The following is a 56,350-nucleotide window of genomic DNA, read 5'->3' as shown; positions in this document are numbered from 1 at the left end:
TGCGCACGGCACCCCGGGGCGGGAAATGCGGATCAGCCGCGGCGGAGGGCCTCGGTCAGTCGGTTGGCGGCCTCGATGATGGCCTGGGCGTGCATCCGGCCCGGGTGGCGGGTCAGGCGCTCGATCGGACCGGAGACCGAGACGGCGGCCACCACGCGGTTGGAGGGGCCGCGGACGGGCGCGGAGACGGACGCGACGCCCGGCTCCCGCTCGCCGATCGACTGGGCCCAGCCACGGCGCCGTACGCCGCTCAGGGCGGTGGCGGTGAAGCGGGCGCCCTGGAGGCCCCGGTGGAGGCGCTCGGGCTCCTCCCAGGCCAGCAGGACCTGGGCGGCGGAACCGGCCTTCATCGGCAGTGTGGAGCCGACCGGGACGGTGTCCCGCAGGCCGGAGAGGCGCTCGGCGGCGGCGACGCAGATGCGCATCTCGCCCTGCCGGCGGTAGAGCTGTGCGCTCTCGCCGGTGACATCGCGCAGGTGGGTCAGGACCGGGCCCGCGGTGGCGAGCAGCCGGTCCTCGCCCGCCGCGGCGGAGAGCTCGGAGAGTCGGGGGCCGAGGATGAAACGGCCCTGCATGTCCCTGGTGACCAGGCGGTGGTGTTCGAGTGCGACGGCGAGTCGGTGGGCCGTGGGCCGCGCCAGACCGGTGGCGGCGACCAGCCCCGCCAACGTGGCGGGGCCCGACTCCAGTGCGCTCAGCACCAGAGCGGCCTTGTCGAGAACGCCGACGCCGCTAGAGTTGTCCATGGCCTGATACTGCAGTCTCAGTCCGCGAGACGCAAGTTCAATCTCAGGAGAAAAGCGCCACTCTGGAGGCAGCAGCCCGGGAGACACCCAGGATGTGGCACCGAGCCGGTGTCCACATTATGGACACGATCCGGCGTGCAGGCCCCCCGAGCGGCAGCGCGAACCTCGGTCGCGAAGGGGCCCCGACCACACGAGAAGGCCGGCAGAGCGGCCGGCTGGAGGGAAAGCGATGGGACGGACACTGGCGGAGAAGGTCTGGGACGACCACGTCGTCCGGCGCGCCGAGGGCGAGCCCGACCTGCTCTACATCGATCTGCACCTGCTGCACGAGGTGACCAGCCCGCAGGCCTTCGACGGCCTCCGGCTGGCCGGGCGCAAGGTCCGCCGGACCGATCTCACGATCGCCACCGAGGACCACAACACCCCCACCCTCGACATCGACAAGCCGATTGCCGACCCCGTCTCGCGCACCCAGCTGGAGACGCTGCGCCGCAACGCCGAGGAGTTCGGCGTCCGGATCCACTCGCTCGGCGACGTCGAGCAGGGCGTCGTGCACGTGGTCGGCCCGCAGCTGGGCCTGACCCAGCCGGGCATGACGGTGGTCTGTGGCGACTCTCACACCTCCACCCACGGTGCCTTCGGCGCGCTGGCCTTCGGCATCGGCACCAGCCAGGTCGAGCACGTGCTGGCCACCCAGACCCTGCCGCTGGCCCCGTTCCGGACCATGGCGATCACCGTCGAGGGCGAGCTGCCCGAGGGCGTCACCGCCAAGGACCTGATCCTGGCCGTGATCACCAAGATCGGCACCGGCGGCGGCCAGGGCTACGTCCTGGAGTACCGCGGTTCGGCGATCCGGGGCCTGTCGATGGAGGCCCGGATGACCGTCTGCAACATGTCGATCGAGGCCGGCGCCCGCGCGGGCATGATCGCCCCGGACGACACCACCTTCGACTACCTCCAGGGCCGCCCGCACGCCCCGCAGGGCGAGGACTGGGACGCCGCGGTGGCCTACTGGCGGACCCTGGCCACCGACGAGGACGCCGTCTTCGACCACGAGATCTTCATCGACGCGAACGAGCTGACCCCGTTCGTCACCTGGGGCACCAACCCCGGCCAGGGCGCCCCGCTGGGCGCCAACGTGCCGCACCCGGAGGACTTCGCCGACCCGCAGGAGCGGACCGCCGCCGAGAACGCCCTGACGTACATGGGCCTGACGGCCGGTACGCCGCTGCGCGAGGTCGCCGTCGACGCCGTCTTCGTCGGCTCCTGCACCAACGGCCGGATCGAGGACCTGCGCGCCGCCGCGGCCGTGCTGCAGGGCCGCCAGGTCGCCGAGGGCGTACGGATGCTGGTGGTGCCGGGCTCGGTGCGGGTCGCCCTGCAGGCGATCGAGGAGGGTCTGGACAAGGTCTTCACCGCCGCCGGGGCCGAGTGGCGCCACGCGGGCTGCTCGATGTGCCTGGGCATGAACCCGGACCAGCTGGCCCCGGGCGAGCGCTGCGCCTCCACCTCGAACCGCAACTTCGAGGGCCGCCAGGGCAAGGGCGGCCGCACCCACCTGGTCTCGCCTCAGGTCGCCGCCGCCACCGCGGTGCTGGGCCGGCTGGCCGCCCCGTCCGATCTGTCCGCCGACGTCGCTGTGGAGGTCTGAGCAGCCATGGAGAAGTTCACCACCCACACCGGCCGGGCCGTCCCCCTGCGCCGCAGCAATGTCGACACCGACCAGATCATTCCGGCGCACTGGCTGAAGAAGGTCACCCGCTCCGGTTTCGAGGACGGCCTGTTCGAGGCCTGGCGCAAGGACGAGTCCTTCGTCCTGAACCGCCCCGAGCGCCAGGGTGCCACCGTGCTGGTGACCGGGCCCGAGTTCGGCACCGGGTCCTCGCGCGAGCACGCGGTCTGGGCGCTGCAGAACTACGGATTCCAGGCCGTCATCTCCTCGCGGTTCGCCGACATCTTCCGTGGGAACTCGCTCAAGAACGGCCTGTTGACGGTGGTCCTCCCGCAGGAGACCGTCGAACAGCTGTGGGCGCTCACCGAGGCCGACCCGACCGCCGAGATCACCGTCGATCTTCAGGCCCGCGAGGTGCGCGCCGAAGGCATCACGGCCGGTTTCGAACTCGACGACAACGTCCGCTGGCGGCTGCTGAACGGCCTGGACGACATCGGTATCACCCTGGGTGAGGAGGCCGCCATCGCGGCATTCGAGCAGACCCGCCCGAGCTTCAAGCCCCGTACCCTGCCGGTGGCCTGACCCACTTTCCGATCACGCTCCGGATGGCCCGTCTCCCCTTCGGGGGGGCGGGTCATCCGGCTGTTCCGGGGGTGCAGTTCGACTCCGAGTGCGACCCGGATAGCCCGCTCCGATTTGCGGATGGACGGGGTGTGCGCAGGGCAACTCCGCACAGATGGCACAATCGTTGCATGCACCGGCACCTTGAACCTCCGTACGCGGGCGGCGAACCCGCGTCGCCGGAGGGGCGGGACGGGCAAGCCGGGAGTCGAATTGACGATCGGCCGGACGACGACACCTCACGAGTTGAGGAGCCGGACGAGTCGGAAGTCGCAGCGCGTTACGCCGCTGTGGCAGAGCGGTTGAAGCAGGCCCACGCTCGCGTATCTGCGCTGAACGTGTCAGCAGAGGCAAAGACCGCTCTCACCCGTCAACTGCTGATCGTCACGGAGACCGCCAAGCGTGATCTCCCGGAGGCGGCGCGGCGGTTGAGTCGCTTTGTACGAGACCTCGACGAGGGGCGCCCGCCCGCCGAGTGAGGCACCGGACGCGCAAATCCATTGCGACACTAGGGTGATTCGCGCGTTTGGTAATTGAAAGTCCGCAGATACATACCTAACGTGCGAATTGAACGGATGGAATCATCCGGCGCCCGTTTCCGAAGGGGAAGACGTGAACAAGGCTCAGCTTGTCGAAGCGGTGGCCGAGCAGCTGGGCGGTCGCAAGGCTGCCGCAGAGGCCGTCGACGCAGTGCTCGACACCATGGTGCGTGCCGTCGTGGCGGGTGACCGCGTGTCGGTCACCGGTTTCGGCACCTTCGAGAAGGTGGAGCGCTCCGCGCGCTTCGCCCGCAACCCGCAGACCGGCGAGAAGGTCAAGGTCAAGAAGACCTCGGTGCCGCGTTTCCGTCCCGGCCAGGGCTTCAAGGACCTGGTCTCCGGCAGCAAGAAGCTGCCGAAGGACGGCCCCTCGGTGAAGAAGGCCCCCAAGGGCTCGCTCACCCCGGGCAAGAGCGGCACCACCGCCGCCGTCAAGCGCGCCGCCACCAAGCGCGCCGCCACGGCCGCCGCCGCCGCTCCGGCCAAGAAGACGGCTGCGAAGAAGACCACCGCCACCGCCGCGAAGACCACCACCGCCGCCAAGAAGGCGACGGCGGTCAAGAAGGCCACCACCACGGCCGCCGCCGCGAAGAAGGCCACGGCGGTCAAGAAGACGGCCGCCGTCAAGAAGACGGCCGCGGTCAAGAAGACCACCGCCGCCGCCCCGGCCGCCAAGAAGGCCACCGCCGCCAAGAAGGCCACCACGGTCAAGAAGACCGCGCCGGCCAAGAAGACGGCCACCCGCAAGACCACCGCGCGCAAGTCCACCGCGAAGTAAGGGCCCCCGCCCGCCTTCCCGGTACTTCACGAGAGCCGTGGCGGCTCGCACCTCGGGACTGTCCCAGTCCCGGGTACGAGCCGCCACGGCTTTCTCGTGCTCAGGTGACGGGGAGTTCGTAGTAGATCTCCCAGCGGGAGTTCGGGACGACGAAGTCGGCGGTCTCCACCGCGCGGCCCTCGGTGTCGTAGTACGTCCGCTCGATCAGCGTGACCGGCTCGTTCGGCGAGGTGCCCAGCCGGTCGGCGAGGTCGCCCGCCAGCGCCGGGCGCGGCCGCTCGACCGCGCGCTCCACCGTGACGCCGATCGCCGCCATCCGCTCCACCACGCTGCGGTACTTCAGCGGACCCATCAGCGGGAAGGCGACCGGGGTGCGGGCGGTGAGGTACTGCGGCTCCCAGCTCGTGATGACCTGCATCGCCTTGCCGTCGACCAGGTAGTCGTAGGACGTGCAGACGGTCAGGTCGCCCGGCTCGATGCCCAGCCGGACGGCGATCTCCTCGGTGGCCTCCACGCCGGAGGAGCTGTCCGCCACGGGGACGCCCGGCGGCACGGTGGTGAGCGAGGTGTACAGCGGCGGGGTGTGCTGGGAGCGGAGCATCCGGTGGCGCGGCGAGGGGGCCTTCACGAAGGTGCCCGAGCCGGACCGGCCGTAGAGCAGGCCTTCGCTGATCAGCAGTTCCATCGCGCGCTGCACCACATTGGGGCCGACTCCCAGCTCCTCGCCGAGTCGGGCCCGGGCGGGCAGCTTCTCGTCCGCTGCCCACTCGCCGTCGGCCACGCGCCGGCGCAGCAGGTCGGCGATCCGAAGGTACGGCGGGTCGTTCGAGCGCATCTTCTCTCCCCGGCGGCAGGTCGCGTCCCCCGCCCGACTGGGCAGGGTGGGCGATTCGGCGTTGACAATCTAATGCATCAGGTGGAATCTAATGCCTTAGCTTTACGTTCCGTGATCGACCGCTCGCGGGGAGAGTCGTTGCGTGCGAACCACCAGGGCCTTTGACGTCGCCAACCGCCTTGCCAGGGCCACCGGTGGGCGCGCCCGCATCAGTGTCCGTCCCGGCAAGGGCTTCCTGGTGGAGGCGGCGCTGTCCCCGGAGTTGAGCGACGAGGCCCAGTTGGCCGTGCTCGACGTGCTCCACGACGCGGACCGGTTCGGACACCACTACACGCCGACGGCCCAGCACGTCTGGGCCGAGATCGACCAGGAGCCCCAGACGCCGTGAAGCCCCGTACGCCCGGAGCACCCGTCACCGTATGCATCGAGGGCATCACCGCCCCCGCCTCCTTCGCCCACCTCGCCGACGCCCTCGCCGCCCTCTGGGAGGCCCTGCGGGTCCTTCCGCTGGGCTGGAACCAGTACGAGGCCTACCGCTACTTCTTCGGCCCCGGCGCCGTCGAACGCGTGGAGGCCTTCCTCGAACGCGACGGCGAACTCACCCTCAGCTTCGCCATGGCCGGCGAGACCTACGCCGTCCGCCTGGACGGCTGACACCCCGGCACCGACCGCGGCAGACGGCCCTCCCTCGCCACCGGCGGGGCCTTTTTGACGTCAGCCTGCCCGACCACCCCCGGCCCGCGTCGGGGCGTCAGGCGTCGGCCGGGTCGGGGAAGGTCTGAAGGGTGACGAAGACGACGTGGCGGGTGTCGCCGGTGCCCTCGGTGCGGATGCGGACGCGCTGGCCGGGGCGCAGGAGTCGCAGGCCGCCGGCCTCGAAGGCGGCGGCGTCGAAGGGGACCGGCGTGCCGTCGTCGAGGAGGACAGACCCGGCGCGGGTGGCGGGGTCGAAGGTGAACGCGGTGGCCTGCATGGCAGCAGCATAGCGAGCGGGCCCCGCGGATCGGGTCAGACCAGGACGGCCGCCACCGCCGCGGTGTGGGGGCCGACGCCGAGGGCGAGGGCCTCGGAGAGGTCGGGGCCGGTGTCCACGTCGCGCCGTACGGAGGGTGCGGGGAGCCGGAGTTCGGTGGCGCCGCTCGCCGCGTGGCGGGCGGCGGAGGAGGGCCCGAAGGCGGGGGAGAGGCGGGCGCCGGGCCGGCAGGCGAGCAGGGTGGTGCCGCTGCCCGGGGTGTCCGCGAGGAAGGCCCGGCGGCCGAGAGCCCCGGCCGCCGCCAGCACCTGCCCGAGCTCGAGCGGCCGCAGGGCGGGAAGATCCGCGGAGAGCGCCGCCAGTGGTGACCACGGCGCGAGCCGGCGCGCGTGCTCCGCGCCGTGCGCCAGTGCTGCGTTGAGCCCGCCCCCGGGCTCGTCCGGCACGACCACCGCCCCGAGCGCGGCCAGCCGGGCCCCGGCCACCGGGTCGGTGGTCACCACCACGGCCCGCCCGACCGCCGGGCAGGCCAGCGCCGCCGCCACGGTGTCCAGCGCGAAGGCCAGCGCGAGTTCGGGCCGTCGCGCTCCCGCGTACGGCGCCAGCCGGCTCTTGGCCTCGGGCAGCGGCTTCAGCGGCAGCACCAACGACCAGCCGGCCCTCCCGGCGGGTGCGGCGGGCGGTACGGGTGCGGTGGGGCGTACGGTGTCTTCGGTCATCGGCGCCATTGTGGTGCCGGGGCCCGAGCCCCCGCCAGGACGCCGGGCCGGTGCCGACGTGCGATGGATCACTGCGCGGCGTGGCACGGGTCAAGCCGCTCGACAGTCCAGCGGGCAGGCGCGAGACTTTACGACCTGCGGCACCCCACGTGCCGCATCGGATGAGGAGGAGCTGGGGTGGCCCGCCGCTCGAACGCCAGGTTCGGCAATGCCGACTACGGAATCTGGTACCGCTTCGCGGCGGTGCTCGTGAAGCCGGTGACGAACGCTCTGGCGAAGGCCGAGTGGCACGGCTGGGAGCACCTGCCCGAGCAGGGCGGCTTCCTCACCGTGGTCAACCACAACTCCGTGATCGACCCGGTGTTCTACGCCCACTGGCAGTACAACAGCGGCCGCCCGCCCCGCATCCTGGGCAAGTCCTCGCTGTTCTCCATCCCCTTCATCGGCTTCATGCTGCGCAAGACCGGCCAGATCCCGGTCTTCCGCGAGTCGACCGACGCCGCGGCGGCCTTCCGGGCCGCCATCGCGGCGATCGAGCAGGGCGAGTGCGTGCAGTTCTACCCCGAGGGCACCCTCACCCGGGACCCGGACCTGTGGCCGATGACCGGCAAGAGCGGCGCGGCCCGGGTCGCGCTGATGACCGGCGCGCCGGTCATCCCGGTCGCGCACTGGGGCGCGCACGAGATCATGCCGCCGTACGGCAAGGGCGGGAAGGGCAAGTTCAACCTCTTCCCCCGGCACAAGGTGATCGTCGCGGCGGGCCCGGCCGTCGACCTGAGCAAGTACCAGGGCCAGGAGCTGACCGCCCAGGTCCTCAAGGACGCGACCGAGGACATCATGGTCGCGATCACCGAGGTGCTGGCCGGCATCCGCGGCGAGCAGCCGCCGGCCGAGCGCTACGACATGCGCAAGGCGGCCAAGGAGCGCGCCGAGGCCGCCGCCGCCAAGGGCGGCCGGGCCAAGGGCGGCAAGGCCCCCGAGGACGAGAACGAAGAGGAGGCCGGGAAGTGACCCGCTGCGCGGTGCTCGGGACGGGCTCCTGGGGGACGGCCTTCGCGATGATCCTGGCGGACGCCGGGTGCGAGGTGGTGCTCTGGGGCCGCCGCAAGGAGCTGGTGGACGCGATCGACACCGGTCACGTCAACCCGGACTACCTCCCGCAGCTCACCCTGCCGGCGGGCATCCGGGCCACCACCGACGCCGCCGAGGCGCTCGCGGGTGCGGACTTCGCGGTGCTCGCGGTGCCCTCGCAGACCCTGCGGGAGAACCTCGCCGCCTGGGCCCCGCTGCTCGGGCCGCAGACGGTGCTGGTCAGCCTGATGAAGGGCATCGAGCTGGGCACCACGAAGCGGATGAGCGAGGTGGTCCAGGAGGTGGCCCAGGTCGGCCCCGAGCGGGTCGTCGTGGTGACCGGGCCCAACCTGGCGGGCGAGATCGCCAACCGGCAGCCGGCCGCCACCGTGGTGGCCTGCACCGACGAGCAGGTGGCCAAGCGCTTCCAGGCGGCCTGCCACACCCCGTACTTCCGCCCGTACACCAACACCGACGTGGTCGGCTGCGAGCTGGGCGGGGCGGTCAAGAACGTGATCGGCCTGGCCGTCGGCATGGCGGACGGCATGGGCCTGGGCGACAACACCAAGGCCACGCTGATCACTCGCGGCCTGGCCGAGACGATGCGCCTGGGCCTCGCGCTCGGCGCCGACCCGGTGACCTTCGCCGGGCTGGCCGGGATGGGCGACCTGGTCGCCACCTGCTCCTCGCCGCTCTCCCGCAACCACACCTTCGGCACCAACCTCGGCCGGGGCATGTCCCTGGAGGAGACCATCGCGGCCACCAAGCAGACCGCCGAGGGCGTGAAGTCCTGCGCCTCGGTGCTCGACCTGGCGCAGCGCACCGGGGTGGAGATGCCGATCGTGGCCGCCGTGGTCGACGTGGTGCACCACGGCCGCCCGACCCAGGAGGCGCTGCAGAACCTGATGGCGCGGTCCGCGAAGCCGGAACGGCGCTGAGGGCCGGGCGCCGCCGAGGGCCGATCGGACCTGACGCAGCCGTGCGTGACCTCACCCGAAACACTCGCACGGTAGTCTCAAGCGCGATATGAGCATCGAACAGACCTCCCCGAACCCGGGCGCTTCGGGCGCCGCCAAGCCGCGCGTGGCGATCGTCTTCGGCGGTCGCAGCTCCGAGCACGGAGTGTCGGTCTCGACCGCCGCCAGTGTGCTCGCCGCCATCGACCGCACGAAGTACGAGGTGCTGCCGATCGGCATCACCCACGAGGGCCGCTGGGCACTCGTCCAGGAGCCGGGCCGGATCTCGCTGTCCGACGGCTCCGTGCCGGACGTCGCCCAGATCGCCGAGTCCACCGAGGGCCAGGTCGCGCTGCCGGGCTACCCGGCCACCCGCGAGGTGGTCTGGACCGAGCCCGGGGCCACCCCCAAGGCGCTCGGCGAGGTCGACGTGGTGCTCCCGCTGCTGCACGGCCCCTGGGGCGAGGACGGCACCCTCCAGGGCCTCCTGGAGCTCTCCGGGGTGCCGTACGTCGGCTCCGGCGTGCTGGCCAGCGCGGTCGGGATGGACAAGGAGTACACCAAGCGCCTGCTCGAGTCGAACGGCCTGTACGTCGGCGAGTACACCGTGCTGCGCCCGCGCGACTGGGAGACCGAGGCCGGCCGGGCCGCCGCCCGCGAGCGGATCGCCGCCCTCGGCCTGCCGGTCTTCGTCAAGCCCTGCCGGGCCGGGTCCAGCATCGGCATCACCAAGGTCAAGGACCTGGCCGACCTGGACTTCGCGATCGAGGAGGCCCGCCGCCACGACCCCAAGGTGATCGTGGAGCGCGGGGTGGCCGGCCGGGAGATCGAGTGCGGCGTGCTCGACACGCCCGAGGGCCCCAAGGCCAGCCTGCCGGCCGAGGTGCTGGTCGGCGGGGGCTACGAGTTCTACGACTTCGAGGCCAAGTACGTCGACTCCTCGGACGTGCAGATCCCGGCGCAGCTGACCGAGGCCGAGACGGCCGAGATCCGCCGCCTGGCGCTGCACGCCTTCGAGGCGCTCAGCTGCGAGGGCCTGGCCCGGGTCGACTTCTTCCTGCTGCCGGACGGCCGCTGGATGGTCAACGAGATCAACACCATGCCCGGCTTCACCCCCATCTCGGCCTACCCGAAGATGTGGGAGGCCACCGGCCTGCCGTACGCGGACCTGATCGACCGGCTGCTGACGGCGGCGCTGAGCCGCTCCACCGGCCTGCGGTAGTCGCGCTACAGACCCGCTGGGATCGTGGCCTTGACGGCATCGGTCAGCGAGCTCAGCGGGTCCACGTAGTTCGGGTAGGCGCCCTTGGGCACGTGGACCTCCACGTACGCCTTGCGCAGCGTGGTGACGAAGTTGTAGCCGCCGTGCCCGTCCTCGCCCATCCCGAACTGCACGTCGTTGACCTCGGGCGCGGAGTCCAGCGGGTGGTCGTTCAGGTACGCCGGCCGCTCGATGCCGCAGCGCAGCACCGTCCGGGGCGAGCTGCCCCAGGCGGCGGTGTACGGGGAGGCGGGCTCCGGGTCCGCGCGGCGGTGGCCGAGCACCTCGGCGGGCAGTGCCCGGTCGAGTGCCTCGCAGAGCGCGGCGACCGAGGGCGCCGGGGTGGGCGGGGCGACCTGCTCGGGCCCCGTCCAGCCGCCGGCCAGCAGGCCGACCCCGCCCAGCAGTGCGAGCGGCGGGGTGACCCACCGGACCGGGGCGGGCAGGGCGCGCAGCGCACGGAGAGCGGTCATGCGCCGATGGTATCCGTGGCTACAGGTGCACCACCGGGCAGGTGAGGGTGCGGGTGATGCCCTCGACCTGCTGGACCCGGGCGACGACCATGCGCCCCAGGTCGTCCATGGTCTCGGCCTCGGCGCGCACGATCACGTCGTACGGCCCGGTCACGTCCTCGGCCTGCAGGACGCCGTCGATCAGACCGATGGACTGGGCCACGGCGGTGGCCTTGCCCACCTCGGTCTGGATCAGGATGTATGCCTGTACCACGGGGACCTCCAGGCGGGTGGTTTCGGAGATCGCCGCCGGGACGTCCCTGGGGGAGTGCACGACCGGCAGACTGATCACCACGCTACCGCGCGAGGCGGCCGGGAGGGGAGACCTCTGCGGAGCCGGGGGCTGTCTCATGATTCGCGTCGGATCAGGCCGGGTCGTTCGGTGGTGCGGCGAGAGTGCGTGGCAAGGGGGCACCTCCCGGCCGAAGGCTGGGGGAGGGCCGGCCCCGGCGGGAATCATGAGACAGCCCCCTTGAGCGTTACGCTGCGCGCGGTGGCAACGGTTGAGTGGAGAGGACGGCACATGCAGGGGACCGTGGGAGAGCTCGGCGAGTTCGGGCTCATCCGGGAACTGACGGCCCGACTGCCGCAGACCCCGGCGGTGGACCTCGGTCCGGGCGACGACGCGGCCGTGGTCAAGGCGCCGGACGGCCGGGTGGTGGCCACCACGGACGTGCTGATCGAGGGGCGGCACTTCCGCCGGGACTGGTCCACCGCGTACGACGTGGGCCGCAAGTCCGCCGCGCAGAACCTGGCGGACGTCGCGGCGATGGGCGCGGTGCCGACCGCCATCCTGCTCGGCCTGGTCGCCCCGGCCGACCTGCCGACCACCTGGGCCACCGAGCTGATGGACGGCCTGCGGGACGAGTGCCAGGTGGCCGGCGCCGCCGTGGTCGGCGGCGACGTGGTGCGCGGCGAGACCATCACGCTGGCCATCACGGCGCTCGGGGACTTGCAGGGGCGCGCGCCGGTGAAGCGCTCCGGCGCGCAGGTGGGCGACGTGGTCGCGGTGACCGGCTGGCTGGGCTGGTCGGCGGCCGGACTGACCGTGCTCCAGCGGGGTTTCCGCTCCCCGCGGGCCTTCGTCGAGGCGCACCGCCGCCCCGAGCCGCCGTACCACGCGGGCCCGGCGGCCGCCGAGCTGGGCGCCACCGCGATGATCGACGTCAGCGACGGCCTGGTGGCCGACCTCGGGCACGTCGCGGCGGCCAGCGGGGTCGACATCGACCTTCGGGCGGGCGACTTCGACGTCCCCGCGCAGATGGCCGACATCGGCCAGGCCGTCGGGGTCGACCCGCTGGTCTGGGTGCTCTCCGGCGGTGAGGACCACGCGATCGTCGCCACCTTCCCCGCCACCACCCCGCTGCCCGCGCGCTGGCGGGTGGTCGGCACGGTGGTCCGCCAGGCCGGCCCCTCCCGCGGTGGCCAGGTCACCGTGGACGGTGCGCCGTGGGACGCGACCGCCGGGTGGGACCACTTCGCCGCGGAGTGACCATGGGTGAGGGGGCTTCACCCGTCGGTGGCGCGGGAATGGGCTCCACAGGACCTCGACCGCGTAGTCTGGGCCCTCGGCCGGGTCGGTATGTCCGGTCTTGTCCGCCCCCAGCGACTCGTGGGCCCTCCCCTGCGCGGACGGTCCGCAGAGCGGAGACTCAGCCACCATGCGTATCGGCGTCCTGACCAGCGGTGGAGACTGCCCCGGCCTCAACGCGGTGATCCGCTCGGTGGTGCACCGGGGCACCGATGTGCACGGGGACGAGATCATCGGCATCGAGGACGGCTTCCTCGGCCTGATCGAGGGCCGGGCGCGGCCGGTCTCGCACGACGACGTGACCGGTCTGCTCACCTTGGGCGGCACCATCCTGGGCTCGGCCCGGGTGCAGCGCGAGCGGATCAACTGGGCGGTGGACAACTGCAAGGAGCTCGCCCGTGACATCGGCATCGACGCGCTGATCGCGATCGGCGGCGAGGGCACCCTGACGGCGGCCCGGATGTTCAGCGACGCCGGGCTGCCGGTGGTCGGGGTGCCCAAGACCATCGACAACGACATCGACGCCACCGACGTGACCTTCGGCTTCGACACCGCGGTGCACGTCGCCACCGAGGCGATCGACCGGCTGAAGACCACCGCCGAGTCGCACCAGCGGGTGATGGTGGTCGAGCTGATGGGCCGGCACACCGGCTGGATCACGCTCACCGCCGGGATGGCCGCGGGTGCCCACGGCATCCTCATCCCGGAGAAGGCCTTCGACACCGAGGCGGTGGCCCGGATGGTCGAGGAGCGCTTCCAGCGCGGCAAGAAGTTCGCCATCATCGCCGTCGCCGAGGGCGCGAAGCCGGCGCCCGGCACGCTCCGCTTCGACCACGGCGAGGTCGACCAGTACGGCCACCAGACCTTCGGCGGCATCGGCAACCGCCTGGCCGGTGAACTCGAGGGCCTGCTCGGCAAGGAGGCCCGCCCGGTCATCCTCGGCCACGTCCAGCGCGGCGGCACCCCCACCGCCTCCGACCGCGTCCTGGCCACCCGCTTCGGCTGGCACGCCGTCGAAGCCGTCCACAAGGGCGCCTTCGGCCACTTCACCGCCCTGCGCGGCACCGACATCCAACTCGTCCCGGTCGCCGAGGCGGTCACCCAGCTGAAGACCGTCCCGCAGGACCGCTGGGCGGAGTCGGAAGCCGTCCTCTGAAAGGGCCAGTTGCACCACCCAGGGGCGCGGGGAACTGCGCGACCAGCCGTGCACGACCTGCGTCCTACCGCTGCGCGCAGTTCCTCGCGCCCCCGGACCGTGCAACAGGCTCGCTGCGGCAGCCGGCAGGACCGCTTCCTCCGACCTCGCGCCGTTCCCCGCGCCCCTGTGGTGGTTGCTGTCCGCCGTCGGCCTAGGGTTGGGCCATGACCACTGCTCCTCCTCGCGTCCTCACCGTCGCCGGCTCCGACAGCGGCGGGGGTGCCGGTATCCAGGCCGACCTCAAGGCGATGCTCGCCCTGGGGGTGCACGGCATGAGCGTCATCACCGCCGTCACGGCGCAGAACTCGCTCGGGGTCCAGGGCTACTGGGAGCTGCCGGCCGAGGCCGTCCGGGCCCAGTTCCGCAGTGTGGTGGACGACATCGGCGTCCAGGCCGTGAAGACCGGCATGCTCGCCTCGATCGAGCTGGTCGAGACCGTCTCGGAACTGCTCGCGGGAGTGGGCGCCCCCGTGGTGGTGGACCCCGTCGGGGTCTCCAAGCACGGTGACGCGCTGCTGGCCGCCGAGGCCGTGGCCACCGTCCGCGAGCGGCTGCTCCCGGTGGCCACCCTCGCCACACCCAACCTGCACGAGGTGACGCAGCTCACCGGCCTGACCGTCACCGAGGAGCGGGACATGCGGCCCGCCGCCGAGGCGCTGCTCGCGCTCGGCCCGCGCTGGGCCCTGGTCAAGGGCGGCCACCTGGCGGGCGAGGCCGCCGACCTGCTGCTCGGCCAGGACGGCGTGGAGCACTGGTACCGCGCCCCGCGCCACGACAACCGCCACACCCACGGCACCGGCTGCACGCTGGCCAGTTCGATCGCCGCCGAGCTGGCCAAGGGCGCCGAGATGCCCGAGGCGGTGGCCGCCGCCAAGGCGTACGTCACCGGCGCGATCGAGGCCGGCTTCGCCCTGGGCGCGGGGATCGGCCCGGTCGACCACGCCTGGCGGCTCCGGTAGACGACTGTGGCGCGGCACCCCGGGAGGGGTACCGCGCCACAAGCCAGGCAGATAAACAGATGACCGATCCACCCGAAGGTGAATCGGTCATCCGGAGGACCGGCTTACCGGTCTGCGCGTCAGCGCGAGACCTTACCGGCCTTGATGCACGAGGTGCAGACGTTGAGCCGCTTCGGCGTACGCCCGATCACAGCGCGCACCGTCTGAATGTTGGGGTTCCAACGACGACGGGTACGGCGGTGCGAGTGGGAGATGTTGTTGCCGAAGCCCGGCCCCTTGCCGCAGACGTCGCAGTTGGCAGCCACAGGAGTCACTCCAAGACTTCAGATCATTTACGTTCGAAAACCCCGACTGAACCGCCCTGACCACTCACGTGGACCGGATCGACTCAAGGGGTGAGCCTGAACTGTTTCAGGCAACCGGGGAAGCATACATCTCCTCCTCCGGTTCAACGAAACTACCATGCCCGGACCCTTGATCGTCTCCGGTGGTGCGGCCGACCAGCGGAGTTCCCGCGGTGATGTTCCGGGCTAACCTGCCAGCATCGCCCGATGTGAGGAGACCCGGTGCTGGACACGCTCGACGCCTCGACCGTCCGCACCTGGTGCCGGCTCGCGCTCGGCGCCCTCGGGCAGGCCCGCGAGGAGATCGACGCGCTGAACGTCTACCCCGTGCCGGACGGGGACACCGGGACCAACCTCTACCTGACCGTCGAGTCCGCCGCCGTGGCCGTCGAGGAGTGCTTCGCCGCCGGTGCCGAGCCCGCGCTGGGGGAGACCGTCACCGCGATGGCCCGCGGCGCGCTGATCGGTGCCCGGGGCAACTCCGGGGTGATCCTGGCCCAGCTGCTGCGCGGCACCGCCGAGGTGCTCGCCCACGGCGGCGAGCCCGAGCGGCTGCGGGCCGCCCTGCGGCGGGCCGCCGAATCCGCCTACCAGGCCGTCGCCGAGCCGGTCGAGGGCACCCTGCTCACCGTCGCGGCCGCCGCCGCCGAGGCCGCCGGAGCGGCCGGCGGCGGTCTGGCCGAGACGGCCGACACCGCCTACCGGGCCGCCCGCCGGGCTCTGCAGCACACCCCCGAGCAGCTGGACGTGCTGGCCGAGGCCGGAGTGGTGGACGCGGGCGGGCGCGGCCTGGTCGCCATCCTCGGGGCGCTCGCCGACGCCGTGGCGGGCAAGACGCCGATGGGCCCGGTCGCCCTGCGGCAGGAGATCGTGCAGGCGGAACGGCTCATGACCGAAGGGCCCGGCTGCGAGGGCCACGAGCGCCCGCCGGGCCCCGGCCACCCCGCCTTCGAGGTCATCTACCTGCTCGACGCCCCCGACGAGCACCTGCCCGCGCTGCGCGCCAGGCTCGGCGCCCTCGGCGACTCCCTGGTGGTCGGCGGCGGCGACGGGCTGTGGAACGTGCACGTCCACGTGGACGACGCCGGGGCGGCCGTCGAGGCCGGGGTGGAGGCCGGGCGGCCGTACCAGATCCGGATCACCCACTTCGCCGAGGCCGCCGCCCGCGCGGGCGAGCGCGAGGGGGCCGCGCCGCAGGGCCGCGCCGTGCTCAGCGTGGTCTCCGGCAGCGGGCTGGCCGAGCTGTGCGAGCAGGCGGGCGCGGCCGTGCTGCTCGCCGACCCGGACCGCCCGCCGGCCAGCGCCGAGCTGGCCGAGGCGCTGCGCCGCTGCGCCGCCCGCGAGGTGGTGCTGCTGCTCAACGACCCCGAACTGCGCGCCGCCGCCGGGGCCGCCGCCGACCAGCTCCGCGAGGAGGGCGTGCGGATCGCCGTGCTGCCCACCCGCTCGCCCGTCCAGGGCCTGGCCGCGCTCGCCGTGCACGAGAGCGCCCGGCGCTTCGACGAGGACGTGGTCGCCATGACCTCTGCCGCCGGGGCCACCCGCTACGCCGAACTCGCCGTCGCCGAGGGGGAGTCCTGGACGATGGCCGGGGTCTGCCAGGCCGGGGACGTGCTCGGCCTGATCGACGGGGACGTGGCCGTGATCGGCGCCGACCTGCTCGAGACCGGCGGCACCGTGCTCGCCCGGATGCTCGCGGCCGGCGGCGAACTCGTCACCCTCGTCCTCGGTGCGGGCGCCCCCGACGGGCTGGCCGACCAGCTGGTGGCGCACGCGCGCAGGCAGCGCCCGGAGGTCGACACGGTGGTCTTCGCGGGCGGCCAGGAGGCGGCCCCGCTGCTCATCGGGGTGGAGTAGCGCCGGGCCGTCGGTGCCGTGGTGTCCAATAGGGCTTGATGTCTGCCCTGGACGAACCCCTGACCAAGCTCGTCGGCGACCGCACCGCGAAGGTGCTGGCCGACAGCCTCAAGCTGCGCACGGTCGGTGACCTGCTGCACCACTACCCCCGCCGGTACGTGGAGCGCGGCCAGCTCACCAGCCTGGACGACCTGGAGATCGACGAGCACGTCACCGTGCTCGCCCGGATCGAGAAGGTCACCCTGATCCCCTTCAAGGCCCGCAAGGGGGACCGCCTCGAGGTGGTGGTCACCGACGGGCGCGGCCGCCTCAGCCTGGTCTTCTTCAACCAGGGCTGGCGGCAGAAGGAGCTGCGACCCGGCGCCCAGGGCCTGTTCGCCGGCAAGGTCGGCGTCTTCAACCGAAGCCGCCAACTCGCCTCGCCCGACTACCAGTTGATCGACGAGGAGGAGGGCTCGGGCGCCGCCGCCCAGTTCGCCGGCCGGCTCATCCCGGTCTACCCGGCCAGCGCCCAACTGCCCAGCTGGAAGCTCTCGCTCTGCGTCCAGACCGCCCTGGAGAAGCACCTCACCGACCTCCGTGACCCGCTCCCGGAGGAGCTGCGCGAGCGGCACGCGCTGATCCCGCTGGCCGAGGCCGTCGAGTTGGTGCACCGCCCGCGCAGCCAGGCCGACCGCGAGCGCGCCCAGGAGCGCCTGCGCTGGGACGAGGCCTTCGTGCTGCAGACGGCGCTGGCCCAGCGCCGGGCCGAGGACTGGTCGCGCCCGGCGGTGAAGCGCAAGGGCTGCGACGGCGGCCTGTTGGACGCCTTCGACGGGCGGCTGCCCTTCACGCTCACCGAGGGCCAGCAGAAGGTCTGCGGCGAGATCTTCAAGGATCTGGCCACCGAGCACCCGATGCACCGGCTGCTCCAGGGCGAGGTCGGCTCGGGGAAAGCCCAGCCGCTCGATGCCCTGGTGCTGACACCGGGTGGATTCAAGGCCATGGGCGACATGCGTGTCGGCGACGTGGTGGTGACTCCCTCGGGTGATCTCGCTCCCGTCGAGGGGATCTTCCCCCAGGGCGAGCGTGACGTCTGGCGGCTCGTCCTGTCGGACGGCAGCTCCGTCGAGTGCGACGACGAGCATCTTTGGATCGTCGCGACCAGCTGCGCCTGGCACCGTGGCGACGAGCCCAGGATTCTCACGACACGGGAGATCCGCGGCGACCTCTGGAAGCGCAACGGAACATCCAAGTGGTACCTGCCGCAGGCGACGCCCGTTGATCTCGGCCAGGGAGACGAGCAGCCGCTCGACCCCTACTTGATGGGCGTGCTGCTGGGAGATGGCACCTTCCGGCACCAGCTTGGATTCTCGACGGCTGACGCCGAGATCCTGGACGCGGTCAAGGCCGCCGTACCGCCGGAGTGTGTGGTCTCCCGGAAGCTCAGCAGGCCGTACGACTACCTGATCCGGTTGCCCGGCCCACGCGGCGGGTCACAGCGGAACCCGGTGAACCAGGCGCTGCGGGAGCTCGGCCTGTGGCATTTGACCTCCCATGAGAAGTTCGTCCCGGAGGTGTACAGGAACGCCTCGATCAAGCAGCGGCTTGCGCTTCTGCAGGGGCTGATGGACACCGATGGCACGGTTGGCCGCAATGGCTACAGCATCTCGTTCTGCAGCGCCTCGCGGCGTCTGGCGGACGACGTCGCCTGGTTGGTGCGGTCCCTCGGTGGGCGGGCGCGGGTGCGGCCGAAAAAGGGCGCTTTCGAGGTCTCCGTCGGGCTGCCGGGTGAGTTCCCGCCGTTCCGGCTGTCCAGGAAGGCCGACCGGGTGGTGGACCGCCCCAAGTACAAGACCTTCCGGCGGGGCATCAGGCGGGTGGAGCTCGTCGGCCGCAAACCGGTGCAGTGCATTCGGGTGGGACACCCCGACTCGGCTTACATCACCGACAACTTCACTGTGACGCACAACACGCTCGTCGCCCTGCGAGCCATGCTGCGCACCGTCGACAGTGGCGGCCAGGCCGTGCTGCTCGCCCCCACCGAGGTGCTCGCCCAGCAGCACCACCGCTCGATCGTGGAGATGATGGGCGACCTCGCCGAGGGCGGCATGCTCGGCGGCTCCGACATCGGCACCAAGGTCGTCCTGCTGACCGGCTCGATGGGCGTGCCCGCCCGCCGCCAGGCGCTGCTCGACATGGCCTGCGGTGACGCCGGCCTGGCCATCGGCACCCACGCCCTGATCGAGGACAAGGTGCAGTTCCAAGACCTCGGCCTGGTCGTGGTGGACGAGCAGCACCGCTTCGGCGTCGAGCAGCGCGACGCCCTGCGGGCCAAGGGCGAGCAGCCCCCGCACCTGCTGGTGATGACCGCCACGCCGATCCCGCGCACCGTCGCCATGACGGTCTTCGGCGATCTGGAGACCTCGGTGCTCGACCAGCTCCCGGCCGGCCGTTCGCCGATCTCCACCCATGTGGTGCCCGCGGTGGAGAAGCCCAACTTCCTGGCCCGGGCCTGGGAGCGGGTCCGCGAGGAGGTCGGCAAGGGCCACCAGGCGTACGTGGTCTGCCCCCGGATCGGGGACGAGCCGGAGGACGGGAAGAAGAAGCGCAAGGCCACCCCGGACGATCCGGAGGACGTCGGCGCGTCGAGCGACGAGAAGCGGCCGCCGCTCTCGGTGGTGGAGACGGCCGAGATGCTGGTGCGCGGGCCGCTGGCCGGGCTGCGGGTGGAGATCCTGCACGGGCGGCTGGCGCCGGAGGCCAAGGACGAGGTGATGCGGCGGTTCGCGGGCGGCGAGGTGGACGTGCTGGTCGCCACCACCGTGATCGAGGTCGGCGTCAACGTGCCGAACTCCACCGCCATGGTGATCATGGACGCCGACCGCTTCGGCGTCTCCCAGCTGCACCAGCTGCGCGGGCGCGTCGGCCGTGGCAGCGCGCCCGGGCTCTGCCTGCTGGTCTCCGACATGCCCGCCGGCTCGGCGGCCCGCTCCCGGCTCGACGCCGTGGCGGGCACCCTGGACGGCTTCGAGCTCTCCCGGATCGACCTCGAGCAGCGCCGTGAGGGCGACGTGCTCGGCCAGGCGCAGTCCGGCGTGAAGTCCTCCCTCAAGATGCTCTCCGTCCTGGAGGACGAGGAGATCATCGCCACCGCCCGCGAGGAGGCCACCCGCCTGGTCGCCGCCGACCCCGACCTGACCGACCACCCGGCCCTGCGGGAGACCCTGGCCGGCCTGCTGGACGAGGACCGCGCGGCCTACCTGGAGAAGGGCTAGGCACTCTCGGCGAGTTGCACCACCAGGGGCGCGAGGAACTGCGCGAGTGCGGAAGGCACCGGCCTGTCGTCTTCCGGCCTCGTGCAGTTCCTCGCGCCCCTCGGCGTTGCAAGTGGCTGCCTCCTCCACAAGATCCGTTGTCAGTGCCCCGGGAGAGAATGAAGGTGTTCAGGGCGGGCTTCAAGGCCTGTTCCTGGCACGACACTTGGGGGTCCTGCCATGGCATTTCGTCATCTCAACGAGCTCCCGCTCGGCGACAAGATCTTCCGGATCGAGCTCGCCAGCGAGGACGACCGCGAAGTCACCCTCACCCTGACCGGCTGGCGCGAGGGCGCGTCCGCCACCCCGCTCGCGAGCGGCAAGCTCCGCCTCCCGGTGGAGGACGTCGCCAGCCTGCGGATCGCGGTCAACCGGGCGCTGCGCGCCCTCGCCATCGTCGCCGACGTCTCCGAGCCCATCCCCGACCGTGACGTGCTCCGTGAGCTCTACCCCGGACACGGCGCCCCCTGGGTGCCGCAGCACGAGGAGGAGCTGGTGCGCCGCTTCCACGACAACGAGACCGTCGCCCGGATAGCCGCCCGCTTCGGCCGCACGCCCGACTCCGTCCGCACCAAGCTCCGCGAGCTGGGCCACGACCCCCGCCGCCCGGAGTACTGCCCGCCCGACGGCTGCCTCTCCTGGTCCCGCTACGCCTCCCCGGCGCTGCTGGGAGCCACCGCCGCCGAGTGACCACGACGAGCCCCACCGGGACACCCCGGTGGGGCTCCGCCCGTATAGCGTGGGAGGCCAGCCACGAAAGGACCCTCTCGCAATGACCCGCGTGATCGCCGGCACGGCCGGTGGCCGCCGCCTCGCCGTGCCGCCCGGCCGCAGCACCCGCCCGACCTCGGACAAGGCCCGGGAGGCGATGTTCTCCACGCTGGAGTCGCTGCGCGGCACGATCCACGGGGCTCGGATGCTCGACCTGTTCGGCGGTTCGGGCGCGGTCGGCCTGGAGGCGCTCAGCCGGGGCGCGGAGCACGTCCTGCTGGTGGAGGCCGACGCGAGCGCCGCCAAGGTGATCCGGGAGAACGTCCGGACCCTGGGCCTGCCGGGGGCCGAGGTCCGCGCCGACAAGGCCGAGCGGGTGATCGTGGGGGTGCCGCCGCAGGCCCCGTACGACCTGGTCTTCCTGGACCCGCCGTACGTCGTGGCGGACGACACGCTGCGGGAGATGCTGATCACACTCCGCTCCGGGGGCTGGATCGCGGCGGACGCACTCGTCACCGTGGAGCGCAGCACCAGGGGCGGAGAGTTCGGCTGGCCCGAGGGGTTCGAGGCCTTGCGTTCGCGCAAGTACGGCGAGGGCACCCTCTGGTACGGTCGCGCCGCCGTCGAGGTCGATCAACACTCGTAGCACCGCACCCCACAAGGGAGTCCCCAGATGCGCCGCGCCGTCTGCCCCGGGTCCTTCGACCCGATCACCAACGGCCACCTCGACATCATCGAGCGTGCGTCCAAGCTCTACGACGTCGTCCACGTCGCCGTGGCGATCAACAAGAGCAAGCAGGGCCTGTTCACCGTCGAGGAGCGCATCGCGCTGATCGAGGAGACGACCGCCAAGTACGGCAACATCGTGGTCGAGTCGCACGCGGGCCTGCTGGTGGACTTCTGCCGGGACCGCGGCATCCCGGCGATCATCAAGGGCCTGCGGGCGGTCAGCGACTTCGACTACGAGCTGCAGATGGCCCAGATGAACCACGGCCTGACCGGCGTGGAGACCCTCTTCGTGCCGACCTCGCCGACCTGGAGCTTCCTCTCCTCCAGCCTGGTCAAGGAGGTCGCCTCCTACGGCGGCGACGTCTCCCACCTGCTCCCCGAGCTGGTGAACCGCCGGCTGGTCGAGCGGATCGCCGAACGCCGGGGCTGAGCCGGGCGCGGCCCGGGACATACCTGGCGAACCATCACATTTCCCCCGCCTCCGAGTGGGGGAAACCTCGCGAGCGTTTCGAGCTGCGGGGGCAGTGGCCGTACAGTCTGTACTCCTGCCCGACGATGTCAGGTCGCCGGGTGCCTGCCTCCGCCGCACCTCGGCGGCACACGGAAAGACCGAGACACCCGTGGACGTGCAGAACAGACTCGACGCGATCGTCACAGCGGTGGAGAACGCCCGCTCGATGCCGATGTCGGCCTCCTGTGTGGTGAACCGGGCCGAGCTGGTGGGCCTGCTCCAGGAGCTCCGCGAGGCACTGCCCGCCGAGCTCGCCCATGCCCAGTCGGTGATGGCCGACCACGAGCAGGTGGTGGCCGACGCCCAGGCGCAGGCCGAGCAGATCATCCAGGGCGCCCACTCGGAGCGCGGCTCGCTGATCTCCGACACCGAGGTCGTCCGCCGTGCCCAGGCCGAGGCGGACCGCATCCTGGCCGAGGCCCGCGCCGAGGTCGAGACCAAGCGCGTCGAGGCCGACGACTATGTGGACAGCAAGCTGGCCAACTTCGAGGTCGTGCTCACCAAGACGCTCGGCGCCGTCGGCCGCGGCCGCACCAAGCTGCGCGGCGACGCGAGCGTGTTCGAGCAGGACGGCTTCGAGGGTGACGGCGAGGAGTTCCAGCAGGCGTACCGCAGCCCGAGCCCCGAGGTGGACGAGTACGTCGATGTGAAGCTCGCCACCCTCGAGGCGGTGCTCGGCAAGACGCTGGAGGCCGTCGGCAAGGGCCGCGACAAGCTGCTCGGCAAGGCCCCGATCGACGAGCTGGGTGCCTACCTGGCCGCCGCCGACCAGGCCCAGCAGCTGCGCGACCGCGCCGAGGCGGTGGCCGCGGGCTTCGCCGACGAGGGCGAGGAGCAGCCCTGGTACCGCGAGGAGCTGCCCCCGCAGCCCGGCGCGGCCGTCCCGCAGCAGCAGACCTGGCCCGAGCAGACCCCGGCCGCCGCGGGCTGGCAGGCCCCCGGCGAGGAGGCCTACCAGGGTGCCCCGCAGTACGCCGGCCAGCAGCCCTACGCGGACCCGTACGGCGGCGCCTACGGCTACCAGCAGCAGGGCTTCCAGCCGGAGTACCAGCAGCAGCCGCAGTACGACGCGTACCAGCAGCAGCCCGGCTACCCCGAGCAGCAGCCCTACGCGGACCCGTACGGCTACCAGCAGCAGCCGCAGCAGCCCCACCAGCAGCACCCGGGGCTGGACGAGACCAGTTTCTTCGACACCAGCATGATCGACATGACCAGGCTGCGGGAGCTCGGCGGCCGCTGATCCCGGCGAAGTTGGGCGAGGGAGGACTCTCGGGTAGTCTGACCTCTCCGGCCTCTTCGTGCTGGCATGTTCGCGTGCCCGAAGTTTGAGCCGCAGACGTATCGCGTACACCCCTTCGGAAAGTGCAGGACACCTTGAACCGCCTCGACCACCGCGACCCGCTCGTGTTCGACACGCATGAGCTCGGCCGTCGCCCGGGTTCGATGCGTAAGGTCTCCCGCACGCTGGAGGCGCCCGCGGACCTCGGGATCGAGGACGTCATCGGCGTCCCGGCGAAGAGCGAGATCTCGCTGGAGCTCCGGCTGGAGTCCGTGATCGAGGGCGTCCTCGTCACCGGCACCGCCGAGGCGCGGGTCGAGGGCGAGTGCGTGCGCTGCCTGGAGCCGGTCGAGGACGAGATCGACGTCGAGTTCCAGGAGCTGTACTACTACCCGGAGGCCATCGAGCGCGCCCGTAACAACGGCGACGACCTCGATGAGGGCCTCGACGAGGATGAGACTTACCGACTGGAGGGCGACCTGTTCGACCTCCAGCCGGTGCTGCGTGACGCGGTGGTGCTCGCACTGCCGCTGCAGCCGGTGTGCCAGGAAGACTGCCTGGGTCTGTGCTCCGAGTGCGGGGCACGCCTGAGCGACGACCCGGACCACCACCACGATGCCGCCGACCCCCGGTGGGCGGCTCTGCAGGGACTCTCCGCCGCCCCCGGCGACGAGGGTGACGGGATCAAGAACAGCGGTACCCGTGAGGGTCTCGCCGAGAACCAGGAGAAGTAGCCGTGGCTGTTCCGAAGCGGAAGATGTCGCGCAGCAACACGCGCCACCGCCGTTCCCAGTGGAAGGCCGTCGTTCCGGCCCTCGTGGCGTGCGACCGCTGCCACGAGCCGAAGCTGGGTCACATCGCGTGCCCGAGCTGCGGCACGTACAACCGTCGCCAGGTCCTCTCGGTCTGATCGGCGGGGTGTACGGATCGATGTCGGATAGCAACTCAACCCGCAAGTCGTCTCCCGCCAACAACGGGGGCAAGGCCGGCGGACCGGCTTCGACCGAATACGACGTCCTGGAAGGGCGCCTCGGGTTCGTACTCGAGCGCGCCCTTCTGGTACGTGCACTGACTCATCGCAGTTACGCGTACGAGAACGGCGGACTGCCCACCAACGAGCGCCTGGAGTTCCTCGGCGACTCGGTGCTCGGGCTGGTCGTGACCGACACCCTCTACCGCATCCACCCGGACGTGGCCGAGGGCACGCTGGCCAAGCTGCGCGCCGCGGTGGTGAACTCCCGCGCGCTCGCCGAGGTCGGCCGCGGCCTGGAGCTCGGCACCTTCATCCGCCTGGGCAAGGGCGAGGAGGGCACCGGTGGCCGCGACAAGTCCTCGATCCTGGCGGACACCGTCGAGGCCGTGATCGGTGCGATCTACCTGGACCAGGGTCTGGAGAGCGCCACCGAGTTCGTCCACCGCCTGTTCGACCCGCTGATCGAGGAGTCCTCGCAGCTGGGCGCGGGCCTGGACTGGAAGACCAGTCTGCAGGAGCTGACCGCCTCGGTCGGCATCGGCGTCCCCGAGTACGTGGTGACCGAGTCCGGTCCGGACCACGAGAAGAACTTCGCCGCCGCCGCGCGCGTCGCGGGCGAGGACTACGGCCACGGCGCCGGCCGCTCGAAGAAGGAAGCCGAGCAGAAGGCCGCCGAGAGCGCCTGGCGCGCGATCAAGGCCAAGTACAAGTCGGCTAGCTGACGCCCGGTGCCTGAGCTCCCCGAGGTCGAGGTCGTCCGGCGCGGGCTGGCCCGCTGGGTCGCGGGCCGCACCGTCGCCTCGGCGGACGTGCTGCACCCGCGCGCCGTCCGCCGCCAGGTGGGCGGGGCGGCCGACTTCGCCGCCCGGATCACCGGCGCGACCCTGGGCACCGCCCAGCGGCGCGGCAAGTACCTCTGGGTGCCGCTCGACTCCGGCCTCGCGATGGTCGGCCACCTGGGCATGAGCGGCCAACTGCTCGTCCAGGACCCTTCGACGCCCGACGAGACGCACCTGCGGGTCCGGCTGCGCTTCACCGACGGCGGGCGGGAACTGCGCTTCGTGGACCAGCGGACCTTCGGCGGCCTGGCCGTCGAGGAGGCCGACGAGGACGTCACGCCGCTCTCCATCGCCCACATCGCGCGTGACCCGCTGGACGAACTCTTCGACGACGCGCACTTCGTGGCGGCCCTGCGGGCCAAGCGGACCACCGTCAAGCGGGCCCTGCTCGACCAGACCCTGATCAGCGGCGTCGGCAACATCTACGCCGACGAGACCCTCTGGCGCTCCCGCCTGCACTACGACCGCCCCACCGGCTCGCTCTCCCGCCCCAAGGCCACCGAGCTGCTCGGCCACGCCCGTGAGGTCATGACGGCCGCCCTGGCCGTCGGCGGCACCAGCTTCGACAGCCTCTACGTCAACGTGAACGGCGAGAGCGGCTACTTCTCCCGCGACCTCGACGCCTACGGCCGCGAGGGCGAACCCTGCCACCGCTGCGGCACGGCGATCCGCCGCGAGCCCTGGATGAACAGGTCCAGCTACTTCTGCCCGAAGTGCCAGCGCCGCCCCTAGGGCCTGACAGACCCTAGGCAGCGGTGGCCGGCTCGTTCGCCGGGTGGGTTTCCTCGTTGCCGAAGTGGGCGACGCCGACGGCGCTCAGCACCGCCAGGACGAACCCGAGCACGCCCATCCAGGCCAGGCCGGAGCGGGTGGAGTCGCCGAGCCAGAGCACGCCCACGGCGCCCGGCAGGACCGTCTCGCCGACCACCAGGGCGGCGGTGGCGCCGTTCACGGAGCCGAGCTGCAGGGCCACGGTGTGCAGGTACATCCCGCCGAGGCCGCCGACCAGGATCGCGTACAGGGCCGGATCACCCAGCAGCTGGGTGAGCGAGAAGGGCTCGAAGCCGTCCAGGATGCGGACGCCGATGCCGAGCGCCCCGAACGCGATGCCGGAGATCAGACCGGCCACGATCGCCCCGCCCGCGCCCATCCGCCGCACCAGCAGGCTGCCGCCGGCGATCAGCAGCACCGACACCGCGAGCAGCCACCAGTGCACGGCCGTCGCCGCGTGGTGCCCGCCCTCGGGCCCCGCCGCGATCGCCAGTATCACCAGGGCGCCGCACAGGATGCCGATCGAGGCCCACTCGAGCTGCTTCAGCCGCAGCCCCAGCAGTTTGATGCTGAGCACCGCGGTGATCACCAGGTTGGCGCTGATGATGGTCTGCGACAGGAAGAGCGGCAGCAGCCGCGCGGCGAGCGCACCGAGCAGGAAGCCCGCCAGGTCGAGCGCCGTGCCCAGGATGAACTCCCAGGTCACCACGGCCTTGGCCGTCGAGCTCAGGCTCGGCCCGCCGTGCTCGGTGACCCCGGCCTCGCGGCCGACGGCGGCTGCCTCCTCGCGGGCCGACCGCCGTGAGCCGAGCGCCTGCAGGACGGAGCCGGTGCCGTAGCAGGTGGACGCCGCGACGGCGGTGACGAGACCGATGATCACCAGGTGACTCCGAACTGTGCGTGACACTGACCGGCCACCCTATGCCCGCGCGGGGGCACCGAGGTCACCCGCCGGGAGGAGCCCGGGGCCGGTCTACCGGAGGGGAAGGACCAGCCCAGGGGGTGGCTCGTCGTCGGCTTCGGCCCGGTACGGTCTCTGTCATGAGAACTGTAGTGCGCCGCTCCACCGCGGCCCGCCCCGCCGCGCTGCTCGCGGCGCTGCTCGGGCTGCTCCTCCTGCTGGCACCGTCCGCCTCGGCGGCGGGAGGTGTGGACGAGGCGTCCAAGGCCCTGAAGAAGAGCCAGGTCTACGTGGACCCGACGATGACCTCGCGATTCTCGCAGGCCCAGGCCGACGCGCTGGCCAAGAAGATCGAGAAGGCCGACAAGCCGGTCTTCATCGCGGTGCTGCCCAGCAGCGCGCAGTACCCGCCGAAGAGCGTCGCGCGTGACCTCCGGACCAAGACCGGCATCGCGGGCCTGTACGGCATCTGGCTCGGCGACCAGTTCAAGGCCTTCACCGACCGCCAGGCGCTCTCGACGAACGCCGCCACCAACATGGCGCAGGCGGCCTTCGACGCCCACCGGGGCGACATCGACGCGACCGTGAACGACTTCGTCGACCAGGCCGACGGCCAGGTCAAGGGCCACGGTGTCTCCTCCGGCGGCTTCAGCGCCGCGCTGGTCGTCGTCCCGCTGGTGCTGCTCGCGCTGCTCGGCGGCGGTGTCTTCCTCCTGTTCCGCCGGGCCAGGAAGCGCCGCGAGGAGAAGGTCCGGGCCGAGCTGGCCCAGCTGCGCACCGTGGTGGACGAGGACATCACCGCCTTCGGCGAGGAGCTCGACCGCCTCGACTTCAACCCGGGTGCCCCGGGCGCCGACGACGCCCAGCGCGCCGACTACACCAAGGCCCTGGACAGCTACGAGAGCGCCAAGCGGGCCATGGACGCCGCCAAGCGACCCGAGGACGTCACCGCCGTGACGGAGGCCCTCGGCGAGGGCCGGTACTCGCTGGCCGTGCTGGACGCCCGCCGCACCGGCCGCGCGCTCCCCGAGCGCCGCCCGGCCTGCTTCTTCGACCCGCGCCACGGCATGTCCGTGCGCGACGCCGAGTGGGCCCCGCCCGGCGGCGCGGTCCGTACCGTCCCGGCCTGCCAGGCCGACCTGGACCGGCTGGCCATCGGCGCCACCCCGGACATCCGCACCGTGGAGACCGAGCACGGCCGCCAGGCGTACTGGGACGCCGGCCCGGCCTACAGCCCCTGGGCGGGCGGCTACTACGGCGGCGGCCTGCTCCCCGCGCTGCTGGTCGGCACCGCTCTCGGCTCGGTCTTCTCCACCCCCGCCTACGCGGCCCCCATGGGCTTCGAGGGCGGCCACGGCGGCTACGGCAGCGGGTACGACCCGAGCGTGGAAGGCGGCGACGAGACCGGTGCGGACTTCATCTCCTCCGACTTCGGCTCCTTCGACGGCGGCGGCTTCGGCGGCGGCGGGGACGACAGCTTCGGCGGCTTCTGACCGAGCCTGACGAGAAGGCCGTGCCCGGTGGCACGGCCTTCTCGCCGTCTCAGGCCAGCAGCGCCGCCAGGTAGTCCTCCATCCGGGCCGCGACCAGCTCGTCGGTCAGGTCCGGGCGGCCGACCGTGCGCCAGGGCACGACGACCTTCGCGGCGTCCGGGGCGAGCGCGAGGGCGTCGAGCAGCCGCCAGTAGCGGTGGTCGTCCGGGTCCGGGGTCAGCCGGCCGCCGGCCTCGGTGTAGTGCTCGGCGAAGGCCGTCCCGGCCGGGACGCCGTGCAGCAGCGCCAGGTTGGTCGAGCAGTGCGCCACGTCAAGGTCGGCCGGCCCCCAGGAGGTCTCCACCCAGTCCACGACACCGCTGATCCGCGAACCGGTGAAGAGCACGTTGCCCGGGTGGAAGTCCCGGTGCAGGAAGACGCCCCGGTAGGCGGGCGGCTCGCGGCGGATCACGTCCACCGCCGCGCGCCACAGCGCCGGGCGGGTGGTCCGCTCGGGAACGCGGACCAGCTCCGGGGCCGTCCAGGCCTGGTACTCGCGGGGCCGTTCGGCGGGCTCGATCCGGTGCACGGCCGCCAGCTGGCGGGCCAGCGGGCGGGAGATGCCCGGGTCGGCCAGCCGCAGGCCGCCGGGGAGCAGGGTCATCAACAGGGACGGGTGGTCGCAGTGCTCGCCGGTCGGATCGACCGCCACCAGTTCGGCGACGGGCACCTCGGTGGGGACGAGCAGCCGCAGGATGTCGGCCTCGCGGCGGAGCAGCCCGGGGGCGTGCTCGACGAAGAACGGTTTGACGAAGGAGCGCAGGACGAGCACCCGCCGCCCGGCGGGCCCGCCGACGGTGATCCGCCGCATCTCGGAGGTCCAGCCGCCGAGCAGCGGCTCGACCGTCTCGATCTCCTCGCCCTCGGCCAGTCGGCTCCGCACCCAGGCCTCGGTCTGTTCGAAGGTCATGGCGCCGACGGTAGTGAACGCCGCTGCGCCGGTGCGGGGGAATTCCGACCGGGACGCCCCGAGGCCGGGTTGTTAGGGTCGTGGGCATGCACGCTCATGATCCCCACCAGCCCACCCGCGTCACGGCCTGGGTGCGCGGCCGCGTCCAGCAGGTGGGCTTCCGGTGGTGGACGAGGGCGCGCGCGCTGGAGATCGGTCTCACCGGTTATGCGAGCAATCTGGGCGACGGCCGGGTCCAGGTGGTGGCCGAGGGCACCCACGCCGACTGCGAGCGGCTGCTGGCCCTGCTGCGCGGCCCCGGCACCCCCGGCGCGGTGTCCGGAGTGACGGAGATCTGGACCGCCACGGGCGGCGGTTACGAGGGCTTCGCCATCCGTTGAGGTCAGGGGTTGCCCGGGGTGGCGGCGGGTCGTCAGCGCCCGTACCGCTACAGGGCGGCGCAAGGCAAGCTCTGGCCGGGTAGGGTTGCCTTCCGGGCGTAGTCGTGGTTGACTCCGCAGCGAGCAGTGATCGACTGTGGTCCGTGCTCTGGCCGCCCGGCCGTACGGCGTGTGTTTCCCGCCGTGCAGGTGACAGGCGCGCGGTAGCGTGCGGTGATCGTGTTGACCCGTAGGGTCTTTGGTGAGACGCTGAAAGCCCGCGCACCAATCTGCGTTTCCCCGGCAGGGTCATGTCGTCGTGGGCCCAGCTCACCACGGCTTTCCCGCAGTGCCCAGCCAGCACGGCCGGTTCGTGGAGGCGTGCGTACCCCCCTTCCCCCTAGACCCATACCGCACCGGTTCGGTCACTCAGCGTGGAGGACCATTCATCATGGCAAAGGCGCTTCTCGGGTACGTCGGCGGCCCCGACCCGCGAATGCTCTCCGAGATGCGACGGCTTCAGCAGCGCGTCCAGGACCTGGAGTCCGAGCTCGTTCGGATGCAGGCCGAGAACGACGCACTCACCGCTGTCGCTGACGAGCACTCGCTGCTCAGCAGCATCGACCTGGATCAGCGGGAGCCCGCACTCACCTGATCCGATCCTCATCGATCGACGCCGCTGCGTATCGAGTCCCCGTCGTATCTCTCGTACGGGACGTAGCTTGCGAGGGACGCCCGGGTGGCGTCCCTTCGTCGTGTCCGGCCCCCCGCGCTGCTTTTGCTGAGGAGGATGCCCGGCTGCGGCGTGGTGAAACCGCCGCCTGACGGCCCGCTGTCGGCCGTGCCGGATACAGTCGCCCACGGACCACCTGTGAGGCGAGGAGAGCGGCGCGTGCACCTGAAGAGTCTGACGCTGCGCGGGTTCAAGTCCTTCGCCTCCGCCACCACGCTGCGCTTCGAGCCGGGCATCACCTGCGTGGTCGGGCCGAACGGCTCCGGCAAGTCGAACGTGGTGGACGGGCTCTCCTGGGTCATGGGGGAGCAGGGCGCCAAATCGCTGCGCGGCGGCAAGATGGAGGACGTCATCTTCGCCGGGACGAGCGGGCGCGCCCCGCTGGGCCGGGCCGAGGTGAGCCTGACCATCGACAACACCGACGGCGCGCTGCCGATCGACTACGCCGAGGTGACCATCACCCGGACGATGTTCCGCAACGGCGGCAGCGAGTACGCCCTCAACGGCGAGACCTGCCGGCTGCTCGACATCCAGGAGCTGCTCTCCGACTCCGGCATCGGCCGCGAGATGCACGTGATCGTCGGCCAGGGCCAGCTCGACTCCGTGCTGCACGCCGACCCGATGGGCCGCCGGGCCTTCATCGAGGAGGCCGCCGGGGTGCTCAAGCACCGCAAGCGCAAGGAGAAGGCGCTGCGGAAGCTGGACGCGATGGCCGCCAACCTCAACCGGGTGCAGGATTTGGTGGCCGAGTTGCGGCGCCAACTCGGCCCGCTCGGCCGACAGGCGAAGATCGCCCGGCGGGCGGCCGGCATCCAGGCCGAGCTGCGGGACGCCCGGCTGCGCCTGCTGGCGGACGACCTGCTCGGACTCCGTTCGGCCGTCGAGGCCGAGATCGCCGACGAGCTCGCGCTGCGGCTGCGGCGCACCACGGTCGAGCAGGAGCTCGCCGCCGCCCAGCAGTGCGAGGCCGTGCTCGAGGCCCAGGTGGCTCAGCTCGGGCCGCAGCTGGAGGCCGCCCGGCAGACCTGGTACCGGCTCTCGGCGCTGGTCGAGCGCACCAGGGGCACCATCGGGCTGGCCGAGGCCCGGGTGCGGCACGCCGTGAGCGGGGTGCAGGGGGAGGAGCGGCGCGGCCGCGACCCGGAGGAGCTGGAGCGCGAGGCCGAGGCCGTCCGCGAGCAGGAGGAGGCGCTGGCCGAGGCGCTGGAGCAGGCGCAGTACGCGCTCGCCGAGGCCGTCGAGCAACGCGCCGAGCTGGAGCGGGAGTTGGCGGGGGAGGAGGCTCGGCTGCGGCAGGCCGCCAGGGCGCTGGCCGACCAGCGGGAGGGGCTGGCCCGGCTGCAGGGGCAGGCCGGGGCGGCCCGGTCGAAGGCGGCGGCCGCCGAGGCGGAGATCGGCCGGCTGGTGGAGGCCCGGGAGGAGGCCGCGCGGCGGGCCGAGACGGCGGAGGAGGAGTACCGGCTGCTCCAGGAGCAGACCGAGGGCCCGGCGGCGGAGGACCTGGACGCGGGGTACGAGGCGGCGAAGGCCGCGCTGGCCTCGGCCGAGACGGCATTGGCGGCGGCCCGGGAGGCGGCGGCCGCGGCGGAGCGGGAGCGCGCCGCCCAGGTGGCCCGGCACGAGGCGCTCTCGCTCGGCCTGCGGCGCAAGGACGGCAGCGGCGCGCTGCTCGCGGCCGGTGAGCAGCTGGCCGGGGTGCTCGGCCCGGCGGCCCGCCTGCTGACGGTGGCCCCCGGCTGGGAGAGCGCCCTCGCGGCGGCCCTCGGCGCGGCGGCGGACGCCGTGGTGGTGGACGGCGTGGCCACCGCGGTGGCGGCGCTGCGACTGCTCCGGAAGGAGGACGCCGGGCGGGCGGCGCTGCTGATCGCGGGCGGCGGCGGCCCCGGGGATCCCGGCGAGGTGCCCGAAGGGCTGGCCGGGGCCGGGGAGTTGGTGAGCGGACCGGCCGAGGTGGTGGCGGTGGTGCGGGGGCTGCTGGCCCGTACCGTTGTGGTGGCGGATCTGGCCGAGGCGCGGGAAGTCGTCTGTGACCGGCCGGAGTTGACCGCCGTCACGCGGGGTGGCGAGCTGCTCGCCAGCGGGTTCGCCCAGGGCGGGGCGGCCGGGGCGCCGAGCCTGCTCGAGACCGAGGCGGCGGTCGCCGAGGCGGCCGGGCGGATCGCCGAACTCGACACGGTCTGCACGGACTTGGCCACCGATCTGACGGCGGCCGGGGAGCTGCGCCGCGAGCTGGCGGCCGAGCGCGAGCGGCTGGGCGCGCTGCGCCGGGCCGCCGAGCAGGAGCGGGCCCGGACGGCCGGGGCGCTGGGCCGGCTCGGTGGTCAGGCGCGGGCCGCGGTGGGCGAGGCCGAGCGGCTGGCGGCAGCCGTGGCGCGGGCCGAGGAGGGGCTGGCCCAGGCGCTGACCGCCGCCGAGGAGCTGGCCGAACGACTCGCCGCCGCCGAGGAGTTGGCGGAGTCGGGCGAGGAGGAGCCGGACTCCGCCCGGCGGGACGCGCTGGCCGCCGCCGGGGTCGAGGCCCGGCAGGCCGAGATGGAGGCGCGGCTCTCGGTGCGGACGCACGAGGAGCGGGTGCGCTCGCTCGCCGGGCGGGCCGAGCAGCTGGCCCGCGCGGCCCGCGCCGAGCGCGAGGCGAGGGCCCGGGCGGCCGAACGGCGTGAGCGGGCCCGCCACGACGCCGCCGTGGCCACCGCGGTCGGGGCCGGGGCCCAGCAGCTCCTCGGCCGGCTCGAGGGCTCGCTCGGCGCGGCCGACACCGAGCGGGCCGAGGTCGAGCAGCAGCGCGCCGATCGCGAGGCGCAGCTGAAGGCCGGCCGCGAGCTGGGCCGCGAGCTCAAGGGCGAGCTGGACAAGCTGGTGGACGCCGGCCACCGCGACGAGGTGCTGCGGGCGGAGAAGCGGCTGCGGATCGAGCAGCTGGAGGCCAAGGCGCTGGAGGACTTCGGCCTGGGCGGCGGCGAACTGCTCGCCGCCTTCGGCCCGGACCAGCTCGTGCCGCCGCCCACCCCGGAGGAGGGCCAGGAGCCGGGCGAGCCCCGCCCGTACGTCCGGGCCGAGCAGGAGAAGCGGCTGCGGGCGGCCGAGAAGGCGTACCAGCAGCTCGGCAAGGTCAACCCGCTGGCGCTGGAGGAGTTCGCGGCGCTGGAGGAGCGGCACCAGTTCCTCGGTGAACAGCTGGACGACCTCAAGCGCAGCCGGCGGGACTTGCTGGAGATCGTCAAGGACGTGGACACCCGGGTCGAGCAGCTCTTCACCTCGGCGTACCACGACACCGCCGCGCAGTTCGAGGGCGTCTTCTCGCGGCTCTTCCCGGGTGGCGAGGGCCGGTTGGTGCTGACCGACCCGGACAACATGCTGACCACCGGGGTGGAGGTGGAGGCCCGCCCGCCGGGCAAGAAGGTCAAGCGGCTCTCGCTGCTCTCCGGTGGTGAGCGTTCACTGACGGCGGTCGCGCTGCTGGTGTCGATCTTCAAGGCCAGGCCGAGCCCGTTCTACGTGATGGACGAGGTCGAGGCGGCGCTGGACGAGACCAACCTGCGGCGGCTGATCGCGATCATGGAGGAGCTGCGGGAGAGCTCCCAGCTGATCGTGATCACCCACCAGAAGCTGACCATGGAGTGCGCCGACGCCCTCTACGGCGTGACCATGAAGGGCGACGGCATCTCGCAGGTGATCAGCCAGCGGCTGCGGAGCTGAGCGCCCAAGAAGGTGCAGATCGGTCATCAGGGGCGAATGTCACCGTTCCGTGGCGGGGGGCGGGTCACGGATACTGGTCTGCGATATGGAATACGTGATCCTTGCCGTAGTCATCGCCGTGGTCGCCGTCGGTGCGATCGCGGGCCTCGTCGTCAACGGCAGACGACGCAAGACGCTGCCCCCGAAGTCGGCCGCCCCCGTCATCACGACGGCGCCGCCGACCCCGCGTGAGCCCCAGGTCGGCGACGAAGCCGCGCCGACCGCCACGGCACCCACGCAGACCATCGAGGAGGTCGAGCTTCCGCCGGTAGCGGAGGAGGAGCCGGCCGCCGCTGTCGAGGCACCCGAGCTGGAGGTGCCCGAGCCGACCGCGGGGCGGCTGGTCCGGCTGCGCTCGCGGCTCTCGCGCTCGCAGAACTCGCTCGGCAAGGGCCTGCTCACGCTGCTCTCCCGCGACCGGCTGGACGAGGACACCTGGGAGGAGATCGAGGAGACGCTGCTCGTCGCCGACGTCGGCGTCGCCCCGACCCAGGAGCTGGTCGAGCGGCTGCGCACCCGGGTCAAGGTGCTCGGCACCCGAACGCCCGAGGAGCTGCGCGGGCTGCTGCACGAGGAGCTCGTCGCCCTGATCGGCGCCGACGCGGACCGCACGCTGAAGACCGCCAAGCACGAGGACGGCCGCCCGGCCGTTGTGCTGGTCGTCGGCGTCAACGGGGTCGGCAAGACCACCACCTCCGGCAAGCTCGGCCGGGTCCTGGTCGCCGACGGCCGCAAGGTCGTGCTCGGCGCGGCCGACACCTTCCGGGCCGCCGCCGCGGACCAGCTGCAGACCTGGGGCGAGCGGGTCGGTGCCCGCACCGTCCGCGGGCCCGAGGGCGGCGACCCGGCCTCGGTCGCGTTCGACGCCGTGAAGGAGGGTATCGCCGAGGGTGCGGACACCGTGCTGGTCGACACCGCGGGGCGGTTGCACACCAAGACCGGGCTGATGGACGAGCTCGGCAAGGTCAAGCGGGTCGTGGAGAAGCACGGGCCGGTGGACGAGGTGCTCCTGGTGCTGGACGCCACGACCGGCCAGAACGGGCTGGTGCAGGCGCGGGTGTTCGCGGAGGTCGTGGACATCACCGGCATCGTGCTCACCAAGCTCGACGGCACGGCCAAGGGCGGCATCGTGGTCGCGGTCCAGCGCGAGCTGGGCGTGCCGGTCAAGCTGATCGGCCTGGGCGAGGGCGCGGACGACCTGGCGCCGTTCGAGCCGGGCGCGTTCGTGGACGCCTTGATCGGCGAGTAGGGACGACAGTAGGGCTCTGCACCCAGGGCGAGTTGCACTATCCAGGGGCGCGGGGAACTGCGCGAGTGCGGGAGACGACGGCCTGTCGCCTACCGCTTCGCGCGGTTCCCCGCGCCCCTGAGCGGCTGCAACTGGATCTCCGCGGTAGCTGCTGCGACGCCTCTTCCGGCCTCGCGCGGTTCCTCGCGCCCCTGGGGCGTTGCAGCTTGCCCGCGCAGAAAGGGTTCACCCCGCCAGTTCGGGGGCCCGCTCCCGGCTGCGGTGGCAGGTGTAGGCGAGGGTGCCGAGGAGGAGGCGGGCCTCCGGCGGGCAGCCGGCCGTTTCGCGGGAGGGGCGGCGGAGCCAGCGGGTGGGGCCGAGGGAGCCGAGGACGGTGGGCGGGGCGGCCACGTAGGAGCCTTCGCCGTGGCAGGCGAGGTCGAGGGCGGCGTCGTCCCAGCCCATCCGGTAGAGGAGCTCGGGCAGGCGGGCGGCGGTGCCGGGGGCGACGAAGAAGAGCAGCCGCCCGGTCGGCGGCGCGAGCACGGGCCCGAGCTGGGTGCCCATCCGCTCCAGCCGGACCAGCGCCTGCAGACCCGGCTGCGCCGGGACGTCCAGCACGTCGAAGGACCGGCCGGCCGGCAGCAGGACGGGGGCGTCCACCGCCCAGAGCTCCCGGACCGACGGGGCGTGCGCGTCCAGCGTGGCAACCGGGCTCACGCCGTCGTGCAGCCCGGGCGCGGCGCAGTGTACCGCCGCGCACCCGCACCGCCCGTCCGCCGCGGTGCGGCCCGAACCGACGGCGACCGACCAGCCCCAGCGGCCGGTGTACTCGGCGGCCGCCCGGTAGGAGCTGCCGCGGGCGCGCCGGCGCGAGCCGAAGCGCAGATCGCCGAAGAGGTTGTCCATGCCTCCCCCAACAGGTTCGGATTGCCGGTGGTTACGGGACTGTGACGATCCGTCGATTGTCCGACCTGGTGCGGGTGGTGCGTCGGCGGCGCGCGGGGGCCGGCGTGCTCCGATTCGGGTCGCGCGGGCGAGGAGTCGCTTGGCTCCGGCGCGGCTACTGCCGGACCGTCGGTGCTGCACAGGGTGCCTCCGTCATATTCGAGGTCGTCAAGACCCTTGGACCTGAAGCGAATTGGCGGCTGAGGGCGGCGTGGAGCAGCTCAAGGGCCGACTGTTGGAAGCCGACGTGAGCCGGGTACCAGTGAAGCGCGGTACGACGTCGATTAGTTCACTCGTAGGGGTGGCGAAAGGTGGCGTTTCCCCGTCATCGCTCCCCCGGACGGCGGACGGGGCGTTACGTTCGGGCTACGGAACGCAGTGGCGGATCGGGACGAGAGGGCCTCGCGCAGTGGGGCCGGGCGGGATGGGGCGGTTCCCATGGCAGAGAAGCAACCGAACGAGAAGCTGACCACCTGGTTCGGCCGCAGCGGCTGGTCCAAGGGTGAGTTGGCCCGTCAGGTCAACCGTCGGGCCCGCCAGATCGGCGCCCACCACGTCAGCACCGACACCTCCCGGGTGCGCCGCTGGCTGGACGGCGAGCAGCCGCGCGAGCCGATCCCACGCATCATGTCGGAGCTGTTCTCCGAGCGCTTCGGCTCCGTGGTCTCGGTGGAGGACTTGGGGCTGCGCACCATCGTGCCGGTCTCCACCGTGGGCGGCGGGGTCGACCTGCCGTGGAGCGCCCCGCAGACCGTCCAGCTGATCAGCGAGTACTCGCGCAGCGACCTGATGCTCAACCGTCGGGGATTCCTCGGTACGTCGCTGGCCCTGACCGCCGGGGCCGCGCTGATCGAGCCGATGCAGCGCTGGCTCACCCCCGGCCCGTCCGGCGCGCCGATGCCCATCCTGGCCGCCGCCAACGGCGGGGAGCCGTACACCGGCCGGCTCTCCGAGCCCGAGCTGGAGCTTCTCGAGCAGACCACCAAGATGTTCCGCCAGTGGGACGCGCAGAACGGCGGCGGCCTGCGCCGCAAGGCCGTCGTCGGCCAACTGCACGAAGTCACGGACCTGCTGCAGGAGACGTACCCCGAGGCGACCACCAAGCGCCTGTTCCGCCTCACCGCCGAGCTGGCCCACCTGGCGGGCTGGATGTCGTACGACGTCGGCATGCACCCGAGTGCGCAGAAGTACTACGTCCTCGCGCTGCACGCGGCCAAGGAGGCGGGAGACCGGCCGTTCGGCGCGCTCATCCTCACCGACATGAGCCGCCAGATGATCCACCTGGACCGGGGCGACGACGCACTCGAGCTCATCCACCTGGCCCAGTACGGCAGCCGCGACACCGCCACCCCCCGCCAGCAGGCTCTGCTGTACGCGATGGAGGCCCGCGCCTACGCCACCATCGGGGAGGCCACCCGCTGCGCCCGGGCGGTCCGGATGGCGGAGGACACCTTCAGCGACTGCCGGGACGGCGACAGCGACCCGGACTGGCTGCGGTTCTTCTCCGAGGCCGAGCTCAACGCGGAGAACGCCCACTCCTACCGCGACCTCGCCTACAACGCGCCCGGCAGCGCGCTCTTCGCCTCGATGTCCGCCCCCCTGATGGAGCGCGCCGTCGACCTCTTCCGGCAGGACCCGGACCACGTCCGCACCTACGCGTTCAACCTGATCGGGATGGCCAGCGTCCACCTGCTGCAGAACGAGCCGATGGAGGCCGCCCGGATGGCCGAGCAGGCCGTGGACATCGCCACCAAGGTGCGCTCCGAGCGGCTCAACAGCCGGGTGCGCAAGACCTCGGCGGCGGCCAGCCGGGACTTCCGGGGCGTGGCCGAAGTCAGCCGGTTGGCCGACCGGGTGGTCGAGGACATTCCGGAGTTCGTCCCTGCGGGCTAACGCGGAGGGTGACGTACGGTAGCCCACCCGGAGCGGCGGCGTGGCGAGTTCACGCCGCCGTAACGCCTTCGCCACCCTCGTCACGGTCGTGAAACATCGGGCCGCACTGGCCGAAACCCATCTTCGGCACTCTCCTCTTCAACGCCGACACCGCCGGATTGCACGGGACAGGATTCCAGCGGACGGAGCGGCCTGAATTCACGAGGAGACGCCGATGCCGGACGGCTTCAGCGCGGGCGACACCGCCTTTGTGTTCATCAGTGCAGCCCTGGTCATGTTGATGACCCCGGGTCTGGCCTTCTTCTACGGGGGCATGGTCCGGGTCAAGAGCGCACTCAACATGCTGGTGATGAGCTTCATCTCGCTCGGCATCGTCAGCGTCCTCTGGGTGCTCTACGGCTACACGCTGGCCTTCGGGCCGGACGCCGGGGCCGGCCTGATCGGCAACCTCGACTTCCTCGGGATGCGCGGCATCGGGATGAACGACCTGACCGGCACCATCCCCACCACCGCCTTCTCCGCCTTCCAGCTGATGTTCGCGGTCATCACCCCCGCCCTGATCAGCGGCGCGATCGCCGACCGGGCCAAGTTCGCCGCCTGGGGCCTGTTCGTGGCGCTCTGGGTGACCATCGTCTACTTCCCGGTCGCGCACTGGGTGTTCTTCTTCGACAACGGCAACGGCGGCTGGCTCGGTGACCGCAACGGCGTGATCGACTTCGCCGGCGGTACGGCTGTGCACATCAACGCCGGGGTCGCCGGTCTGGCGCTCTGCCTGGTGCTCGGCAAGCGGATCGGCTTCAAGAAGGACCCGATGCGGCCGCACAGCCTGCCTCTGGTGATGCTCGGCTCCGGGCTGCTGTGGTTCGGCTGGTTCGGCTTCAACGCGGGCTCGGCGCTGGCCGCCAACGGTGTCGCGGGCATGGCCTTCATGAACACCCAGGTCGCCACCGCCGCCGCCATGCTCGGCTGGCTGGCCTACGAGAAGATCAAGCACGGCGCGTTCACCACGCTCGGCGCCGCCTCCGGCGCGGTGGCCGGTCTGGTCGCCATCACCCCGGCCTGCGGCTCGGTCAGCCTGCTCGGCGCGATCGCGATCGGCCTGATCGCCGGGGCCGTCTGCGCCGCCGCGATCAGCCTCAAGTACCGCCTGGGCTTCGACGACTCGCTCGACGTGGTGGGCGTGCACGCCGTCGGCGGGGCGATCGGCTCGCTGCTGATCGGCTTCTTCGCCACCGGCCACGTCGGCCAGACCGCCCAGGGCCTCTTCTACGGCGGCGGGTTCGGGCAGCTGGGCAAGCAGGCGATGGGCGTGGCCGTGGTCGCCGTCTACTCCTTCGTCCTCTCCTGGGTGCTCGCCAAGGCGATCGACCGCACGATCGGCTTCCGGGTCGCCGAGGACGTCGAGCTGGCCGGCATCGACCAGGCCGAGCACGCCGAGTCCGCCTACGATTTCAGCGCCGTCGGCGCCAGCCTGGCCCGCGCCGTCAGCGCCGGTACCACCAAGCCCGTTGCCACCAAGATCGCCGAGAAGACCGAGGTCGACGCCTGATGAAGCTCATCACCGCCATCATCAAGCCGCACCGCCTGGACGAGGTGAAGACCGCCCTGCAGGCCGCCGGGGTCCAGGGTCTGACCGTCACCGAGGCGAGCGGGTACGGCCGCCAGCGCGGCCACACCGAGGTCTACCGGGGCGCCGAGTACACCGTCGACCTGGTCCCCAAGTGCCGGATCGAGGTGCTGGTCGAGGACGACCTCGCCGAGGAGACCATCGACACCCTGGTGAAGGCCGCCCGGACCGGCAAGATCGGCGACGGCAAGGTCTGGAGCGTACCCGTCGAGACCGCCGTCCGGGTCCGCACCGGCGAGCGCGGCCCCGACGCCCTGTGACACGTTCTTGAGTTCGGCCCCGGCGGGCCGGTGACGATTCGTCACCGGCCCGCCGAAGGCGTATCCGGCCACACCGGCACGTACGACGGACGGGGAAACCTCAGTGACCACCGAGACCCACTCCACCGGCCCCTCCAGCGGCTCGGACTTCGCCGTGGCCCGGGACAGGCTGCTCGCCGAGCCCGGCCGGGCCGGTGCCGAACGCCGCCGGGCGCTGGCCGGGCTGGCCGACGGCTGGCTGGCCGGGCTGTACGCCGCCGCCGGGGCCCCGCCCGGCACCGCGCTGGTGGCTGTCGGGGGCTACGGCCGGGGCGAGCTGTCGCCGCGCAGCGACCTGGACGTGCTGCTGCTGCACGAGGGGCGGATCGACCGCGAGCTGCCCGAGCGGATCTGGTACCCCGTCTGGGACGGCGGCGCCGCGCTCGACCACTCGGTCCGCACCCTCGCCGAGGCCCGGGCCGTCGCGGGGGAGGACCTCAAGGCGCAGCTGGGCCTCCTTGACGCCCGCCACCTGGCCGGGGACGCCGAACTCACCGCCCGGCTGCGCTCGGCCGTGCTGGCCGACTGGCGGGAGGGCGCGCCCGGCCGGCTGCCCGAGCTGCGCGAGCTCTGCTCCGAGCGGGCCGAGCGGCACGGCGAGCTCTCCTTCCTCCTCGAGCCCGACCTCAAGGAGGCCAAGGGCGGCCTGCGCGACGTCGCCGCCCTGAACGCCATCGCGGCCACCTGGCTGGCCGACGCCCCCCGGGACGGCCTGGAGGAGGCCGCGGCCCGGCTGGCCGACGTCCGCGACGCGCTGCACCTGACCACCGGCCGGGCCACCGAACGCCTCGGCCTGCACGACCAGGACCAGGTGGCCGCCGAACTCGGCCTGCTGGATGCCGACATCCTGCTCCGCCAGGTCTACGAGGCCGCCCGCACCATCAGCTACGCGGGGGACGTCACCTGGCGGGCCGTCGGCCGGGTGCTGGCCGCGCGCGGCCGGGGGCGCCGCCGGCTGCCGTTCCTGGGCAACGGCCGGGCCGCGGCGGGCCGGGGCGTGGTGGAGCGCCGCCCGCTGGCCGAGGGCGTGGTCGAGCAGGACGGCGAGGCCGTGCTGGCCCAGACCGCCCGCCCGGCGCAGGACCCGGTGCTCCCGCTGCGGGCCGCCGCCGCGGCGGCCCAGGCCGGGCTGACGGTCAGCCACGCCACCGTCCGCCGGCTGGCCGCCGAGACCCGCCCGCTGCCGGTGCCCTGGCCGGACGAGGCCCGCGAGCAGTTGGTCACCCTGCTCGGCGCGGGCGAGGCCGCCGTACCGGTCTGGGAGGCGTACGAGGCCGAAGGCCTGATCACCCGGCTGCTGCCGGACTGGGAGCGGGTGCGCTGCCGGCCGCAGCGCAACGCCGTGCACCGCTGGACGGTCGACCGCCACCTGGTCGAGACGGCGGTCAAGGCCGCCGCGATGACCCGCCGGGTGGCCCGGCCGGACTTGCTGCTGGTCGCCGCCCTGCTGCACGACATCGGCAAGGGCTGGCCGGGGGACCACTCGGAGGCGGGCGAGGTGATCGTCCGGGACGTGGCCGTGCGGATGGGCTTCGACAAGGACGACACCGAGACCCTGGCCCTGCTGGTCCGGCACCACCTGACGCTGGTCGACACCGCGACCAGACGGGACCCGGACGACCCGGCGACGGTCGCCCTGATCACCCGGACGGTCGGCGCCCTGCCGCACCTGGAGCTGCTGCACGCCCTCACCGAGGCGGACGCCACCGCCACCGGCCCGGCTGCCTGGAGCAGTTGGCGGGCCTCGCTGGTGGAGGGCCTGGTCGACCGGGCCGCCGCCCAGCTGGGGTGCGTGGCCGCCGGGTGGTCCGGCGGCCGCCTGGCCGACGGCGAGCCGACCGCCGAGCAGGAGCGGCTCGCCGTCGAGGCCGCCGCCACCGGCGCCCCCGCGCTCTCGCTGCTCGCGCACGCGGCGGCCGCCGCCGACCCGGAGCGGCCCGAGCCGATGGGCGTCTCACTGACCCTGGCCATCCCGGACCAGCCGGGCCTGCTCGGCACCGTGGCCGGGGTGCTCGCCCTGCACCGGCTCACCGTCCGGGCCGCCGGGCTGCGGGAGCTGGACCCGGTCGGGGCCGGGCCGGTGCTGCTGCTCTCCTGGACGGTGGCGGCCGAGTACGGCGAGCTGCCGGAGGCGGCCCGGCTGCGGGCCGACCTGCGGCGGGCGCTGGACGGCTCGCTGGACGTGGCGCGCAAGCTCGCCGAGCGCGATGCCGCGGCGCCGCGGCGCCGCGGCATCCCCACCCCGCCGCCGGTGGTCACGGTCGCGCCCGGGGCGTCCTCCTCCTCGGCGACCATCCTGGAGGTCCGGGCCCACGACGCTCCCGGCCTGCTGCACCGCATCGGCCGCGCCCTCGACACGGCGGGCGTCCGGGTCCGTACGGCCCACGTCTCCACGCTGGGTGCGGAGGCGGTCGACGCGTTCTACCTCACGGACGCCGACGGTCGGCCGCTGACCCCGGAGGCCGCCCGGGAGGTGGCCGCAGCCGTACAGGCAGGCATCTAGGGGTCGCGCCACCCAGGGGCTGCACCACCCAGGGGCTGCACTATTCAGGGGCGCGGGGAACTGCGCGAAGCGGTAGGCCGCAGGCCGGTACCTTCCGCCCTCGTGCAGTTCCTCGCGCCCCTGGGTAGTGCAACCGGGCCACTGCGGGAGGCCGCAGGCCGTGCGTGGTTGGCAGCGCAGTTCCCCGCGCCCCTGAGGGGGTTTACGTTCGGGCGAGGGTTTCCGCCAGGCTGCGCCAGATTTCCATCGAGGTGTTGACGTCGCCGCCGGCCAGGTGGGCCTCAGCGGCGAGCTCCTCCAGGGCGGCGACGCCCGCCTCGCGGTGGCCGGCGAGGATGTCGAGCTGGCCGCGGACCGTCCGGAGGGTCAGCACGTCCTGGCGGGCCAACAGCAGTCCGTCGTCGTGCAGTTGGCCGCACAGCTGGACCGCCTCCGCCGTGCGGCCCTGCTGGACGGCGAGCCGGGCCCGCAGCAGGGTGTGCTCCTGCCGGTGCACCTCGGCCCCGATCAGCTCGACGGCGGGCGCCGCCTCGGCCAGGCAGCGTTCGGCCTCCGCTGGCCGCCGCGGGGACATCTGCAGGCTGAGCGAGGCGGCGGCCAGCCGCAGGCGTAGCCAGAGCAGGGGGTTCTCCCGGCTGTCGAGCAGGGCCAGCGCCTGGTCGAGCCGGTCCGCCGCACCGGGGTGGTCGCCCTGGCGCAGCCGTACGTGCGCGCTGGTCCACAGTGCTTCGGCCCGCGGTGTGGCGGCGGCCTCGGCGGTGCGCAGCTCCAACTCGTCGGCGTGGAGCCGGGCTTCGGCCAGCCGGCCGAGGGCGGTCTCGGTGGAGACGAGCACCAGGAGGGCGCCGTGCAGTTCGCCGGCCGGCAGCTGGTGCTCGGTGGCGAGGGTGAAGGCGGTGGTGGCGCTAGCGTGGGCCTCGGCGGCCTGGCCGAGGGCGCGGCGGCAGCGGGCCAGCTGGAGGTGCGAGTGGGCGGCCAGTTCGGGGGCGCCGAGCTGTTCGGCGAGGGTGGTGAGTTCGGCCAGGGTGGCGGCCTCGGCGGTGCGGTCGCCCGCGGACTGCTGGAGGGCGGCGAGCATCCGCAGGGCCTGCCAGCGCAGGGCGGGTTCGCCGTCGGGGTGGGTGGTGAGCGCCTGGTCGAGGAGGGTGCGGGCGCGGGCCGGGTCCTCGGTGGCGGTGGCCAGGGCGAGCGCCTGGGCGAGGGGGTCGCTGTGCGAGCCGCGCAGGGTGGCGAGGGGGACGCCGAGCCGTTCGGCCAGGTACTCGGCGGCCCGTGCGGTCGGTGGCCGGGCGCCGGACTCGAGCCGGGAGAGGTAGCCGGTGGACATCCCGGTGCCGGCCAACTGCTGCTGGGACAGGCCGAGTCCGGTGCGGAGCGCGCGCAGTCGGGTGCCGAAGTCCGGTTGCTGCGGTGACACGTGACTACCCCCATGGGCCTGCGGATCGGCGTCACCCTACCAACTGTGCCAAAACTGGCAAGGTACGCCGGGCCGTTGAGGGGGTGGGGGTTACGGCCAGTCGATCTCCGGCAGCGCGCGGGCGGCCGGGAGCGGGCGGGGTGAGCGGTGCATCGGAGCCGTCCTCAGGATCGTCCGAGAGCTGGCAGCAGGGCGTCCTACCGACCGTAACCCCCGCGGCGGGGGAGCGGGCGGGAGCTGACAAGCTCCGGCCCCGGATGCGTCAGGGGTGCGGCCGGCCGGTTGACATGGATCGCCAACTACCGTGCTGAGCTGGCACTTTGGTCTGTGTCAGGTTTGGCAATCGGTCTTGACCAGGTTGACCGGCCCCGGCACAGTGGCGGAGCGGCCAGCTGGTCCACGGTTGGTGCGGCCCCCGACGCCCCAGGAGGCAGTCCCATGGCAGAAGTCCCCATGCTCAGCGCCGAGTCCAAGGCCCGGGTCGAGGCCGTGCTCGGCCGTGCCGCGTCCGACACCGAGTTCCGCCAGATGCTCACGAGCAACCCGGCGGCCGCCCTCGCGGACACCAACCTGACGGGGCAGGAGCGGGAGATGCTCGCCTCGATGAAGCGCGTCGCGCTGGAGGAGTGGGGCGTCGAGGTCCGGACCTTCCGCAACTTCATCCTCGACGACGGCTTCGACGACCTGGACGACGCGCCCAGCCAGATCTGACCCGCCAAGCCCGCCCCTGGTCCTGCCGAGGGCCCCTGGCCCTGCCGACGGCCCCGAGTTCTCCGAAGGCCCCCGAGTTCTCCGAAGGAGAAGACTTCATGACGCCTGTGCCGACTCCCCGCAACCACGCCGACGAGGCCGCGCTGGAGCGCGAGCTCGGGCTGCTCGGCGCCGTTCGGGAGCTGGGGCGGCCGGCGGGGGAGGAGACCGACATCGTCACCGAGGACGCCTGGCTGCTGCGCAGCTCCGCCCCGACCCGGCGGCGGAAGGCGGCGGTGCACCTGGCGGCCTCCGCGGTGCTGCGGGAGCAGTACTGCCAGGCGGCGGCGGAGTTCGACGGGCTGGGCGAGGTCGGGCTGGTGCTGGCCGCCGTCAGGGCCACGGTGTTCGCGGGACGGCTGATCACCCCGGCGATCCGCGCCGACCGGTTCGTCCAGCAGGCGCTGGCCGAGAACGCGGCCGAGGCCGCCGAAGCGCTGCTCGCGCAGTCCGGCCGGGGGCTCGGCCGGGCCGCCCTGGCGGCGGGCGCGGCGGACGGCCGGGCACTGGTGGCCGAACTGCTGTTCGGCCCGCCGGGCCAGGGAGCCCCGCTGCGCCGGATCTGCGCGGCGGCCTCGGCCGACCAGGCCCACCGGTACGGCGTCGCGGCGGCCGCGGCGACCCTCTACGCCGGCCTGCTGCTGATCCAGGACGAGCAGGGCCGGACGGCCAGGGAGCTGTCGCTGGAGCAGGCCGCGCTGGCGCTCGCGTACACCGAGGGCGGCTACGTCCGCTGGTCCGAGGGCCGGCTCAGCCTGCACTGAAGCCCAGGTCGCGGCCGGTGCGCGGAGTCGGTGGTGACCGGGTGGAGTCCGGTTCCCGGGCGGCCGGATACCCTGGTGGGCGACGACCGTACCCGTACCGAAGCCACAAGGGACCGCGACCGACGTGTTCGACACTCTCTCCGATCGTCTGGCAGCGACGTTCAAGAACCTCCGGGGCAAGGGCCGCCTCAGTGAGGCGGACATCGACGCGACCTGTCGCGAGATCCGGATCGCCCTGCTCGAGGCGGACGTCGCGCTGCCCGTCGTGCGCGCCTTCATCAAGCAGGTCAAGGACCGCGCCCTGACGGCGGAGGTCTCCGCCGCGCTCAACCCGGCGCAGCAGATCGTCAAGATCGTCAACGAGGAGCTCATCAACATCCTCGGTGGCGAGACCCGCCGGCTCCGGTACGCCAAGACCGGTCCGACAGTGATCATGCTCGCCGGTCTGCAGGGTGCCGGTAAGACCACCCTGGCGGGCAAGCTCGGCCACTGGCTGAAGCAGCAGAAGCACACCCCGCTGCTGGTCGCCTGCGATCTCCAGCGCCCCAACGCCGTCACCCAGCTCGGTGTGGTCGCCGAGCGTGCGGGCGTGGCCTTCTACGGCCCCCAGCCGGGCAACGGCGTCGGCGACCCGGTCCAGGTCGCCCGCGACTCGATCGAGTACGCGAAGCAGAAGCAGCACGACATCGTCATCGTCGACACCGCCGGGCGCCTCGGCATCGACGCCGAGCTGATGCAGCAGGCCGCGGACATCCGCGCCGCGGTCGACCCGGACGAGGTGCTCTTCGTCCTCGACGCGATGATCGGCCAGGACGCGGTCACCACCGCGCAGGCCTTCCTCGAGGGCGTCGACTTCACCGGTGTGGTGCTCTCCAAGCTCGACGGTGACGCCCGCGGTGGTGCGGCGCTGTCGGTCGCGCACGTGACCGGCCGTCAGATCATGTTCGCCTCCAACGGCGAGAAGGTCGACGACTTCGACGCCTTCCACCCGGACCGGATGGCCTCGCGCATCCTCGGCATGGGCGACATGCTGTCGCTGATCGAGAAGGCCGAGCAGACCTTCTCGCAGGCCGAGGCCGAGAAGATGGCCGCCAAGCTCCAGGGCGGCGGCAAGGACTTCACCCTCGACGACTTCCTGTCGCAGCTGGAGCAGGTCCAGAAGATGGGCTCGATCTCCAAGCTGCTCGGCATGCTGCCGGGCATGGGCCAGATCCGGGACCAGATCAACAGCATCGACGACAAGGACGTCAACCGCGTCGGCGCCATCATCAAGTCGATGACCCCGGCCGAGCGGACCGATCCGAAGATCATCAACGGCTCGCGCCGCCTGCGCATCGCCAAGGGTTCGGGCACCGGCGTCGGCGAGGTCAACAACCTGGTCGAGCGGTTCTTCGACGCCCGCAAGATGATGACCGCGATGGCCTCCGGCAAGGGCATCCCCGGCATGCCGGGGATCCCGGGCATGGGCGGTGGCGGCAAGAAGTCCGCCAAGAAGGCCCCGCAGGCCAAGGGCAAGCGCAAGTCCGGCAACCCGCTCAAGCGGGCCCAGGAGGAGCAGGCCGCCGCCGAGCGGCGCGCACTCGGCCCGGGCGCCGACGCCCCGGCCGCCCCGGCCGCCCCGGGCGGCGCGTTCGGGCTCGGCGCGGGCAAGGGCCCGGCCGACTTCGAGCTGCCCAAGGAGTTCAAGGACCTGCTGTAGTCCTGCCGTTCCTCGCCGGTGGCCCGTCCCCGTTCCAGGGGCGGGCCACCGGCCGTTCACCGGTTTTTACCGGCTTTCGCCGGGCTGTCGCACACCCGATGATGGTGAGGTGCGAGTGACGATCCGGGCGCCGAGGCCCGACGACAAGGCCCTGTACGCGGCGGCGGTCCGGCGGTCCGCCGAGCACATCGGGCGGTGGAACCCGGTCGAGCCGGACGGTCTGACCGACCTGCTGAACCGGCAGGGCCCGCAGCTGCGGACCTTCCTGATCTTCGAGGCCGAGGCCGGCGGCCTGGTCGGCAAGTGCAACGTGGCCAACATCGTGATGGGCCGTTTCCGCAACGGCGCGCTCGGCTACGACTCCTACGTCCCCTACGTGGGCAAGGGCTTGATGTCGGCGGGCATGCGGCTGGTGGTGGACCGCTGCTTCGCCGATCCGGAGGTGGGCGGCCTCGGTCTGCACCGGCTGGAGATCAACGTACAGCCGGAGAACGAGCGCTCGATCGCGATGGCCAAGCGCCTGGGCTTCCGGCACGAGGGCTTCACGCCCCGGATGCTGTTCCTGCAGGGAGCCTGGCGCGACCACGAGCGCTTCGCCCTGACGGCCGAGGAGTGGCAGCCGCTGTAGGGCTGGTCCGGCGGGCGGCGTTGCGTGTGGATCAGGGTCGGAGTTGTCCGTATTGTCCGACAGGTGACCACTCCTGTACCGCCTCGTCAGACCCCCGACCAGCCCTGGCGGTCCGAGGGTGCGCCACCGCCGCCTCCGCCGCGCCGCAAGATGCCCGGCGGCTTGGCCGGGCTGGTGCTCACGGCGCTCGCGGTCTTCCTGATCTCCGATGCGCTGCTGAGCTTCTTCGGCAACGGCGGGTCCACCACGGTCTCGTACACCGAGTTCAACAGCCAACTCGGCAAGGGCAACATCACCAAGATCTACTCCAAGGGTGACGCCATCGAGGGCTCCTTGAAGGCCGCCGCCCCCAAGCCGGACGGCGGCAAGGGCACCTACAAGGACTTCACCACCCAGCGCCCGACCTTCGTCAACGACAACCTCTGGACCACACTCCAGCAGCAGAACGTCGAGGTCACCGCCGAACCGGTGGTTCAGCAGCGGAGCTTCCTGGCCAACCTGCTGATCTCGCTGGCCCCGATGCTGCTGCTGATCTTCGTCTGGGTGCTGATCGCCCGCCGGATGTCGGGCGGCCTGGGCGGCAGCCCGCTCGGGCGCAAGGCCCCGCCCAAGCCGGTGGTGCCCGAGGAGGGCAAGCGGACCACCTTCGCCGACGTGGCCGGCATCGACGAGGTCGAGGCCGAACTGACCGAGGTGGTCGACTTCCTGAAGCGCCCCCAGGTCTACCGCAAGCTCGGCGCCAAGATGCCGCGCGGCGTGCTGCTGGCCGGCCCGCCCGGCACCGGCAAGACACTGCTGGCCCGGGCGGTGGCGGGGGAGGCGGACGTGCCGTTCTTCTCCGCCTCGGCCTCCGAGTTCATCGAGATGATCGTCGGCGTGGGCGCCAGCCGGGTCCGCGAACTCTTCGCCGAGGCCCGCAAGGTGGCCCCCGCGATCATCTTCATCGACGAGATCGACACCATCGGCCGCCAGCGCGGCGGTGGTGGCGGCATGGGCGGCCACGACGAGCGCGAGCAGACGCTCAACCAGATCCTCACCGAGATGGACGGCTTCTCCGGCTCCGAGGGCGTCATCGTGATCGCGGCCACCAACCGCGCCGAGATCCTCGACCCGGCTCTGCTGCGCCCCGGCCGCTTCGATCGCCGGATCACCGTCAGCCCGCCGGACCGGGACGGCCGCCAGGCCATCCTGCAGATCCACACCCGGACGGTGCCGCTGGGCAAGGACGCCGACCTCGGCCAGCTCGCCAAGGTCACCCCGGGCATGACCGGCGCGGACCTCGCCAACCTGGTCAACGAGGCGGCCCTGCTGGCGGTCAAGCGCGAGCAGGACGCGGTGGGCCAGGAAGACCTCTCGGACGCGCTGGAGAAGGTCCAGCTCGGGGCCGTCCGGCCGCTGGTGATGCCGCAGTCCGAGCGCGAGCGCACCGCGTACCACGAGAGCGGGCACGCCCTGCTCGGCATGCTGCAGCCGGGCGCCGACCCGGTCCGCAAGATCACCATCGTGCCGCGCGGCCGGGCCCTGGGCGTCACGCTCTCCACCCCGGACACCGACCGCTACTCGTACACCGAGCCCTACCTGCGCGGCCGGATCATCGGCGCGCTGGGCGGGATGGCCGCCGAGCAGGTGGTCTACGGCGTCATCACCACCGGCGCGGAGAGCGACCTGGAGCAGGTCACCAACATCGCCCGCAGCATGGCCGGCCGCTGGGGCATGAGCGAACGGGTCGGCCGGCTGACCGCCGTCCCGAACGACACCCAGGGCGCGTACGGGCTCTCCGCCGCCCCCACCACGCTGGACGCGGTGGACGAGGAGACCAGGCGGATCGTCGCCGAGTGCTACGAGGACGCCGTCCGCCTGCTCACCGAACACCGCGACCGGCTCGACGCGCTCACCGCCGCCCTGCTCGAGGCCGAGACGCTGGACGAGGAGGCCGCCTACCGCGCGGCGGGCATCAGCCGTCAGGCGTTGTCCGCGACCACGTAGCGGAAGACGTTGGCCATCCGCACCGTGCCGTCGGCTCGCACGTACGGGTGAAGCGCCTCCTCCAGCTCCTTGACCACCAGCGCCGCGCCGGAGTCGGCCACGGCCGCCCGGTACAGCCCGGTCGAGAGCATGCCGCGCACGGCGCTCTCCAACTCGGGGTAGGCGAACGGACAGCTCACCAGACCGCCGCCGGCCGGGCGCAGCCCGGCCCCGACGGCCAGCTCCTCCAGCGTGCCGGGGCGGCTCAGCGCGAACGGTGTCACCGAGGAGCCGCGCCGCTGCGCGACCTCCAGCACGGTGGCGCTTTCGCAGCGCTCCGGCGGTCCCCAGGAGGCCAGCACCACCGCTCCGCCGCGCAGCGTCGCCCGCGCCGCCTCGGCCACCAGTCGGCCCGGGGCCTGCGCACCCGGCAGGCGGTCGAAAACCGTGACCAGCGAATGGGCCGAGCGGGGGAGCGCGGTAGCCCGTCGGAGCCCCGGCGCCTCGTACCCGCCCGCCGTCACCAGCAGCCCGCGACCCTGCGCCAGCTCCCGCAGCTCGGTGTCCGGCTCGATCCCGGAGACCTGCGCGCCGCGCTCGCGGGCGAGCAGCAGGGCGAGGCCGGACCGGCAGCCGAGGCCGAGCAGACTGGTCGCGGGGCCGACCTCCATCCGCTCGTGAACCGCCTGGTAGAGCGGCACCAGCATGCGCTCCTGGATCTCCGCCCAGTCGCGCGCCCAGCCGAGCGTGGCACCGCCGCCCTGTGCGCGGGGTCGCTGCGCGGTCGTACCGGGCACCTGCACTGAAGCCATCGCGGCCTCCCATCCGGTCCGTGGACCTTCGCCTCCGGTACCCCCCAGATGTTCCGCCCCACCTCAAGCGAACAGTGGCCCGGCGCCGCCGTCCAGAGGTGTGCCGGGAGTCCCCGGGCGCGCCCGGCGTGCGCCCCCGTGCCGTTCGGGGGGCATAACTGATTCACGGTCCGAGCCCCGTGCCCCGTACCATCTCCCCCATGGCTAAGGCACCCGTTCTCACTCCCCAGGCGGAAGACTTCCCGCGCTGGTACCAGGATCTGATCAACAAGGCCGAGCTGGCCGACAACGGTCCGGTGCGCGGCACCATGGTCATCCGACCGTACGGCTACGGCCTGTGGGAGCGGATGCAGCAGGAGATGGACGCGCGGATCAAGAAGTCCGGCGCCCAGAACGCCTACTTCCCGATGTTCATCCCGCAGTCCTACCTGACCAAGGAGGCGGAGCACGTCGAGGGCTTCGCCCCCGAGCTCGCGGTGGTCACCCACGGTGGCGGCAAGGAGCTCGAGGAGCCGGTCGTCGTCCGGCCCACCTCCGAGACGATCATCAACGAGTACTTCTCCAAGTGGGTGCAGAGCCACCGCGACCTGCCCCTGCTGATCAACCAGTGGGCCAACGTGGTCCGCTGGGAGCTGCGTCCCCGCGTCTTCCTGCGCACCACCGAGTTCCTCTGGCAGGAGGGCCACACGGCCCACGCCACCTACGAGGACGCCCGCGACTACGCCTCGCACATCCACACCGCCGTCTACGGCGACTTCATGACCAACGTCCTGGGCATCGACGTGGTGCTCGGCCGCAAGACCGCGAAGGAGCGCTTCGCGGGCGCCATCAACACCCTCACGCTCGAGGGCATGATGGGCGACGGCAAGGCCCTGCAGATGGGCACCAGCCACGAGCTCGGCCAGAACTTCGCCAAGGCGTTCAACACCACCTACCAGCTGGCCGGTGCCGAGCGCGAGTACGTCTGGCAGACCTCCTGGGGCGTCTCGACCCGTATGGTCGGCGGCCTGATCATGTCCCACGGTGACGACAACGGCCTCCGGGTGCCGCCGCGCCTGGCGCCGGTGCAGGCCGTCGTGCTCGCCATCAAGGGCGATGACGCGGTGATCGCCAAGGTCCGCGAGATCGGCGCCCAGCTGGAGGCCGCCGGCATCCGTGTGGTGGTCGACGACCGCACCGACACCCCGTTCGGCCGCCGTGCCGTGGACTGGGAGCTCAAGGGCGTGCCGCTGCGCATCGAGGTCGGCCCGCGCGACCTGGAGAACGGCACCGCGATGCTGGCCCGCCGCATCCCCGGCGGCAAGGAGCCGGTCTCCATCGACGGTCTGGCCGCGCTGCTGCCGGGCATCCTCGAGGAGGACCAGGCGCTGCTGCTGCGCCAGTCCCGCGAGCGCCGCGAGGCCCGCACGGTCGAGGTCAAGACGATCGAGGAGGCCGTCGAGGCCGCGCAGACCGGCTGGGGCCGGATCTCCTGGGCCGAGCTGGGCCCGGAGGGCGAGGCCAAGCTGGCCGAGCAGAGCGTCTCGGTGCGCTGCATCGTGGCCGCCGACGGCTCGGTGCCGGCGACGGACGACCAGGAGGGCAACGTCGCGATCGTCGCGCGTGCCTACTGAGTCTTCCTCCGGGAGCCAGGTCCGTGTTCCCGACCTGATGTTGTCGTAACAGTCCGAAAGTCGAGCACCTGACTACTCATAGGCTGATTGTTCTACCGGATATCGGCATCCAGGCGAGACTACTGACCAGTCAACTCCCGGTCCCGCTGAACTAGCGGTACGGTGTACGGCCCGTGGCCCTGTCAATTCCGACACGGCTGCGGGCCGTTCGCCGTGGGAGCCGGACACGTCCCGGGGCGGTGCCGAGAGGTCGGCGAGAATCGCCGGGCCCAGAGTTGCAGGGGGTTGGTCTTGCGTCAGATACGAGGAGCGCAATTCGCGCACGGTTGTCCAATCCTGAGAGTTCGCTGGGAATTCCCGGCGGACCGGAACACGCGGAACATCGGCTCTCACTCCATCGTTGGCATAGCGTGAGCACGACACAGCCTCTCGTTCTCGCGGCCGAACTGGCCGCCGCCTGGAGCGACATCCAGGCCCATCACCAGGACCTGCCGGACCTCGCCTCTCCCGAGGCGCTGATCGGTGAGTCCTCCTCGGCCTGCGGTACGCAGCTCGGCTTCGAGCGACTGCTGCACGAGGCCGCCCACGGTCTGGCCGCCGCGCGTGACATCCGCGACACCTCGCGGGCCGGCCGGTACCACAACCGTCGCTTCCTGCTGCTGGCCACCGAGCTCGGCCTGGCGCACCCGATCGAGCCGCACGCGAGCAGCGGCTTCTCCCAGGTGACCATGCTCTCGGAGACGCAGGAGCGGTACGCCCCGACGATCGAGCGGCTCGACCGGGCGCTGGGCGCCCACCAGCTCGCCGTCGCGGGCGAGGGGACGCACCGCGCGTTCCGCGGCCCGGCTGCCCGGCACGGCTCCTCCGGGGGCGGCGTCCGGGTGAAGGCGGTCTGCGGTTGCGGGCGCAACGTCCGAGTGGTGCCGTCGGTGCTCGCGCAGGCGTCGATCGTCTGCGGTGCCTGCCAGCAGCCGTTCCGGATCGCCTGACGGTCAACTGTGGCGCGGGCCCGGCCGGGGCGGGCCCGTTGCCACTGGGGGTGCGGCTTCGCTGTGCCGGCTCGGTGGTGCGGCTTCGAGGTGGAATTTCTGTGCTGACGGGGTGCGGTCAGGGTGACCGGCCCGGGTATGGCAGAATGGACAGCTGAGTACTCGGCAGCCGAGCAGGACCCCTCTCTCCTACGGCTGGCGTGTCCCTTGAACGGCCCCTCTCGCAACCCCACGCGATGATGGTGGCTGCTCACCCACGTCAACACCAGGAGAATCCACTCCCGTGGCAGTCAAGATCAAGCTCAAGCGTCTCGGCAAGATTCGCTCCCCGCACTACCGCATCGTCGTCGCCGACTCGCGCACCAAGCGTGACGGCCGCGCGATCGAGGAGATCGGCATCTACCAGCCGACCTACAACCCCTCGAAGATCGAGGTCGACACCGAGCGCGCCCAGTACTGGCTGTCCGTCGGCGCCCAGCCGACCGAGCCGGTGCTCGCCATCCTCAAGCTCACCGGTGACTGGCAGAAGTTCAAGGGCCTCCCGGCTCCGGAGCCGCTGAAGGTCGCCGAGCCGAAGGTCACCGACTTCAGCCACCTCTTCGCGAAGGCCGTCGCCGGCTTCGAGGACAGCACCACCGGTGTTGCCATCACCCCGAAGGCCAAGAAGTCGGACAAGGTCGAGGCTGACGCCGAGACCACCGAGGCCTGATCGTGATCGAGGACGCCCTCGACCATCTGGTGAAGGGCATCGTCGAGCACCCCGACGAGGTGCAGGTGCGCTCGCGCAACCTGCGTCGGGGTAACACCATCGAGGTGCGCGTGCACCCCGATGACCTCGGCAAGGTGATCGGCCGGGGCGGCCGTACGGCGCGCGCACTGCGCACCGTGGTCGGCGCCCTCGGCGGTCGCAACGTCCGGGTCGACCTGGTCGACGTGGACAGCATTCGCTGACGCACAGCAGTCAGTCTTGGGGCCGGTCGGGACGCTTGTCGTCCTGACCGGCCTTTTCTCGTTCCACCTCTTCTCTTCCTCGTTCACATCTCTACGTTCCTATCTCTTCGTTCCTGTCTTTTCGTTCCTATCTCTTCGTTCACAGCGCAACCTCAGGAGAGCGATCAGCGTGCAGCTCGTCGTCGGCAAGATCGGCCGTGCCCACGGCATCAAGGGGGACGTCAGCGTCGAGGTCCGTACCGATGAGCCGGAGCTGCGGCTCGGGCCCGGTGCGGTGGTGCTCACCGACCCCGCGTCGGCGGGGCCGCTGACCGTCGAGTCCGGCAAGGTGCACAGCGGGCGACTGCTGCTGCGTTTCGCCGGGGTCAAGGACCGCAACGCCGCCGAGGCGCTGCGCGGCACCATCCTGATCGCCGAGGTCGACCCGGAGGAGAGCCCGGAGGACCCGGACGAGTACTACGACCACCAGCTGATCGGGCTGGACGTCGTGCTGCTCGACGGCACCCTGGTGGGCGAGCTCACCGAGGTCATCCACCTGCCGTACCAGGACCTGCTCAACGTGAAGCGGCCGGACGGCGCCGAGGTGCTGGTGCCGTTCGTCGAGCGGATCGTCCCGACCATCGACCTGGAGAACCAGCGCGCGGTGATCGACCCGCCGCCGGGGCTGATCGATCCGGAGCAGGCCGAGGTCGTCCGGGAGTCGGACTCCTCCGAGGATGCCTCCGCGGACGGCTCTGAGGGCGCTGGTGCGGGCTCCGGTGCGGGCGCTGGTGCGGGCTCCGGTGCGGGCGCTGGTGCGGGCTCCGGTGCGGACGACGAGGGCGACGAGGGCGACGAGGGCGACGACGCGTGAGTGAGATGCGGATCGACGTCGTCACGATCTTCCCGGAGTACCTGGAGCCGCTGAACGTCTCGCTGGTCGGCAAGGCGCGGGCGCGTGGCCAGCTGGACGTGCACCTGCACGACCTCCGCAGCTGGACCACGGACGTGCACCGGACGGTGGACGACACCCCGTACGGCGGAGGGCCCGGCATGGTCATGAAGCCGGAGCCCTGGGGGGCCGCGCTGGACTCGGTGCTCGCCGAGGGCAGCCTCGCCGCCGGGGCGGAGGGCGCCGTACCGACCCTGGTGGTGCCGACCCCGAGCGGGCGGCCCTTCACCCAGGCGCTGGCGCAGGAGCTGTCGGACCAGCCCTGGCTGGTCTTCGCGCCGGCCCGGTACGAGGGGATCGACCGGCGGGTGATCGAGGAGGCGGCCACCCGGATGCCGGTGGTCGAGGCGTCGATCGGCGACTACGTGCTGGCGGGCGGCGAGGTCGCCGTGCTGGTGATGGTCGAGGCGATCGCCCGGCTGCTGCCCGGGGTGCTGGGCAACGCCGAGTCCCACCAGGACGACTCGTTCGCTCCCGGCGCGATGGCCGACCTGCTGGAGGGGCCGGTGTACACCAAGCCGGCCGAGTGGCGCGGGCGTGAGGTGCCGGAGATCCTGCTGAGCGGCCACCACGGCAAGATCGCCCGGTGGCGCCGCGAGCAGGCCTTCGCCCGCACGCTGGCCAACCGTCCCGACCTGGTCGCCCGCTGGCAGAACGGGGCCTTCGACAAGAAGGACCGGGAGGCGCTGAGCATCCTCGGGCTGCTCTGGGACGAGCAGCTCGGCCGATTTAGGCCTGCGGCCGATGCTGTGGAAGAATAGGCGGCTGTTGTCTGTCGTTGGGCTCCTCCCGTAGGAGCTGATGGCACGGCGCCCTCGCCACGGGGGGTGCGCCGCCCGCCGGTACGGCCCGCAGCAAACCCCATTGTGACGAAATTCCGCAGGCGGCCCGTGGCGTCTGTGATGGAGAGCATCATGAGCAACAAGCTCGCTGCTGTCGACGCGGCTTCGCTGCGCAGCGACATCCCGGCCTTCCGCGCCGGTGACACCCTGAAGGTTCACGTCCGGGTCATCGAGGGCAACCGCTCCCGTGTCCAGGTCTTCCAGGGTGTTGTCATCCGCCGCCACGGCTCGGGCGTCGGCGAGACCTTCACTGTCCGCAAGGTCAGCTTCAACGTCGGCGTGGAGCGCACCTTCCCGGTGCACACCCCGGTCGTCGAGAAGATCGAGGTCGTCACCCGTGGTGCGGTCCGCCGCGCCAAGCTGTACTACCTGCGTGACCTCCGCGGCAAGGCCGCGAAGATCAAGGAGAAGCGCGACCGCTGATCCGTCGGCCCCTGCCTCGCACGGGGGCCGATCCGCTCGGACCGGGCCGAACCCCTTGGGGATAAGCTCTGCCCCGATGAGCACGCAAGAACCAGTCGCGGACCGCGACAGCAGTGCCGTACCTGCCGATGCGGACGTGCTGTCGCGGCACCCGGCGTACGTGATCTACACCTCGGGGTCGACGGGGCGTCCGAAGGGCGTACTCGTCTCGCATGCG

At 72.3% G+C, this 56,350-nt stretch carries 56 protein-coding genes; 44 read left to right on the top strand and 12 right to left on the bottom strand.

Features of this window, described 5'->3' with window-relative positions; translation table 11 throughout:
- Positions 1-32: 32 nt before the first annotated feature.
- Positions 33-746 carry an IclR family transcriptional regulator NdgR gene (ndgR, locus tag ABT095_RS30215; RefSeq protein WP_104818425.1) on the bottom strand — a complete coding sequence of 238 codons (714 nt, stop codon included), beginning with the start codon at positions 744-746 and terminating at the stop codon, positions 33-35.
- A 229-nt stretch (positions 747-975) separates the two neighbouring features.
- Between ndgR and leuC the strand changes: the two genes are divergently transcribed.
- From leuC to ABT095_RS30195, 4 genes are all read left to right on the top strand, one after another.
- Positions 976-2,397 (top strand): 3-isopropylmalate dehydratase large subunit, encoded by a 1,422-nt coding sequence (gene leuC, locus ABT095_RS30210; protein ID WP_350532727.1) that lies wholly within the window; start codon positions 976-978, stop codon positions 2,395-2,397.
- A 6-nt stretch (positions 2,398-2,403) separates the two neighbouring features.
- A complete protein-coding gene (gene leuD, locus ABT095_RS30205; protein ID WP_350532726.1) occupies positions 2,404-3,000 on the top strand; it encodes a 3-isopropylmalate dehydratase small subunit in 597 nt (198 codons plus the stop codon).
- A gap of 23 nt (positions 3,001-3,023) precedes the next feature.
- Positions 3,024-3,518 carry an SCO5555 family protein gene (locus ABT095_RS38910; RefSeq protein WP_502885052.1) on the top strand — a complete coding sequence of 165 codons (495 nt, stop codon included), beginning with the start codon at positions 3,024-3,026 and terminating at the stop codon, positions 3,516-3,518.
- Positions 3,519-3,651: 133 nt separating this feature from the next.
- A complete protein-coding gene (locus ABT095_RS30195; protein WP_350532725.1) occupies positions 3,652-4,356 on the top strand; it encodes an HU family DNA-binding protein in 705 nt (234 codons plus the stop codon).
- A 100-nt stretch (positions 4,357-4,456) separates the two neighbouring features.
- On the opposite strand, the gene ABT095_RS30190 is transcribed toward ABT095_RS30195, so the two are convergent.
- Positions 4,457-5,191: a GntR family transcriptional regulator gene (locus tag ABT095_RS30190; protein WP_350532724.1), complete on the bottom strand. Its 735-nt coding sequence runs from the start codon at positions 5,189-5,191 to the stop codon at positions 4,457-4,459.
- 142 nt (positions 5,192-5,333) lie between these two features.
- Between ABT095_RS30190 and ABT095_RS30185 the strand changes: the two genes are divergently transcribed.
- Entirely contained in the window at positions 5,334-5,579 is a 246-nt protein-coding gene (locus ABT095_RS30185; protein WP_350532723.1) for a hypothetical protein, read from the top strand.
- Positions 5,576-5,845, top strand: coding sequence for a hypothetical protein (locus ABT095_RS30180; protein WP_350532722.1), 270 nt, complete (start codon positions 5,576-5,578; stop codon positions 5,843-5,845). The genes ABT095_RS30185 and ABT095_RS30180 overlap by 4 nt, the downstream gene beginning before the upstream one ends.
- A 97-nt stretch (positions 5,846-5,942) precedes the next feature.
- Here ABT095_RS30180 and ABT095_RS30175 read toward each other — a convergent pair whose 3' ends face one another.
- Both ABT095_RS30175 and cofC read right to left on the bottom strand, forming a co-directional pair.
- Positions 5,943-6,164 (bottom strand): hypothetical protein, encoded by a 222-nt coding sequence (locus ABT095_RS30175; protein WP_350532721.1) that lies wholly within the window; start codon positions 6,162-6,164, stop codon positions 5,943-5,945.
- Between the two features lie 35 nt (positions 6,165-6,199).
- On the bottom strand, positions 6,200-6,883 hold the full coding sequence (gene cofC / locus ABT095_RS30170; RefSeq protein ID WP_350532720.1) for a 2-phospho-L-lactate guanylyltransferase: 684 nt from the start codon (positions 6,881-6,883) through the stop codon (positions 6,200-6,202).
- Between the two features lie 177 nt (positions 6,884-7,060).
- On the opposite strand from cofC, the gene ABT095_RS30165 reads away from it, so the two are divergent.
- The 3 genes from ABT095_RS30165 to ABT095_RS30155 all read left to right on the top strand — a co-directional run bounded on the left by ABT095_RS30165 (position 7,061) and on the right by ABT095_RS30155 (position 10,132).
- Positions 7,061-7,894 carry a lysophospholipid acyltransferase family protein gene (locus tag ABT095_RS30165; RefSeq protein ID WP_350532719.1) on the top strand — a complete coding sequence of 278 codons (834 nt, stop codon included), beginning with the start codon at positions 7,061-7,063 and terminating at the stop codon, positions 7,892-7,894.
- A 47-nt stretch (positions 7,895-7,941) separates the two neighbouring features.
- Positions 7,942-8,892, top strand: coding sequence for an NAD(P)H-dependent glycerol-3-phosphate dehydrogenase (locus ABT095_RS30160; protein WP_502885053.1), 951 nt, complete (start codon positions 7,942-7,944; stop codon positions 8,890-8,892).
- Between the two features lie 88 nt (positions 8,893-8,980).
- The gene (locus ABT095_RS30155) at positions 8,981-10,132 is read left to right on the top strand and encodes a D-alanine--D-alanine ligase family protein (RefSeq protein WP_350532717.1); all 1,152 of its coding nucleotides are present in this window, start codon (positions 8,981-8,983) and stop codon (positions 10,130-10,132) included.
- A gap of 5 nt (positions 10,133-10,137) precedes the next feature.
- Here ABT095_RS30155 and ABT095_RS30150 read toward each other — a convergent pair whose 3' ends face one another.
- Complete coding sequence (locus ABT095_RS30150; protein ID WP_350532716.1) at positions 10,138-10,644, bottom strand: DUF3515 domain-containing protein; 507 nt, start codon at positions 10,642-10,644, stop codon at positions 10,138-10,140.
- A 19-nt stretch (positions 10,645-10,663) separates the two neighbouring features.
- Positions 10,664-10,897, bottom strand: coding sequence for an Lrp/AsnC ligand binding domain-containing protein (locus tag ABT095_RS30145; RefSeq protein WP_350532734.1), 234 nt, complete (start codon positions 10,895-10,897; stop codon positions 10,664-10,666).
- Between the two features lie 309 nt (positions 10,898-11,206).
- On the opposite strand from ABT095_RS30145, the gene ABT095_RS30140 reads away from it, so the two are divergent.
- The 3 genes from ABT095_RS30140 (at position 11,207) to thiD (ending at position 14,371) form a co-directional block, all read left to right on the top strand.
- The gene (locus ABT095_RS30140) at positions 11,207-12,175 is read left to right on the top strand and encodes a thiamine-phosphate kinase (RefSeq protein WP_350532715.1); all 969 of its coding nucleotides are present in this window, start codon (positions 11,207-11,209) and stop codon (positions 12,173-12,175) included.
- A gap of 169 nt (positions 12,176-12,344) precedes the next feature.
- Positions 12,345-13,370, top strand: a complete 1,026-nt coding sequence (locus ABT095_RS30135; RefSeq protein ID WP_350532714.1) for a 6-phosphofructokinase — start codon at positions 12,345-12,347, stop codon at positions 13,368-13,370.
- Positions 13,371-13,576: 206 nt separating this feature from the next.
- Entirely contained in the window at positions 13,577-14,371 is a 795-nt protein-coding gene (gene thiD / locus ABT095_RS30130; protein WP_350532713.1) for a bifunctional hydroxymethylpyrimidine kinase/phosphomethylpyrimidine kinase, read from the top strand.
- Positions 14,372-14,490: 119 nt separating this feature from the next.
- Here thiD and rpmB read toward each other — a convergent pair whose 3' ends face one another.
- Positions 14,491-14,676, bottom strand: coding sequence for a 50S ribosomal protein L28 (gene rpmB / locus ABT095_RS30125; RefSeq protein WP_035846000.1), 186 nt, complete (start codon positions 14,674-14,676; stop codon positions 14,491-14,493).
- A 261-nt stretch (positions 14,677-14,937) separates the two neighbouring features.
- On the opposite strand from rpmB, the gene ABT095_RS30120 reads away from it, so the two are divergent.
- The 10 genes from ABT095_RS30120 (at position 14,938) to mutM (ending at position 25,642) form a co-directional block, all read left to right on the top strand.
- On the top strand, positions 14,938-16,572 hold the full coding sequence (locus ABT095_RS30120; RefSeq protein ID WP_350532712.1) for a DAK2 domain-containing protein: 1,635 nt from the start codon (positions 14,938-14,940) through the stop codon (positions 16,570-16,572).
- Positions 16,573-16,610: 38 nt separating this feature from the next.
- A complete protein-coding gene (locus ABT095_RS30115) occupies positions 16,611-19,829 on the top strand; it encodes a helicase-related protein (RefSeq protein ID WP_350532711.1) in 3,219 nt (1,072 codons plus the stop codon).
- A 219-nt stretch (positions 19,830-20,048) separates the two neighbouring features.
- Positions 20,049-20,558: a hypothetical protein gene (locus tag ABT095_RS30110; protein WP_350532710.1), complete on the top strand. Its 510-nt coding sequence runs from the start codon at positions 20,049-20,051 to the stop codon at positions 20,556-20,558.
- 82 nt (positions 20,559-20,640) lie between these two features.
- The gene (rsmD, locus tag ABT095_RS30105; protein WP_350532709.1) at positions 20,641-21,225 is read left to right on the top strand and encodes a 16S rRNA (guanine(966)-N(2))-methyltransferase RsmD; all 585 of its coding nucleotides are present in this window, start codon (positions 20,641-20,643) and stop codon (positions 21,223-21,225) included.
- Between the two features lie 27 nt (positions 21,226-21,252).
- Positions 21,253-21,738, top strand: a complete 486-nt coding sequence (gene coaD / locus ABT095_RS30100) for a pantetheine-phosphate adenylyltransferase (RefSeq protein WP_350532708.1) — start codon at positions 21,253-21,255, stop codon at positions 21,736-21,738.
- 190 nt (positions 21,739-21,928) lie between these two features.
- Complete coding sequence (locus ABT095_RS30095) at positions 21,929-23,059, top strand: F0F1 ATP synthase subunit B family protein (RefSeq protein ID WP_350532707.1); 1,131 nt, start codon at positions 21,929-21,931, stop codon at positions 23,057-23,059.
- Positions 23,060-23,181: 122 nt separating this feature from the next.
- On the top strand, positions 23,182-23,832 hold the full coding sequence (locus tag ABT095_RS30090) for a YceD family protein (protein WP_350532706.1): 651 nt from the start codon (positions 23,182-23,184) through the stop codon (positions 23,830-23,832).
- A 2-nt stretch (positions 23,833-23,834) separates the two neighbouring features.
- Positions 23,835-24,008 carry a 50S ribosomal protein L32 gene (gene rpmF, locus ABT095_RS30085; protein WP_350532705.1) on the top strand — a complete coding sequence of 58 codons (174 nt, stop codon included), beginning with the start codon at positions 23,835-23,837 and terminating at the stop codon, positions 24,006-24,008.
- Between the two features lie 20 nt (positions 24,009-24,028).
- Positions 24,029-24,793, top strand: a complete 765-nt coding sequence (rnc, locus tag ABT095_RS30080) for a ribonuclease III (RefSeq protein WP_350532704.1) — start codon at positions 24,029-24,031, stop codon at positions 24,791-24,793.
- Positions 24,794-24,799: 6 nt separating this feature from the next.
- Positions 24,800-25,642, top strand: coding sequence for a bifunctional DNA-formamidopyrimidine glycosylase/DNA-(apurinic or apyrimidinic site) lyase (mutM, locus tag ABT095_RS30075; protein ID WP_350532703.1), 843 nt, complete (start codon positions 24,800-24,802; stop codon positions 25,640-25,642).
- Positions 25,643-25,655: 13 nt separating this feature from the next.
- Here mutM and ABT095_RS30070 read toward each other — a convergent pair whose 3' ends face one another.
- A complete protein-coding gene (locus ABT095_RS30070) occupies positions 25,656-26,561 on the bottom strand; it encodes a DMT family protein (protein WP_350532702.1) in 906 nt (301 codons plus the stop codon).
- A gap of 161 nt (positions 26,562-26,722) precedes the next feature.
- On the opposite strand from ABT095_RS30070, the gene ABT095_RS30065 reads away from it, so the two are divergent.
- Positions 26,723-28,075: a hypothetical protein gene (locus ABT095_RS30065; RefSeq protein WP_350532701.1), complete on the top strand. Its 1,353-nt coding sequence runs from the start codon at positions 26,723-26,725 to the stop codon at positions 28,073-28,075.
- Between the two features lie 49 nt (positions 28,076-28,124).
- On the opposite strand, the gene ABT095_RS30060 is transcribed toward ABT095_RS30065, so the two are convergent.
- Positions 28,125-29,024: a phosphotransferase family protein gene (locus ABT095_RS30060; protein ID WP_350532700.1), complete on the bottom strand. Its 900-nt coding sequence runs from the start codon at positions 29,022-29,024 to the stop codon at positions 28,125-28,127.
- An 86-nt stretch (positions 29,025-29,110) separates the two neighbouring features.
- Between ABT095_RS30060 and ABT095_RS30055 the strand changes: the two genes are divergently transcribed.
- From ABT095_RS30055 to ftsY, 4 genes are all read left to right on the top strand, one after another.
- Positions 29,111-29,404: an acylphosphatase gene (locus ABT095_RS30055; protein ID WP_350532699.1), complete on the top strand. Its 294-nt coding sequence runs from the start codon at positions 29,111-29,113 to the stop codon at positions 29,402-29,404.
- Positions 29,405-29,834: 430 nt separating this feature from the next.
- Entirely contained in the window at positions 29,835-30,038 is a 204-nt protein-coding gene (locus ABT095_RS30050) for a hypothetical protein (protein WP_350532698.1), read from the top strand.
- 237 nt (positions 30,039-30,275) lie between these two features.
- Positions 30,276-33,812: a chromosome segregation protein SMC gene (gene smc / locus ABT095_RS30045; protein WP_350532697.1), complete on the top strand. Its 3,537-nt coding sequence runs from the start codon at positions 30,276-30,278 to the stop codon at positions 33,810-33,812.
- 85 nt (positions 33,813-33,897) lie between these two features.
- Positions 33,898-35,100, top strand: coding sequence for a signal recognition particle-docking protein FtsY (gene ftsY, locus ABT095_RS30040; RefSeq protein ID WP_350532696.1), 1,203 nt, complete (start codon positions 33,898-33,900; stop codon positions 35,098-35,100).
- A gap of 225 nt (positions 35,101-35,325) precedes the next feature.
- On the opposite strand, the gene ABT095_RS30035 is transcribed toward ftsY, so the two are convergent.
- Positions 35,326-35,988 (bottom strand): bifunctional DNA primase/polymerase, encoded by a 663-nt coding sequence (locus tag ABT095_RS30035; RefSeq protein WP_350532695.1) that lies wholly within the window; start codon positions 35,986-35,988, stop codon positions 35,326-35,328.
- A 477-nt stretch (positions 35,989-36,465) separates the two neighbouring features.
- Between ABT095_RS30035 and nsdA the strand changes: the two genes are divergently transcribed.
- The 4 genes from nsdA to ABT095_RS30015 all read left to right on the top strand — a co-directional run bounded on the left by nsdA (position 36,466) and on the right by ABT095_RS30015 (position 42,349).
- The gene (gene nsdA, locus ABT095_RS30030) at positions 36,466-37,920 is read left to right on the top strand and encodes a transcriptional repressor NsdA (RefSeq protein ID WP_350532694.1); all 1,455 of its coding nucleotides are present in this window, start codon (positions 36,466-36,468) and stop codon (positions 37,918-37,920) included.
- A 214-nt stretch (positions 37,921-38,134) separates the two neighbouring features.
- Positions 38,135-39,469 (top strand): ammonium transporter, encoded by a 1,335-nt coding sequence (locus ABT095_RS30025; protein WP_350532693.1) that lies wholly within the window; start codon positions 38,135-38,137, stop codon positions 39,467-39,469.
- The gene (locus ABT095_RS30020) at positions 39,469-39,807 is read left to right on the top strand and encodes a P-II family nitrogen regulator (protein ID WP_350532692.1); all 339 of its coding nucleotides are present in this window, start codon (positions 39,469-39,471) and stop codon (positions 39,805-39,807) included. The genes ABT095_RS30025 and ABT095_RS30020 overlap by 1 nt, the downstream gene beginning before the upstream one ends.
- Before the next feature lie 103 nt (positions 39,808-39,910).
- A complete protein-coding gene (locus ABT095_RS30015; protein ID WP_350532691.1) occupies positions 39,911-42,349 on the top strand; it encodes a [protein-PII] uridylyltransferase in 2,439 nt (812 codons plus the stop codon).
- Between the two features lie 202 nt (positions 42,350-42,551).
- Here ABT095_RS30015 and ABT095_RS30010 read toward each other — a convergent pair whose 3' ends face one another.
- Positions 42,552-43,766, bottom strand: coding sequence for a helix-turn-helix domain-containing protein (locus tag ABT095_RS30010; RefSeq protein WP_350532690.1), 1,215 nt, complete (start codon positions 43,764-43,766; stop codon positions 42,552-42,554).
- Between the two features lie 438 nt (positions 43,767-44,204).
- Between ABT095_RS30010 and ABT095_RS30005 the strand changes: the two genes are divergently transcribed.
- The 5 genes from ABT095_RS30005 (at position 44,205) to ftsH (ending at position 49,593) form a co-directional block, all read left to right on the top strand.
- On the top strand, positions 44,205-44,477 hold the full coding sequence (locus ABT095_RS30005) for an Os1348 family NHLP clan protein (protein ID WP_350532689.1): 273 nt from the start codon (positions 44,205-44,207) through the stop codon (positions 44,475-44,477).
- A 98-nt stretch (positions 44,478-44,575) separates the two neighbouring features.
- On the top strand, positions 44,576-45,280 hold the full coding sequence (locus ABT095_RS30000; protein ID WP_350532688.1) for a hypothetical protein: 705 nt from the start codon (positions 44,576-44,578) through the stop codon (positions 45,278-45,280).
- 124 nt (positions 45,281-45,404) lie between these two features.
- Positions 45,405-46,979: a signal recognition particle protein gene (ffh, locus tag ABT095_RS29995; RefSeq protein ID WP_350532687.1), complete on the top strand. Its 1,575-nt coding sequence runs from the start codon at positions 45,405-45,407 to the stop codon at positions 46,977-46,979.
- A 109-nt stretch (positions 46,980-47,088) separates the two neighbouring features.
- On the top strand, positions 47,089-47,607 hold the full coding sequence (locus ABT095_RS29990; protein ID WP_350532686.1) for a GNAT family N-acetyltransferase: 519 nt from the start codon (positions 47,089-47,091) through the stop codon (positions 47,605-47,607).
- Positions 47,608-47,670: 63 nt separating this feature from the next.
- Positions 47,671-49,593 carry an ATP-dependent zinc metalloprotease FtsH gene (ftsH, locus tag ABT095_RS29985; RefSeq protein ID WP_350532685.1) on the top strand — a complete coding sequence of 641 codons (1,923 nt, stop codon included), beginning with the start codon at positions 47,671-47,673 and terminating at the stop codon, positions 49,591-49,593.
- On the opposite strand, the gene ABT095_RS29980 is transcribed toward ftsH, so the two are convergent.
- Positions 49,569-50,384 carry a class I SAM-dependent methyltransferase gene (locus ABT095_RS29980; RefSeq protein WP_350532684.1) on the bottom strand — a complete coding sequence of 272 codons (816 nt, stop codon included), beginning with the start codon at positions 50,382-50,384 and terminating at the stop codon, positions 49,569-49,571. The two genes, ftsH and ABT095_RS29980, sit on opposite strands and share 25 nt — an antisense overlap.
- Positions 50,385-50,584: 200 nt before the next feature.
- Here ABT095_RS29980 and proS point away from each other — a divergent pair, with 200 nt between their 5' ends.
- The 8 genes from proS to ABT095_RS29940 all read left to right on the top strand — a co-directional run.
- Positions 50,585-51,997, top strand: coding sequence for a proline--tRNA ligase (gene proS, locus ABT095_RS29975; protein ID WP_350532683.1), 1,413 nt, complete (start codon positions 50,585-50,587; stop codon positions 51,995-51,997).
- Positions 51,998-52,407: 410 nt separating this feature from the next.
- The gene (locus ABT095_RS29970; RefSeq protein WP_104818467.1) at positions 52,408-52,986 is read left to right on the top strand and encodes a hypothetical protein; all 579 of its coding nucleotides are present in this window, start codon (positions 52,408-52,410) and stop codon (positions 52,984-52,986) included.
- A gap of 283 nt (positions 52,987-53,269) precedes the next feature.
- On the top strand, positions 53,270-53,695 hold the full coding sequence (gene rpsP / locus ABT095_RS29965; RefSeq protein WP_104818468.1) for a 30S ribosomal protein S16: 426 nt from the start codon (positions 53,270-53,272) through the stop codon (positions 53,693-53,695).
- Between the two features lie 2 nt (positions 53,696-53,697).
- Entirely contained in the window at positions 53,698-53,937 is a 240-nt protein-coding gene (locus ABT095_RS29960) for an RNA-binding protein (RefSeq protein ID WP_030306741.1), read from the top strand.
- A 169-nt stretch (positions 53,938-54,106) separates the two neighbouring features.
- Positions 54,107-54,790: a ribosome maturation factor RimM gene (rimM, locus tag ABT095_RS29955; protein ID WP_350532682.1), complete on the top strand. Its 684-nt coding sequence runs from the start codon at positions 54,107-54,109 to the stop codon at positions 54,788-54,790.
- Positions 54,791-54,795: 5 nt separating this feature from the next.
- Positions 54,796-55,629: a tRNA (guanosine(37)-N1)-methyltransferase TrmD gene (gene trmD / locus ABT095_RS29950; RefSeq protein WP_350532733.1), complete on the top strand. Its 834-nt coding sequence runs from the start codon at positions 54,796-54,798 to the stop codon at positions 55,627-55,629.
- Between the two features lie 153 nt (positions 55,630-55,782).
- Positions 55,783-56,133, top strand: coding sequence for a 50S ribosomal protein L19 (rplS, locus tag ABT095_RS29945; protein ID WP_104818470.1), 351 nt, complete (start codon positions 55,783-55,785; stop codon positions 56,131-56,133).
- The coding region (locus ABT095_RS29940) for an AMP-binding protein (protein ID WP_350532681.1) at positions 56,048-56,350 on the top strand (303 nt) is incomplete at its 3' end. The genes rplS and ABT095_RS29940, both read left to right, overlap by 86 nt.

Origin of the sequence: Kitasatospora sp. NPDC002227 (genome assembly GCF_040296285.1) — a bacterium.
Lineage (GTDB): Bacteria > Actinomycetota > Actinomycetes > Streptomycetales > Streptomycetaceae > Kitasatospora.
Note: the sequence above shows the minus strand (reverse complement) of the source record. Positions and strands in the feature narration are given on the sequence as shown.

Coding starts and splice junctions, on each gene's coding strand:
- leuC (WP_350532727.1), top strand. CDS start 976: ATGGGACGGACACTGGCGGAGAAGGTCTGGGACGACCACGTCGTCCGG.
- ABT095_RS38910 (WP_502885052.1), top strand. CDS start 3,024: ATGGCCCGTCTCCCCTTCGGGGGGGCGGGTCATCCGGCTGTTCCGGGG.
- ABT095_RS30050 (WP_350532698.1), top strand. CDS start 29,835: ATGGCAAAGGCGCTTCTCGGGTACGTCGGCGGCCCCGACCCGCGAATG.
- ABT095_RS30115 (WP_350532711.1), top strand. CDS start 16,611: ATGTCTGCCCTGGACGAACCCCTGACCAAGCTCGTCGGCGACCGCACC.
- rplS (WP_104818470.1), top strand. CDS start 55,783: ATGAGCAACAAGCTCGCTGCTGTCGACGCGGCTTCGCTGCGCAGCGAC.
- ABT095_RS30110 (WP_350532710.1), top strand. CDS start 20,049: ATGGCATTTCGTCATCTCAACGAGCTCCCGCTCGGCGACAAGATCTTC.
- ABT095_RS30035 (WP_350532695.1), bottom strand. CDS start 35,988: ATGGACAACCTCTTCGGCGATCTGCGCTTCGGCTCGCGCCGGCGCGCC.
- rnc (WP_350532704.1), top strand. CDS start 24,029: ATGTCGGATAGCAACTCAACCCGCAAGTCGTCTCCCGCCAACAACGGG.
- leuD (WP_350532726.1), top strand. CDS start 2,404: ATGGAGAAGTTCACCACCCACACCGGCCGGGCCGTCCCCCTGCGCCGC.
- ABT095_RS30065 (WP_350532701.1), top strand. CDS start 26,723: ATGAGAACTGTAGTGCGCCGCTCCACCGCGGCCCGCCCCGCCGCGCTG.
- ABT095_RS30000 (WP_350532688.1), top strand. CDS start 44,576: ATGACGCCTGTGCCGACTCCCCGCAACCACGCCGACGAGGCCGCGCTG.
- coaD (WP_350532708.1), top strand. CDS start 21,253: ATGCGCCGCGCCGTCTGCCCCGGGTCCTTCGACCCGATCACCAACGGC.
- proS (WP_350532683.1), top strand. CDS start 50,585: ATGGCTAAGGCACCCGTTCTCACTCCCCAGGCGGAAGACTTCCCGCGC.
- ABT095_RS30190 (WP_350532724.1), bottom strand. CDS start 5,191: ATGCGCTCGAACGACCCGCCGTACCTTCGGATCGCCGACCTGCTGCGC.
- ABT095_RS30020 (WP_350532692.1), top strand. CDS start 39,469: ATGAAGCTCATCACCGCCATCATCAAGCCGCACCGCCTGGACGAGGTG.
- ABT095_RS30155 (WP_350532717.1), top strand. CDS start 8,981: ATGAGCATCGAACAGACCTCCCCGAACCCGGGCGCTTCGGGCGCCGCC.
- ABT095_RS30160 (WP_502885053.1), top strand. CDS start 7,942: ATGATCCTGGCGGACGCCGGGTGCGAGGTGGTGCTCTGGGGCCGCCGC.
- ABT095_RS30060 (WP_350532700.1), bottom strand. CDS start 29,024: ATGACCTTCGAACAGACCGAGGCCTGGGTGCGGAGCCGACTGGCCGAG.
- ABT095_RS30135 (WP_350532714.1), top strand. CDS start 12,345: ATGCGTATCGGCGTCCTGACCAGCGGTGGAGACTGCCCCGGCCTCAAC.
- ABT095_RS29980 (WP_350532684.1), bottom strand. CDS start 50,384: ATGGCTTCAGTGCAGGTGCCCGGTACGACCGCGCAGCGACCCCGCGCA.
- ndgR (WP_104818425.1), bottom strand. CDS start 746: ATGGACAACTCTAGCGGCGTCGGCGTTCTCGACAAGGCCGCTCTGGTG.
- trmD (WP_350532733.1), top strand. CDS start 54,796: ATGCGGATCGACGTCGTCACGATCTTCCCGGAGTACCTGGAGCCGCTG.
- ABT095_RS30175 (WP_350532721.1), bottom strand. CDS start 6,164: ATGCAGGCCACCGCGTTCACCTTCGACCCCGCCACCCGCGCCGGGTCT.
- ABT095_RS30025 (WP_350532693.1), top strand. CDS start 38,135: ATGCCGGACGGCTTCAGCGCGGGCGACACCGCCTTTGTGTTCATCAGT.
- ABT095_RS30055 (WP_350532699.1), top strand. CDS start 29,111: ATGCACGCTCATGATCCCCACCAGCCCACCCGCGTCACGGCCTGGGTG.
- thiD (WP_350532713.1), top strand. CDS start 13,577: ATGACCACTGCTCCTCCTCGCGTCCTCACCGTCGCCGGCTCCGACAGC.
- ABT095_RS30140 (WP_350532715.1), top strand. CDS start 11,207: ATGCAGGGGACCGTGGGAGAGCTCGGCGAGTTCGGGCTCATCCGGGAA.
- rsmD (WP_350532709.1), top strand. CDS start 20,641: ATGACCCGCGTGATCGCCGGCACGGCCGGTGGCCGCCGCCTCGCCGTG.
- ABT095_RS30005 (WP_350532689.1), top strand. CDS start 44,205: ATGGCAGAAGTCCCCATGCTCAGCGCCGAGTCCAAGGCCCGGGTCGAG.
- ABT095_RS30150 (WP_350532716.1), bottom strand. CDS start 10,644: ATGACCGCTCTCCGTGCGCTGCGCGCCCTGCCCGCCCCGGTCCGGTGG.
- cofC (WP_350532720.1), bottom strand. CDS start 6,883: ATGACCGAAGACACCGTACGCCCCACCGCACCCGTACCGCCCGCCGCA.
- ftsY (WP_350532696.1), top strand. CDS start 33,898: ATGGAATACGTGATCCTTGCCGTAGTCATCGCCGTGGTCGCCGTCGGT.
- nsdA (WP_350532694.1), top strand. CDS start 36,466: ATGGCAGAGAAGCAACCGAACGAGAAGCTGACCACCTGGTTCGGCCGC.